Source organism: Lentzea albida (assembly GCF_900111005.1).
GTDB classification, from domain to species: domain Bacteria; phylum Actinomycetota; class Actinomycetes; order Mycobacteriales; family Pseudonocardiaceae; genus Lentzea; species Lentzea albida.
In genome coordinates, this window is sequence record NZ_FOFV01000004.1 from 335713 (window position 1) to 391811 (window position 56099).

Sequence of the window (56099 nt, forward strand, 5' to 3'; positions counted from 1 at the left end):
ACCTTCTCGTTGCCCAGGTCCTCGCGCACCCGCAAGGCCTCCTCCAACGCGACGAGGGCGTCCTTCGCACGTCCGGCGCGGACGTGCGCCTCGGCGAGGTTCTCCAGCGTGACGACCCTGATCGCGTCGGGCAGCTGGTCGGCGGGCAGGGCGAGCACGCGCCGGAACACCCCCACCGCCTCGTCGAGGTGACCGCGTTCCAGGTGCAACAGACCACGGGTGTCCAAAGTGGACGCGACCAGGTCGGTCATGCCCGCCTCCTCGACGACCGCGCGGGCCTCGTCGTTCGCGGCGAGCGCGGCGTCGAAGTCCTCGAGCGCCAGCAGCGTCATCGAGTAGTTGTTCAGCGCGATGGCCAGGCCGGACGGTGAGCCCTGCTCCACGCGCTTCGCGACGGCGCGTTCGTGCAGGACCTTCGCCTGCGCCAGGTCGCCGCTCAGCGCGTGGTTGATCGCCCACTGGTCGAGGGTGACGGCGATGCCGTGCAGGTGGCCGATCTCCTCGCGCACCCGCAGCGCTTCGGCGTAGTGGCCGTCGGCGGCGGTGAAGTCGCCCAGCGCCGAGAGCGCGTTGGCGAGCGAGTGCAGCGTGACGCCCTCCGCGTACCTGTCCCCGCTCGCCCTGGCCGCCGCGAGGGCCACGTGGGTGAGCTCGATCCGTTCGGACGGACGTCCGCGCAGGTAGAGGTAGCCGAACATGACCGTCGCGAGCTGCCAGGCGTGCTGGTGCAGGCCGTGGTCGCCGGCGAGGCGGACGGCGGCCAGGAGGTTCTCGTGCTCGGTCTCGCACCAGGCCGCCGCCACCGCCGGGTCGTCGAACAGCACCGGCCGCACGTCGCCGGGCAACGGGCTCAGCGCGACGTCCGACCGGCTGCGGCGCAGCACTCCGTCGGCGCTGTCCACCGAGTGCAGGTAGAACTCCAGCAGCCGTCGCACCGCCGCCGGCCGTTCGTCCTCCGGCAACGACCGGGCGTACGCGCGCAGGAGGTCGTGGGACGCGTACCGGCCGGGTGTGTGCTCGGTGCCGAGGTGCATGCGCGCCAGCGTTTGCAGCGACCGGTGCACCTCGGCGCGGCGGCGGCCGTCGAGGGCCGTGGCGGCGTCGAGCGAGACGTCCGGGCCCGTCGTCGCGCCGAGCAGCCGGAAGAGCCTCGCGGTGGCGGGGTCGAGTCGGCTGCAGGACGCGGCGAAGACCGCTTCGACGTGCGGCATCGGGCGCGCGGCGAGTTCATCGACGAGGGCGCGCAGGGTGAGACCGGGGTCGTCGGCGGCTCTGGAGGCGGTGACGGCGAGCGCCAGCGGCAGGCCGCCGCAGAACGCGACCAGGTCCGCGACCGCGTCCGGTTCGGCGGCCACGCGCGCGGCGCCGAGGTGGGTGGTGAGCAGCGCTACGGCCTCGTCGTCGCCGAGCAGGCCGAGCGTCACCGGGACCGCGCCCTCGCGCACGACGAGTCCCGTGAACCGGTTGCGGCTGGTGATCACGGCCACGCAGCCCGGGCCGGCGGGCAGCAGCGGGCGGACCTGCTCGACGTCGCGGGCGTTGTCGAGGACCACCAGCACGCGGCGGCCGGCGAGGACGCTGCGGTAGAGCGCCGCGCGTTCGGGCAGGTCCGCGGGAACCCTGCCGCCGGTCACCCCGAACGCCCCGAGGAACGCGGCCAGCACCTCGGCCGGGCTCGCGGGGTCGGCGGACGGGTCGAAGCCGCGCAGGTCGGCGTACAGCCGGCCGTCGGGGAAGCGGTCCGCGACCGAGTGCGCCCACTTCACCGCCAGGGCCGTCTTGCCGATGCCCGCCGTGCCGTCGATCGCGGTGATCACCACCGCCGCCCCGGCCTCGGCGGCCTCGGTGAGCCTCGCCAGTTCGGCGTCGCGACCGGTGAAGTGCTCGGCCACCGCGGGCAGCCCGCGCGGCGCCCCCGGCCGCGAGCCCGGGTCGAGGAGCCGCGCGTGCAGGTCGCGCAACGGCCGTCCGGGCTCGACGCCCAGCTCGTCGTCGAGGTGGGCGCGGATCTGCTCGTACGCGGCCAGCGCCTCCCGCGACCGTCCCGCCTGGTGCAGCGCCTGCACCAGTTGCGCCCAGAAACCCTCGCGCAACGGGTGTTGCGCGGTCAGCTCCCGCAGTTCGTCCACCAGTTCGGCACCGCGCCCGCACGCCAGGTCCGCGTCGATCCGGCGGCCGTGCACCACGAGCCGTTCCTCGACGAGCGGCGGCACGTCCTCGCGGTGCAGGTGCGGCGAGTCCACGTTGGACGCCACCCCGCCACGCCAGTGCGCGAGCGCCGCCGCGAACTCCCCCTCGGCGGCGAGGCGCCGGAACCGCGTGAGGTCGAGGTCGTCCTCACCGACCTCCGCCAGGTAGCCACCGGTCGCCGTGCGGACGCGGTTGGCGTCTCCCAACGCCATCCGCAGCCGCCGCACGACCTCGTGCAACGTCTTGTGCGCGCGGTCGAGGGTGGGCGGCGCGCCGTCCCACAGCCGGTCCACCAGCTCGTCGACGGACACGAACCTGTTGGGCCGCAACAACAACGTCGCCAGCAGCACCCGGCAGCGCCCGGCCGGAACCGCCACGGGCACGCCGTCGCGCAGCACCTCGAGCGGTCCGAGGACGCGGTACTCGACGTTCACGGCTCCTCCTCCCTGGATCGCGTGTGACCGGAGTGTGAGCGGCGACCGGCAAGGTCATCACCAGCCGAGGACCACAGCGACAGGGACTGCCTGGGGGGCCGCTGTGATCCGGCGCCGTCGCGGTACACCTCTTCCACCGCGGCGGCGCCTCGGCTCACAACCCGGCCAGCCGTTCGGCCAGCACGTCCGCCCGCTCACTGCCGATGTCACGCCACAGCGCGATCGCGCGTTGCCACGACACGACCGCCTCGTCACGGCGGCCCACCGCCAGCAACGCGTTGCCGAGCAGTTCGCGCAGGCCCGCCTCTCCGCCGGGGTCGACGAAGCGCGCCTGCGCCGTGATCCCGGCTTGACGGTCCCCCGTCTCGCGCATCAGCTCGAGCGCACTGCGGTACAGGTGGAGGGACTCGTCCCGCCGTCCAGCCTCCTCGTGGACCGACGCCATCTTGAGCCCCAGCAGCGCCTGCTCGTGGGGCGAGCCGAAGCCCGCGACCGCCTCGAACATCCCCACGGCCTCGTGGCGGTGGGCGGGGCGCATGGTGACGTGGTCGATCAGGTGCGTCGTGATCAGCAGGGCGGGCCGCTTCCAGCCCCGCCTGATCGCCGCGGTCGTGACCGCCTTCAGGTTCTCCCACTCCTGCCGGCGCCACATGAGCGCCTCGAACCGGCTGGAGAACTGCTGGGGCACCACACCCGACGTCACCTCGTCCGCCGGCACCCCCGCGTCGACGCCGCTCTCCGCCGTGGCGTTCTGCAGGGTGTGGAGGTACCACTCGGTCAGCCGCAGCGCAGCGGCCTCGTCATCGCCGCACAGCTCCGCCGCGTAGGCGCGCAGCAGGTCGTGCACGCAGTAGCGGCCGAGCCACCGCGTCTGCACGAGACCGTCGGCGGCCAGCCGTTCCAGCAGGCGGCGCGCCTCGGAGACCGGCCGGTCCACCAGCGCGGCGACGGCGCTCACGTCGTAGTCGGCTCCGGGGTGGACGGACAGCAGCCGGAACATCCGCGCCGACTCCTCGTCCAGCGCGCGGTAGGACCAGCTGAACACCGCGCGCACGTCCAGGTCGTCGAAGTCGCTCAACGCGTCGAGCCGCGCGCTCTCCAGTTCCGCGACGAACTCCCGCAGCGACGTGTCCGGGAAGCGCGACACCCGTTCGGCGAACACCCTCAGCGCGAGCGGCAGTCCCGCGCACCGCCGCACGATCTCGCGCGCGGACTCCGGTTCGGCGTCGAGCCTGTCCTCGCCGAGCACGGCGGCGAGCAGCGACCGCGCGTGCTCGACCCCCAGCTGCCGCACCTCGACCGACGTCGCGTCGTGCCGGGAGACGAGCGCCCGGAGCCGGGTGCGGCTGGTGATCACGACCCGTGCACCGGACGTGCCGGGCAGCAGCGGGAGCACCTGGCTCGACGTCGCGGCGTTGTCGAGGACGATCAGCACCCGCCGATCGGTCAGGGTGCCGCGCAGCAGCGCGAACCGGGCTTCTGCCCCCGCGGGCACGTCGTCCACACCCAGCCCGACCAGCAGGGTCTCGGCGGCGGACGCCGGGTCGACCGGTTGACCGTCCGGGTCGAACCCCCGCAGGTTCACGTACAGGTCGCCGTCCGGGAAGTCGTCGCGGACGGCGTGGGCCCAGCGCAACGCGAGCGTCGTCTTGCCGATGCCGCCGACGCCGTGCACGACCGCGACGCCGGTGGACTCGTCGAGCAGCCCGAGCTCCTCGTCCCGGCCGACGAAGTTCCGCACCACCGCCGGCAGCTGGCGCGGCACCCGCGGGTGGGCGCCGGGAGCGACGTCCGAACGCAGGATCTGCTCGTGCAGCTCGCGCAACGCCGGTCCGGGGGCGACGCCGAGCTCGTCGGCCAGCAGCTCCCTGATCTCCTGGTACGCCCGCAACGCCTCGGCCTGCCGCCCCGACCGGTGCAGCGCGAGCACCAGGTGCCGCCAGAACGGCTCCCGCAACGGGTGTTCGGCCACCAGCGACCGCAGCTCCGCCACCAGCTCACCGGACAGCCCCTCGTCGAGGTCGGCGTCGATGCGCCGCTCCAGCACCGCGAGCCGCTCGGCGACCAGGCGCGGCACCTCGTCGCGGTGCAGCCGCTCCGACACCACGTTGCCGAGGACGGGCCCGCGCCACAACGCCGACGCGGCACCGAAGTCACCGGACCTCGCCAGCTCGCGGAACCGCAGCAGGTCGAGTTGGTCGGGGTCCAGTTCCGCGAAGTAGCCCCCAGGCCGCGTGCGCACGCAGTCCGCCGCGCCCAGCGCCACCCTCAGCCGGCGCACGACCATCTGCAACGTCTTGTGCGCACGGTCGGCCGACGGCGGATCACCGTCCCAGACGTGGTCGACCAACTCGTCGACGGACACGAACTGGTTGGGCCGCAACAGCAGTGTCGCCAGCAGCACGTGGCACCGGCCACCCGGGACAGGCACCGGCTCGCCGTCGAGCAGCACCTCCAACGGCCCCAGCACGCGGTACTCGGCTCGCATCGGTCCCCCAGGTTCCGCGGCCAGTTTAGACGGTGTGTGATCGCGGTGTGAGCGAAGTGTGAGCGGGGCCGTGCAGAGTGTTGCTCAGCGGTGCTGGTGGCAAAGGTTCCTGGGGGGCCACCAGCACCGCTCGCCAGTTCCCGGCCTCCACCGGCGTGAGCGCACCGCCGATGGGTCGTGCTCGGCCGGTCCTTCCGCTGTACCTCCCTCTTCACCGTGGAGGGACCGGTCGCCCGCTCGGTTGCGGAGCGGTGAGTGCACGGGCCCGGACCCGGTGTGACCGAAGTGTGAGCGCGACCGGGCAGAGTGGACCTCAGCCGGAACGACGGGAGTGACGTCGAAGTCCTGGGGGGACGTCACCACCGCCGTGCCTCGTCCGGGCCGCCCTCCCAGTGGTGCGGTCCGGGCGGGAATCCGGTCATGGGGGGAACCGGACGGTCCCCTGCTGTCCGGTCAAGGCCCGCGGCTCCGGCCGCGGGCCTTTTTCCTGCCCGCGAACGCTCACGCGCGACGTCATCAAGACGTGAGCGACGCGTGAGCGCGGTGGTGAATAGTCCTCACCAGCCGGTTCGGTCGAGTCAGATCTGGGGGAGACTCGGCGGACCGGCTCGGAACCCGGCGCGGTCGCCTCCCTCTTGACCGCACCGGCGATGGGGGGAACCGGACAGTCCCCTGCTGTCCGGCCATGGCCCGCGGCTTCGGCTGCGGGCCTTTTCCGTGTGCGCGGCAGGCTGTGCGGGTCGTTCGGTGTTCGCGGCCAGAACCCCGGAACGACTCGTGGGTGGCCCCGCCGCCAAGGCGAGACCACCCACGAGAAACCCGGACCGGAGTTCTAGTCGGGCGGGATCCAGGCGAACTGGATGCGCTGCTGACCGTGCTTGCGGGTCACGAGCGTGCCCCGGCCGGGAGGCTGCGGCGACGGCTTCAGGTTGCCGACGATGTTGCCCTCCTCCTTCGAGCCGGAACCGACGAAGATCGGCGCCGCGATCTCCTTCAGCTTGCCGACGATCGGGTCGTACATCGCGCGGGACGCACCACCCATGCGACGCATCACGACGACGTGCAGACCGACGTCCTTCGCCTGCGGGATGAACTCCGCCAGCGGCGCCATCGGGTTCGCGCCACCCTGCGGGGCGACGAGGTCGTAGTCGTCGACGATGACGAAGACCTCGGGGCCCTTCCACCAGGAGCGGTTCTTGAGCTGCTCCTGCGTGACGTCCGGGCCGGGCATGCGGCCCTGGAGCGAGCCGCGGATCTCCTGGACGTTCTGGGTGAACTGGGGACCGGACACCGCGTAGCTGAGCAGGTGGTCGGTGTCGATGAAGCCGAGCATCGTGCGGCGGTAGTCCGCGAGCAGGATCAACGCCTCGGACGAGGTGTAGCTCTGCATGATGCCGCGGACGATCGTGCGCAGGATGTTCGTCTTGCCCGACTCGCCGTCCGCCAGGCCGACGAAGTGCGGGTCCGCGTCGAAGTCCAGGTAGACCGGGGCGAGCTCGTCCTCGTTGACACCGACCGGGACCAGGTGGCCGCGGTTGGGCATGACCTGCTGGACGTGCGCCATGAGCTGACCGTGGTCGAGCATGTCGGGCAGCATCCGGACCTGCGGGGCGTGCTGGCCCTGCCAGGACTGGGTGAGCTTGGCGGCGAGGTCCTGGACACCGGCCGTGACCGTGTTGGCGTCCTGCGAGGTGTCGATGCGCGGCAGGCCGACCAGGAAGTGCAGCCTGCGGCCCGTCGAGCCGTCGAGCGTGATGCCGCGGCCGGGACGGCCGGGCGGCACGTTCACCGCGACCTTGCGGTCGACCTCGGACTCGCTCGGGTCACCGAGGCGGAGCTCGAAGCGCGTGCCGAGGAGGTCCTTCATGGCGGGGCGGATCTCCGCCCACCGGCTCGCACCGACGATCACGTGCACGCCGTACGACAGACCCTGCGCGGCGAGCGCCTGGATCTGCGGCTCGACCATCTCGAACTCCTGGCGGAAGTTCATCCAGCCGTCGACGATCAGGAACGCGTCGCCGAAGGCGTCGTCCTTGATCTCACCGCGCCGCTTGCGGTTGCGGAACTCCGCGAGCTCGATGCGCTGGTCGCGCCAGCGGACCTCGCGCTCGGAGATCAGCGTCTGGAGCTCGGCCACCATGCGGCGGACCTTGTCGACGTCGAGACGACCGGCGAAACCACCGACGTGCGGCAGGTCCTCCATCGCCGCGAGCGAACCACCACCGAGGTCGATGCAGTAGAACTGCACCTCCTCCGGCGTGTGCGTCAGCGCCATCGACGCGATGATCGTGCGCAGCAGCATCGACTTGCCGGACTGCGGACCACCGACGATCGCACCGTGGCCCGCGGCACCGGAGAAGTCGGCCCACAGCAGGTCGCGGCGCTGTTCGAACGGCTTGTCGACGATGCCGACGGGGATCTGGAGCGTGCTGTTGGCCGGGTAGCCGGGCGACGTGAGACCGCGGTCCGGCGTCACGTCGAGCGGCGGCAGCATCGTGTCCATCGTGGGCGGCTCGTTGAGCGGCGGCAGCCACACCTCGTGCGCGGGCGGGCCCTGGCCGACGAGCCGGTTCACGATGAGCTCGAGCTGGGTCGGCTCGTTCGCGTCCTCCTTGACCGGCTCCGCCACCTTGACGGGCTCGACCGGGCGCTCCGGCTCCTTCGGGATCTCGATGAAGTCGGGCACGAAGAACCGCGGCCGCTTGTCGCTGCGCACGGCCACCGACTCGCCGACGGACTGCATGCCCGCCGGGCGGTAGGTGCCCGAGACGTAGAGCGCCTTGAACCTGGTCAGCGGCATGCCCTGCACGCTCAGGTAACCGGAACCCGGGATCGGCGGCAGCTCGTAGGCGTCCGGCACACCGATCGCCGCGCGGGACTCCGCCGCGTTGAACGTCTTCAGACCGATCCGGTACGAGAGGAACGTGTCGAGACCGCGGAGCTTGCCCTCCTCCAGTCGCTGCGACGCGAGGAGCATGTGCATCTGCAGCGACCGGCCGACACGACCGATCTGGAGGAAGATGTCGATGAAGTCCGGCTTCGCCGTCAGCATCTCGGAGAACTCGTCGATGCAGATGAAGAGCGCGGGCAGCGGGTCGAGCTGGGCGCCGTTCTCCCGGGCCTTCTCGTAGTCCCAGACGTTCTTGTAGTTGCCCTTCGCCAGGACCTCCTGACGACGCGACACCTCGCCCTCGATGGCGTCCTTCATGCGGTCGACCAGGCTGAGGTCGCCGGCGAGGTTGGTGATCGTCGCGGCGACGTGCGGGGCCTTGTCCAGGCCGAGGAACGTCGCACCACCCTTGAAGTCGACGAGGATCATGTTGAGCGCCGTCGAGGAGTGCGAGGCCAGCAGGCCCAGCACCAGGGTGCGGAGGAACTCCGACTTGCCGGAACCGGTGGCGCCGATGCACAGGCCGTGCGGGCCCATGCCGTCTTCCGCCGCTTCCTTGATGTCGAGCTCGACCTGCTGGCCGTGCTCGCCGATGCCGAACGGGATGCGGTAGCGGTCGCGCTTGGGCCGGGGCCGCCACGCCTGCTGCACGTCGAAGGTGATCGGGTCGCCGGGGATGCCCATGAACTCGAGCAGCGGCGGGTTGTTGCTCATCGCCAACGGGTCTTCGCCGCTGTCGCCACCGGCCTCGCCGGCCGCGCCCATGCGGTAGGGCGAGAGGCGGCGGGCCAGGGCCTCGGACTCCACGATGGACAGGCGGTCCGGCGCGCCGAACCACTCGACACCGCTCGCGGAACGGGCGCCCAGCTGGTTGTTCTCGACCACGAGGCGCAGGCCCCGGCGGGCCGTCAGGTTGCCCAGGCACTCGGAGAGGTCGAGCAGCGTGACGCCGACCAGACCCTCTTCGAGGATGATCATCTCTTCGCGGCTGATGTCGCCGTCGTCGATGACGATCACGATGTGCGGCTGGTCGGGAGGCGGCGGGGCGTTGCGGGTGAACCGCTGCCGGTCGCGCAGGTTCTCGTCCAGCATCGCCTCGATCTCGGCGAGCGAGTTCGCCATCATGCGGCGCTGGCCGATGCCGTCGATGTCGGTGGGGTGCTGGGCGTGCGGCAGCCACTTCGCCCACTCCCACAGCTGCTTGGTGCGGCCCGCGCTGACGACCGCGATCAGCAGGTCGTCCGGGGCGTGGAAGGTGACGAGCTGGGCGATGAGGGCGCGCGCGAGGTCGCGGCGGTCGTCGATCTCGCCGAGCAGGCCGACGGCGGCGAACCCGCGCAGGGCGATGGAGATCGGGAGGTCGGGCACGAGCGAGTGGGCGCGCACGAACCGGCGCAGCGCCAGCGTCGCGATCGGCTCGAGCTCCTCGACGGGACCGGTCTGCGGCGGCACCAGGCGGGTCGCGAGGCGCTGCGAGCCCCGTCCCGCGCGGAGGTGGCAGAAGTCCGGGTCGTTCTGGCGGCGTTCCCACATGCGCCTGGTGGTGGCGAGCGACCACAGCATCTGCGGGTCCGGGTGCACCCACTCGCGCTCGGCGCGCTGCTCGTCGGCCGCCTCGCGGGCGCGGTCGCGCATCTGGCCGAGGTACCGCAGGTAGTCCTTGCGGTCCTCGTTCATCTCGGCCTTCTTCTGGCCCTTGCCCGAGCCCATGCCGCTCGCCATCATGCCGATGGTCGAGATCATCATCATGCCCGGCATGATCATCGCCGCGGGCTGCCGCGGCATGAAGACGAGCATCATGCCCATCATGCCGACGGACGCCACGATCATGACGACGGGCATCGCCTTCATCATGATGTTGCCGGGGATGATCCGGGGGACCTCGGGTGGCGGTTCGAGGTGGACCTCACCGCCCGGAGGCCGGGGAGCAGCAAGGCGTGCCGTTCGCTTGAACTGCAGCGTGCTCAACTGACAGGCACCTCTTCGACTCGTTACACCACCAGTAGCAACCGACACTATTGCGCATCGTTGCGCGTCACGAAGGTGGGTCGGAAAAAAACCCAGTCGAACGTGTTCTGCGAACCACAGGTGCAGAAGGCGTCGGTGACGCCATACTAGGGCCGCCCGCCCACGATCCTGGTGGACGAATAGGGTCGGGCCGTTGATTTCTGGTGCTGATCTGACTTAGGGGGCCCTGGTGGCGACCGGTACGACGGTGTTCAGCCGTGTCACGGTGGTGGCACCTCGAACGCGTATCGACGTCGCGCTGCCTGCCGACGTGGCGGTGGCCGATCTCCTGCCCATGCTGCTGGACATGGCGAGAGAGGCCACTCCGGACGGTGGTGTGCGGCACGGTGGCTGGTGCCTCGCCAAGCTCGGCGACAACCCGCTCGACCCGGCGCGCACGCTGGCGTCGCTCGGCGTCGTGGACGGCGACCTGCTGCAGTTGCGGCGCCGCAACGAGAACCCGCCTCCGCCGTTGTACGACGACGTCGTCGACGCGATCGCGGAGTCCGACCCGGACTCGTTCCGGCCGTGGACCAAGGAGACCGCCCAGCGGTTCGGCCACATCGCCGGCGCGCTCGCGCTGATCGCGGCCGCGGTGGCGCTGTTCCTGTCCGGCCCGCTGACCGAGGGTGGTGCCGGCAGCGGTCTCGCGGCCGCCATCGCCGGTGGTGTCGGCGCGATCGCCCTGCTGGCCGCGGGCGCGACCATCGCGCGGGCCTACAGCGCGGTGTCGACCGGTGTGCTGATCGCCGCGTGCGGCTCGCTGCCGCTGGCGTTCGTCGCGGGCTACCACGCCGTGCCCGGCGCGGGCTTCAACCCGAAGATGCTGCTCGCCTCCGCGCTGATGATGATCTTCGCGTGGGGCGGCATCCTGCTGATCGGGCAGGGCATCACGGTGTTCATCGCCGCGGCGACCGGCGGCACGCTCGTGGCGCTCGCGTTCCTCGTCGCGACGTTCGTCGAGCACCCGCTGCCGGGTGTGGCCGCCGCGACCGGCGCCGTGGCGCTCGCCGCGCTGTCGATGCTGCCGAGGCTCACGCTGCAGCTCGCCAAGATCCCGCCGCCCGTCGTGCCGACGAACGCCGAGGACCTCAAGGAGGACAGCGGCTTCCCGGAGTACGCGGTCATCGAGCGCCGCACGGCCGTCGCGCACGAGTACCTGACCGGCATGATCATCGGAACCGGCGTCGTCGCGGCGCTGGCCGCCATGGTCGCCGCCACCGCCGACACGATCTGGGGCCCGATCTACGGCGTGGTCGTCGCGATCGTGCTGATGATGCGCGGCCGGGCGTACGCCAACGGCGCGCAGGCTGTCGCCCTGCTGTCGACCGGCATGTTCGCGAGCGCGGGCATCCTGCTCGGCTGGCTGATCACGACGTCGTCGTTCAACCGCATCGCGTTCGTCTTCGGCGCGCTGCTGGTGCTCGGCGCCCTCGCGCTGGTGCTCGGCGTGATCTTCCCCGGCCAGAAGTTCTCGCCGCCGCTGCGCCGCACCGTCGACATCATCGAGGCGATCCTGATCGCCTCCGTGCTGCCGCTGGCGCTCGCCGTCATGGACATGTACTCGGTCTTCCGGGGCCTGATCTCGCTATGAGGACCGGCTTCAGGCGCACCACGGCGGCAGCGACCGCCGGACTGCTTCTGCTGACGGGGACGCTGCCGCAGGCCTCCGCTCAGCCGTCGTCGTCGAACGCGGCGACAGCACGGCCGAACTCGGTGCCGCCGGACCTGCCTGCCGGCACCCCGCCGCCCAAGGACGAAGGCAAGCCCGACGTCCCGTACGAGCGGACGAACAAGGGGTGCGTCGAGTCCGACACGAAGAGCGAGCTGATCAAGACCAAGCCGTGGGGCCAGGTGCAGCTCAACCTCGACCAGGCGCACAGGTTCGCGACCGGCAAGGGCATCAAGATCGCGATCATCGACACCGGCGTCGACCCGCGCAACCCGCGGTTCGGCAACAGGGTCGAGCCGGGCGGTGACTACGTCGCCGACAAGAACGGCATCGACGACTGCGACGGTCACGGCACGGAGGTCGCGGGCGTCGCCGCCGCCGCGAAGACGGAGGGCGACTTCGTCGGCGCGGCACCGGAGGCGACGATCCTCGCGATCCGCCAGACCAGCGACCGGTTCGAGTTCAAGGGCAACGCGGCCAACCCGGAGAAGCGGGCCAGCGCCGGCAAGGTCGGCACGCTGGCCCAGGCCGTCGTCCGCGCGGCGGACAAGGGCGCCAAGGTCATCAACATCTCGTTGACGAACTGCAGCGCTCCCAAGGGCTTCAGCGCGGACGACCGGAACCTGCAGGCCGCGATCCGGTACGCCGTGGACGTCAAGGACGTCGTCGTCGTGACGGCGGCGGGCAACCTGAGCGACCAGGGCGTCGGCTGCGCGGCGCAGAACAACAACATGGACCCGAACACCGTGAACTCGGTGTCCTCGCCGGCCTGGTTCGCGAACGACGTGCTGTCGGTGGCGTCGATCGCGCAGTCCGGCGCGGTCTCCTCGTTCAGCGTGTGGGGTCCGTGGGTCAGCATCGCCGCACCGGGCGAGGAGATCATCTCCGTCGACCCCAAGGGCACCGGCCTGACGAACGCGAACGTCACCGCGCAGGGCGTGCAGGACATCAAGGGCACCAGCTTCGCCTCGCCGTACGTGGCGGGCATCACGGCGCTGGTGCGCGAGCGGTTCCCGAACCTCAAGGCGCGCCAGGTGATGGAGCGCCTCAAGGCGACGGCGCTGCACCCCGGTGGTGTGACCGGCAAGGACAACAAGACCGGCTTCGGCATGGTCAACCCGATGGCGGCGCTCACGGCCGTGCTGCCCGCCGAGGCCGCCGGCTTCAAGCCGCAGCAGCCGCGGGAGATCACCACCTCGGTCACCCCGCCGCCGGGACTCGACTGGCCGCCGATCATCGTGGCGCTGAGCGGCATCGGTCTCGGTGGTCTGCTGCTGGCGCTGACGTTGTTCATCAGGAACTCGCTCAACCGCAAGCGGGGCAGTCCCGCCTGACGGACCCCGGACGTGCGACGGCCCCGCTGAAACTGTTCCAGCGGGGCCGTCGCGCGTCTTCAGGTGTCAGTCGTCGCCGATCGACTTGGGCGCCGCCTTCTTGGGCTTGCCGAGCAGGTCCTCGATGGAACCGGTGATCCGCTGCTTCGGCTTGTGCTCCTTGTCGCCGCCGCCCTGCTGCCCGCCCATGGCACCCATCATCGGCGCCATGCCGCCCATCATGCCCATGCCACCGGGAGCGGCCCCAGAACGGCCACCGGCGGCCGCGGCGGCCTGTCCGGCACCGGCACCCCTGTCGGCCGCCGGAACCTGCTCAGCGACGCCTGTGGCGCCACCGAACTGCATCGGCTGCTCGGCTGCCGCGGGAGTGCCGGCCGAACCGCCCACCCCGCCACCGACACCGCCGCCGACCGCGCCGCCACCACCGCCGGCCGCGCCACCCGGTGAGGCACCGGTGCTCGCGGCCGCGGTGGCCGAGGCCTTGGCGGGTTCGGGCATCCTGGTCTCGGGCGTGGAAGGCGCCGTGTAGGTCCAGTTCTGCTCGGGGTAGCGGTGCTCCATCCGCACGGCACCGAACCCGTCCGCCTCACCGGAAACCCCGTCGCACAGCTTCAGGAAGGCCTCCAGCACCTGCCGCGCCGACTCGTGCAGCTCGCGGACCGGGTGCGCGACCTCCTCGATGTGCCTGACCGCCCGCTGGTCGCCGCCGAGCGGCAGCGAGGCCGTGCCGGACACCGAGTCGGCGACGTCGGCGAGCACGTGCGCCATGTCCTGCACGATCACGCGCACGCCGTCCGCGGTCTCCTCCAGCGCGTCCGCCATGGCGTTCATCGCGTCGGACATGTCCCCGCCCGCGAGCCCGACCTGGCGCATGTGGTCGAGGAACGCGTCGGCGTCCTTGCCCTCCCACCGCGCGTCGACCCCGCCCAGCGGCGCGGAGACGTGCTCGGTGACGGCCTCGGTCACCTCCGCGGCCTTGCGCCAGCGCTCCGCTTCCTCGCGCAGGTCGTTCCAGTCGCCCACCAGCGGGTCGAAGAAGTCGTGCACGAGGTCCACGACACCGAGCTCGCGGCTGACCCGCGAGAGGTAGTCGAGCTCGGGACCCACCTCGGCCGCGATCCGCCTGCCGTCCTTGGTCACCATCACGGGCCCCCTACCGCCGGTCGGCCTTCTTGATGGCCTGCACGCCCTCGTCGTCGCCGTGCCCGTACTGCTCCGCGACGGCGTGCAGACCCCGGGCGGCCGCCTCGAGGGTGTCGCAGGCACGGGCGAGCTGCGAGTTGAGCAGCTCGGCCGCCCGCGCGTACCCCTGTGCGGTACCGGCGGTTCTGCCGATCTCGCCGAACGACTCCGGGCGCAGCGGGGACACCTTCATGGCGTCCCGCACGCGCCGCAGGTCGTCCGTCGTCCCGTCGATGCGGTCGGCGTACTTCTCCAGCCACGCCGCGTCGACGCTGATCCGACCGGCCAAGACTCAGTCCCCCAAACAAAACTCCGGGTGCATTCGTCCGTTTCGACGATGATGCACCCGGAGTGGTTCCGCCACTTCCCGGCCGGCTACTTCTGGGTGGCCGCCTGCGGGTCCTTGAGGGTGCCGCCCGGAGCCGGGATCGAGTCGTAGCTGCGGTTGGCCTCGTTCTTGTTGAGCTGCGGCCCCATCGGCAGCAGGCTCAGGATCTGGTTCGGTGCCGGCGGGAACGTCCCGTCGAGACCCAGCGCCGTCGCGGTGCCCGCGTCCGGCACGCCGTAGCGCACGCCGCGGCCCGTGACGATCTGGACCGGACCGGTGCCGAAGTCGCCCTTGCCCTGGCTCGCCCGCACGACGGCGGCCTTGCCCGGCAGCATCAGGAACTCGTCGACGATCTCACCGGACGCGCCCGCCGCGTTCAGCTCGACCGGCGTCATGTCCTTCGGGCCGGGCAGCCGCGAGCCGATCGTGACCGTGGTGTGCTCGGCCTTGGTCTGCTCGGTGAAGTTGTCGGCCTTCCAGCCGAGGCACAGGACGGTGTTGCCGGCGTTCGCCTCGAGCGTGCTGGGGATCTTCTTCGGGTAGGAGTCGAGCTTGAGCGGGTTGGTCGGCGCCTGCCGGTTCGAGACCGTGCTCGGCGAGAGCAGCACCGACTCCTTGTTGTTCGCGTACGACCAGCGCAGCAGGTCGCCGACGGTCTCGTCGACGGTCTGGAAGCCGTCCTCCAGCACCACCATGGACTCGAGGCCGCCCTGCCGCTCGACCCGGATCACGTCCCCGATGCTGACCTTGGTCTCGGTGACGTAGGTGGCCTGCTTGCCCTGGTTCGGGATCTGCGGCGCGGCCAGCGGGGAGACCTCGGGGATCGTGGTGAGCAGCGCGGTGCTGATCGAGCGGGCCTGCTTGCCGGTCAGCTTGAGGGCGTTGACGACCTTGTCGTTCTTGAGGTCCACCTCGGCGCGGACGGTCGACGACGAGATGTCGGTGCGGCTGTCCGGCTTCTTGTAGATCAGGTAGGCCTTCTTGGCGCCGGTGCGCTGCTGCACGAGCACCGCCTCCTCGCCGAGCTGCGGGTTGCCCTCGCTGACGCCCGCGATCACGGAGGTCTTGATCTGGTTCTCCGCCGCCTGGTTCTCGCGGAACTCGTCCAGGTCGAGGGTGTCGCACACCGACCACTGCGCGTCGATCCGCATGTCGCCCTTCGGCAGCACGTCCGGCGCGTCCGGCAGACCCGTGAGCCTGCCGCGCGGCAGGCTCGCCAGCGCCTTCTCGCTCACGAGCTTCGGGGCGCCGCCGGCGGCCTCCTGCGGGGCTCCCGCGGTGCCGCCCGGCGCGTCACCGCCGACCTGGCCCTGCTGCGCGTCGGGGTTGTTGCGCGAGTACCAGAGCAGCCGGGCCGAGGCCAGGTTCGTCATCGGGATCAACCGCCGCGGCGCGTTGTCGACGACGTAGACCTGGCCGGTCTCCTTGCTGATGGCGATCTGCGTCTGGTCGTCCAGCTTCGGCGCCGGGCTGAAGAGCCCGACGATCAGGAAGCCCAGCAGACCGACGACACCCAGGACCACACCCACCGCTGTCGCACGCGAGTGGTTGCGCATGGGGTCGTGCAACATCACGGCGTCTCTGCGGACCAGAGCAGACTGCATCCGCCGCAGGACGAATTGGTAGGCCTGGACCTGTGACTTGGTGGTGGGTGTTGATGCCATTCTCGGCTCGCTGCTCTCCCAGTCGCGGTACGGTTCGGCAGGATAGCCGGACGCAGGTTGCTTCGTGGGCCGGTTCGCCAAGCCCACCGAACCATCGAGGGGAAAGAGACCACAACGGATGTCCGTGACCACTCCACATCCGCCCCGGCCCAACCCAGGGATGGCACGGCCGCAGGGACCTGGGAGTCCTCCCGGCCAGCAGGCACCCGCGCCTCCGCGTCCGGTCGGGCGTGTCCGTCGCAGAGCCGCGGGTGTGAGCCTCGGCTCGTTGCCCGTGTCGAACGTAGTCACGATCGAGGTCGGTCTCGCCATCGCCCTCCTCGTGCTGGCGATCATGGGCGTGAAGCAGGGCGACGCGCTGAACGTCGTCTCCGTCTCGATCGCGGGCGGTGTGCTCCTCGTCGCACTGATCCTGGCGTTCACCCGTTCGCGTGGCCGCTGGCTCACCCAGTGGATCGGCATCCGCCTGCGCTACAACTTCCGGTCGCACAGCCGCACCGCGAAGCGCGCGGAGCAGCAGGAGTCCAAGCCCGGTGACGACGAGATGCAGGTGCTCGGCCCGGAGGACCCGCGCGTCGCGTTGCTGCGCCTGGCGATCCCGGACCTGGTGATCGCCAAGGGCGTCGACCACGAACGCCGTCCGCTCGCGCTGTCGTGGCACGACGGCGTGTGGACCGCGGTGCTGCTGGTCGACCCGACGCCGCCGCTGATCTCCGCGGTCGGCTCGGCCCCGTCGCTGCCGCTGGGAGCGCTCACACCGTGCCTCGAGGACCGGGGTGTCGTGCTCGACGCGATCACCGTGATCTGGCACTGCTACCCCGGCAGCGCGGCACTCCCGCCGAACTCCCCGGCCGTCAGCTCGTACATGGAGGTGCTCGGCCCGCTGCCCGCGGCGGCCCGGCGCACCACGTGGATCACGGTCCGGCTGGACCCGCGCCGCTGCGGCGAGGCGATCCGGGAGCGCGGCGGCGGCGTCGTCGGCGCCCACCGCGCGCTGATCGGCGCGTTGTCCCGCGTCCGCAACGCCCTGGAGTCCGCCGGCGTCACGATCCGCCCCCTCGACTCGGACGAGCTGCTGCGCGCGGCGATCTCGTCGGCCGAGCTGACCGCGGCGGTCGGGGGCACGAACCCCGTGTCGCTGCGGGAGAAGTGGAAGGGCGTCACCGCGGGTGGCGTCGGTCACGCGAGCTACGCGATCACCGGCTGGCCGTCCAAGGGCCTCAAGGGCAACCTGAACTCGCTGACCGGTGTGCGCGCTCTCTCGTCCACGCTCGCGATGTCCATCTCACCGTCGCGTGAGGACGGTCAGGTCTCGCTGCGCGGCCTGGTGCGGGTGAGCGCCCGCACGCCGAGCGAACTCGACAGGGCCGAGGACCAGCTGTCGAAGCTGGGTGACAAGCTCGACATCACGCTGACCCCGTTGCGGGGCATGCAGCTCGCGGGCCTCGCCGCGACGCTGCCGCTGGGAGGTGTGGCATGAGCTCGTCGTCCCGTCTGCTCGACTCGCGCGGCCGCGGCGCGGTGGCACCGGAGTTCCTGGTGTCGCCGTCCATGCTCGACCTGGTCAGCCCGAGTGGTGACCGCGGCGGCATGATGCTCGGCCAGGGCACGAAGGGCGAGCCGCTCAGCGTGTCCGTCCTGCGCCCGACGCCGACCCGCATGGTGGTCGTGGGCGGCCTCTACCTGGCCCGCCAGATCGCGTTGCGCGCCATGGCGACCGGCGCGTGGATCATCATCGCGACGGGCCGCCCGCAGGCGTGGCAGCCGGTCGTGCGCGCCGCGGGCCAGGGCCCGGACGGGCGACCGTCTCAACTGGTCCAGTTGCGCCGGCTGTCCCCTGCGGACCTCCCGCGCCCGACCGAGGACATGCCGCTGCTGGTGATCCACGACGGCGGCCACGTCCCGCAGGAGCTGTTCCCGCCGCGAGCCCCGTGGCAGACCACGATGTACGTGCTGCCGTACCTGCACCCGCAGGCGTCGTCCACGGCGAACAACGCGGACCTCGTGCTGCTGCAGCGCCTGCCGATGGGTCAGGCGCAGCTGGCCGGGCAGATGTGGCGCCTGCGCCCGCAGATGTTCCAGCAGCTGACCCAGCTGAAGGACGACCAGGTCATCGCCATGGGCCAGGACATGTGGGCGCACCTGCGCCTGTACACCACGCCCGGTGAGCAGCAGATCCTCGGAGCCGTCCGCCGCGGCGATTGAGTGCCGTGTCCGAATAGGCGAAACATGCGCCCCGAACGGTTCATCGTTCGGGGCGCAATTGTTTTGTAAAGAGATCAGCCGCAGCAACCGGTTCACAGCCACCCGCAAATCTGTGGATTCGCCATTCGATGGCAATGTCGTGGACCGTCTTGTGCGCTTTCAGTCCGCACCACTAAGAAAATTCTCACTGCACAACCCTGCGACGAGGGAGCTTGCTGCTATGGGAGAATCGTGGGCCAGACGAGCGGCTGGAATCGGGCTGGTGGCGGGCACTGCGCTCGCCCTGTCGTCCGTCTCCGCCACCGCTGCGCCCGAGGGGGAGATTCGCAACCTCGGTGCGCCCAACTCCGTCAAGGACAGCTACATCGTGGTGCTGAAGGACTTCAGCACCACGAGCACGGACGACCTGAGCGCTAAGTACGGCGCCAAGGTGAAGCACTCGTACAAGTCCGCTTTGCGCGGTTTCTCGGCGCAGATGTCCGAATCGCAGGCCAAGCGCCTCGCCGCGGACCCGGCCGTCGCCTACGTCGAACAGGACGGCGAAGTCCGCATCTCCGAAACGCAGGCGCCGACCCCGTCCTGGGGCCTCGACCGCATCGACCAGCGAGCGCTCCCGCTGGACAACAGCTACACCTACCCGAACCGCGGCGCGGGTGTCACGGCGTACATCATCGACACCGGCATCCGCCTCACCCACACCGACTTCGGCGGCCGCGCCGTGTCCGGAACGGACACCGTTGACAACGATGCCGACGCCTCGGACTGCAACGGCCACGGAACCCACGTCGCGGGCACCGTCGGCGGCACGAGGTTCGGCGTCGCGAAGGACGTGAAGCTCGTCGCCGTCCGAGTCCTGAACTGCTCGGGCTCCGGCACGTTCGCGGGCGTCATCGCGGGCATCGACTGGGTCACCGCGGACGTCCAGGCCAACCCGGCCCGCAAGCCCGCGGTGGCCAACATGTCGCTGGGCGGCGGCGCCAACCAGACCGTCGACGACGCCGTCTCCCGCTCCATCGCCGCAGGCGTGACCTACGGCCTCGCAGCGGGCAACGACAGCGGCGGCAACGCCTGCAACACCTCGCCGGCCCGCACCCCGGAAGCCATCACAGTCGGCTCCACGGACCGCACGGACGCCCGTTCGAGCTTCTCGAACCTCGGCACCTGCCTCGACATCTTCGCCCCCGGCCGCGACATCACGAGCGCCTGGCTGACGAACGACGACGCCACCAACACCATCAGCGGCACCTCGATGGCCACCCCGCACGTCGTGGGCGCGGCCGCCGTCTACCTCGGCTCCAGCCCCACCGCCACCCCGCAGCAGGTCCGCGACGCCCTGGTCGACAACGCCACCTCCGACGCGGTCACCTCGCCCGGCACCGGCTCCCCGAACAAGCTGCTCCACATCACCGGCACGGCCCCCGGCAACCCGCCCGGCCAGTGCCCCGCCATCACCAACGACGCCGTCACCGCCATCCCGGACGCGGGCGAGATCAAGTCCCCCATCACCATCGCCGACTGCAACGGCAAGGCAGGCGCCACCGCCACCGTGAAGGTCGCCATCACCCACACCTACCGCGGTGACCTCGAAGTGGCCCTCATCGCCCCCTCGGGCGCGGTGAAGACCCTCAAGGTGGGCAACGGTTCCGACAGCGCCGACAACCTCAACGCCACCTACACCGTGAACGTCTCGACGGAGGACGCGAACGGCACCTGGCAGCTGCGGGTGCGCGACCTCTACCGCCAGGACACGGGCAACATCGACTCGTGGACGCTCGACCTCTGAGCCCCGAGCCTCTCAGCCGCACCACCAGGAGCCCCCGGCACACGCCGGGGGCTCCTCCCCTTTGCGGTGGGGTGCGGGCTGCTGGGAGGGCACCGCGGGGGTGGAGGCGGGCCGTCGGGGAGGAGCAGGGCGACCGGGTGGGCTGGCGGGCAGCCGAGGCGCGACGGGACGAGCACAGGTGGGCCGGGGCATTCCGGGCGTGGCGGGCCTGGCATAGCCGGGATGGCTGACACATCCGAGATCGGGCGGGCACGCCACAAATCGGCGAAGCCAGATGGGTTCGCCCGATCGAACGCGACGAAGGCGAGCCGTCTTCACCACAAGGCCTGGGTGGGGTGGTTTCGACACGAGTAGCGCCATAGCCGCCGAAAGCACCAGGCGTGCCATCAACCCGCGAACGGCGCTGGCCCGGTTTTCGATCAGATCGGCGGGGTCTGGGGCGGAGCCCCAACCACACCTCAGGACAGGGTGCGAACCCGTCGAGTCGCCTCGGCCCGAGCCGCCAACTCCGCATCCGCAGGAAAGTCCACCCGAACCAACGACAACCCATGAGCAGGAGCCACGGCAACCCCAGAAGCCCGCCCCTGCAACGACAACAGGGACGCAGGCCACTCAACGGCCTTCCGCCCCTCCCCCACAGCCAGCAAAGCCCCGATCAACGACCGGACCATCGAGTGGCAGAAAGCATCGGCGGACACGAACGCCGTGATGACACCATCATCCGCAGACCGCACCAACTCGAGCCGCTGCAACTCACGAATGGTCGTAGCACCCTCACGCCGCTTGCAAAAAGCACAAAAGTCGTGCTCCCCCAACAACAACCCGGCGGCGACGTTCATCGCGGGAACGTCCAGCGGCCGGGGCCAGGCCAGCGTGTCCAACCGCCGCAACGGATGCGCGCCGAAAGCGGCGTCCGTGACGCGGTATTCGTAATGCCGGCGCAACGCGGAAAAGCGAGCGTCAAAAGCAGCAGGCACCACACGTGCCGAAAACACGCGCACGTCCGAGGGCAACGCACGGGCAAGCCGCTTCGGCAGGGCCGCGACATCCACCGACTCGGGCAGGTCGGCATGAGCCACCTGGCCCGCGGCGTGCACGCCCGCGTCGGTGCGGCCGGCGACGGTCAGGGACACGTCCTCGCGCAGCACCATCGACAGCGTGTCCTCCAGGACGCCGCACACGGTCCGGCGCGACGGCTGGCGGGCCCAGCCGGAGAACTCCGTGCCGTCGTAGGCGAGGTCGAAGCGCACACGAACGAGCCCGCCGCCCCCGGAAGCGGGAACGGCGGGCTCGTCAGCAGTCGGACTGCTCAGGACTTGTCCTTCTCGGACTTGTCCTCAGCCGCGACCTCGGCGCCCTCGGCGGGCTCCTCAGCGGCGTCCTTGGTGGCGGACTCGGGCGCCTCGGCGTCCTGGTCCTTCACCTCGTCGTCCGCCTCGACGACCGGGGCCTCGGCGGCGGCCGGCTTCTCGTCCTTGGCGAACTTGGTCTTGCGCGCAGCCTCGGCCTCGGTGGAGACGAGCTTCTGCTGCACCAGCTCGATGATGGCCATGGGGGCGTTGTCGCCCTTGCGCGCCAGCGTCTTGGTGATGCGGGTGTAGCCACCGGAACGGTCGCTGAAGAACGGACCGATCTCGGCGATCAGCTTGTGCACGACGTCCTTGTCGCGGATCACCTTCATGATCTCGCGACGGTTGTGCAGGTCGCCGGCCTTGGCCTTGGAGATGATCTTCTCGGCGTACGGACGCAGCCGCTTCGCCTTCGCCTCAGTGGTCTTGATCCGGCCGTGCTGGAACAGCGCCGTCGCCAGGTTGGCGAGCAGCAGCCGCTCGTGCGCCGGAGACCCACCGAGCCGTGGGCCCTTGGTAGGGGTGGGCATCGCTTGCTCCTGTAGTAACTAAAAGAGATCCTCTAGCTCTGAATCAGAGCGTCAGAGCTGCTCGGTCTCCGCGTAGTCCTGACCGTCGTCGTGCGGGTCCAGGCCGGCACCGGCGCCCCAGCCCGTGTCACCGGGGTGGTAGTCGGCAGCAGCCGCGGACGGGTCGAACCCAGGAGGCGAGTCCTTCAGGGCGAGGCCGAGGCCGACGAGCTTCATCTTGACCTCGTCGATCGACTTCGCACCGAAGTTGCGGATGTCCAGCAGGTCCGCCTCGCTGCGCGACACGAGCTCACCGACGGTGTGGATGCCTTCCCGCTTCAAGCAGTTGTAAGACCGGACCGTGAGGTCCAGGTCCTCGATAGGCATCGCGAACGCGGCGATGGTGTCGGCTTCGGCCGGCGACGGGCCGATCTCGATGCCCTCGGCGTCGATGTTCAGCTCGCGAGCGAGGCCGAACAGCTCCACCAGGGTCTTGCCCGCGGAGGCAACCGCGTCCCTCGGGGTGATCGAGGGCTTGGTCTCCACGTCGAGGATCAGCTTGTCGAAGTCCGTGCGCTGCTCGACACGAGTCGCCTCGACCTTGTACGTCACCTTGAGAACAGGCGAGTAGATCGAGTCGACGGGGATGCGGCCGATCTCGGCGCCCGCCTGCTTGTTCTGGACAGCCGGGACGTAGCCGCGACCGCGCTCGACGACGAGCTCGATCTCCAGCTTCCCCTTGCCGTTCAGGGTCGCGATGTGCAGGTCGGGGTTGTGCACGGTGACACCGGCCGGAGGCACGATGTCGCCCGCGGTCACCACACCGGGGCCCTGCTTGCGCAGGTACATGGTCACCGGCTCGTCCTCCTCGGACGAGACGACGAGCTCCTTCAGGTTCAGGATGACGTCGGTGACGTCCTCCTTCACCCCGGGAACCGTGGTGAACTCGTGCAGCACGCCGTCGATGCGGATGCTCGTGACAGCAGCACCGGGGATCGACGAGAGCAGCGTGCGGCGGATCGAGTTGCCGAGCGTGTAACCGAAGCCCGGCTCCAGCGGTTCGATGACGAACCGGGAACGGGTCTCGGAGACCGCTTCCTCGCCGAGCGAGGGGCGCTGGGAAATCAGCACTGGGTTCTTCCTTTCAGCAACGACGCCCGCTATTTGACGCCGTCAACAACAGCCAGCCGCGAGGACCGGCAAACGCACTCGGCACACCCTTCGCGCCGATGCGGGACCCGACCCGAGCCACCGTCCAAAGCAGACAGTGGCCCGGAGAGGATCACTTCGAGTAGAGCTCGACGATGAGCTGCTCGGTGACAGGCGTGTCGATCTGCGCGCGCTCGGGCAGCTGGTGCACGAGGATGCGCAGGTTCGAGGGAACGACCTGCAGCCAAGCGGGAATCGGGCGGTCACCGAAGGACGCGCGAGCGGCCTCGAAGGGCAGCGTCGGCATGGACTTCGGCTTCACGTCGATGATGTCGAACTTCGACACCTGGTAGCTCGGGATGTTCACCTTGTGGCCGTTGACCAGGAAGTGACCGTGAGCAACCAGCTGACGAGCCTGGCGACGCGTGCGGGCGAGGCCCGCGCGGTACACCACGTTGTCGAGGCGGGCCTCGAGGATCTGGAGCAGGTTCTCGCCGGTCTTGCCCGGGCGACGAACCGCTTCCTTGTAGTAGCGGACGAACTGACGCTCAAGAACGCCGTAGGTGTAACGAGCCTTCTGCTTCTCCTGGAGCTGCAGCAGGTACTCGGACTCCTTGACCCGGCCACGGCCGTGCTGGCCGGGCGGGTACGGACGGCGCTCGAACGCCTGGTCCCCACCAACGAGGTCGACCTTCAGGCGGCGCGAGATGCGCGTCGCGGGTCCCGTGTAACGAGCCATTAGTTCTTACTCCTCCCCGTGCCTCAGACCCGGCGCCGCTTGGGCGGGCGGCAGCCGTTGTGGGGCTGCGGGGTCACGTCCTGGATGGTGCCGACCTCGAGACCGGCGGCCTGCAGCGAACGGATCGCGGTCTCACGGCCGGAGCCGGGACCCTTCACGAACACGTCCACCTTGCGCATGCCGTGCTCGGCGGCCTTGCGGGCGGCGTTCTCGGCAGCCATCTGCGCCGCGAACGGCGTGGACTTGCGCGAGCCCTTGAAACCCACGTGGCCGGCGGACGCCCAGCTGATCACGTTGCCCAGCGGGTCCGTGATGGACACGATGGTGTTGTTGAACGTGCTCTTGATGTGCGCCTGGCCGTGCGAGACGTTCTTCTTTTCCTTGCGCCGGATCTTCTTGACCCCGGCGCCCTGACGGGACTTCGGTGGCAAAACGAGCTCCTAAGTTGAGGGCAGTAGACGCGAGGTCTTACTTCTTGCCGGCCTTCTTCTTGCCGGCGACGGTCTTCTTCGGACCCTTGCGGGTGCGAGCGTTCGTCTTGGTGCGCTGACCGCGAACGGGCAGGCCGCGACGGTGCCGAAGACCCTCGTAGCAGCCGATCTCCATCTTGCGACGGATGTCGGCCTGAACCTCACGGCGGAGGTCACCCTCGACCTTGTAGTTCGTCTCGATGTGGTCCCGCAGCTTGGCGAGGTCGTCGTCCGTCAGATCCTTCACCCGGAGGTCCGGGGAGATCTCCGTGGCGGCGAGCAGCTCCTTGGAGCGCGTACGACCGATGCCGAAGATGTAGGTGAGCGCGATCTCCATCCGCTTTTCGCGGGGGAGGTCGACGCCAGCGAGTCGTGCCATGTGGCGGTTAACTCCTGTCGATTACTTCCAGGTCTGCTCCTCGTCCAGTTCCGGTGACTGACTCGCTGTGTGTCGTTCCGGCTGCTCTCACAGCCGGTGTCCCGGCCCCGGCCTGGAATCCGGGGGTGTCCGCACGCTTGAAGCCCTGCGTGCGGCAGGTACGAGGAGGCTTCTCGTTACTGCGTCATCGAAAGACCTCGACGAGCGCGAGTGGAACTGCTCAGCCCTGGCGCTGCTTGTGGCGCAGGTTCTCGCAGATCACCATGACCCGGCCGTGACGGCGGATCACCTTGCACTTGTCGCAGATCTTCTTGACGCTCGGCTGAACCTTCACGCCTGAGATCTCCTGCTACTGGAGGTCACTTGTAGCGGTAGACGATGCGCCCGCGGGACAGGTCGTAGGGCGAGAGCTCCACGACAACCCGGTCCTCAGGGAGGATGCGGATGTAGTGCTGTCGCATCTTGCCGCTGATGTGCGCGAGTACCTTGTGACCGTTCTCCAACTCGACCCTGAACATCGCGTTGGGGAGCGGCTCGACTACGCGGCCCTCGACCTCAATGGCCCCGTCCTTCTTGCCCATGTCCTCCGCGTTTCGTGACGGTGATAAATACGTTTGGGCGCGTCCCAGCTCGGCTCGATCTCACCTGCGAGGGCATGACAGAACCGGCGCGACAGATGCGCCACCTGACCAGTGTACGCAGTTCACAGCGGCAACCCAAATCGGGTCCGGTCGGAGCCCTGGTCGGGCAGCGCGCCCCGCTCGAGCACCGGCCGCAGGCGCTCGACGTCGTTGAACTCCGACTCGTGCCGGCCGAGCACGGACCTGAGCGTCCGCAGGCGTTGAGCGGCGGTCCTCCACCCGTAGCCGGTCTCGTCGGAACACCTCTGAGCTGCGTTGTTGAGCGCGAGGTCGCCGGACCCGACCCCGTAGCTCGCGGGACTCGGGTCGCCGGGCCCGAGCTGGGTGAACCCCACCCGGTCGAGGCAGTGCAGCAGCGTGGCCTCGGTCGCCCGCGTCTCGGCGGCCTCCGGACCCGACTGGAGCAGCACCTGCCACTCGTGCACGACGACGTCGTGCAGCGCCGTGATGCGTTTCACGGCGTTGACGTACTCCCACGGCGCGGAGGAACGCACGCTCCCTCCGCAGCCGCCGTCGACCGGAGGTGGCGGGCCGGTGAAGTTCGGACGCCTCACGACCACGTCGGAGAACGGCGGCTCGCAGCCCTCGGTCTCGGCTATGACGTCGGCGAGGAAGAGCCGGTCGGCGATCCGTTCCGCCGGCACGTCCTGGTAGGTGAAATCGGTGGCCGGCTTCGTGGCAGCACAGCCTGCTAGTGGAATCAGAAGAGCGGACAGGACGAAACGGGTTACCCCCACAATGCCCCCAAGCATTGGACTCGCTCGTCACCTCGACCGTATCCGTGCGCGCAAACGAAATAGCCCCGCTCGCCTGAGGGCGAACGGGGCTGCGTTCGAAAACTGTTGGGGCGTCAGTCTTCCTCGGGTGCCGTGAGCACCCAGGGGCCGTCCTCGGTGATCGCGACGCTGTGCTCCCAGTGCGCGGCACGCGTGCCGTCGAGCGTGATGACGGTCCAGCCGTCCTCGAGCTCCTGCGAGTCGTCCGTGCCGAGCGTCAGCATCGGCTCGATCGCGATGGCCATGCCGACCTTGAGCTTCGGGCCCTTGCCGGGCTTGCCGTAGTTCGGCAGGAACGGCTCCATGTGCATCTTGGTGCCGATGCCGTGGCCGCCGTAGTCCGCGACGATGCCGTACTCGATGCCGTCGCGCTCACCCGACTCGATGGCCGAGGTCTCGATGGCGAACGAGATGTCCGTGAGCCTGCCGCCGGGCACCGCGGCCTCGATGCCCGCGAGCATCGACAGCCTGGTCGCCTCGGACAGCTTGTGGTCCGCGGGCGACAGCTCGCCGACGCCGACCGTGACGGCCGAGTCGCCGTGCCAGTCGTCGAGGATCGCGCCGCAGTCGATGGAGATCAGGTCTCCCTCGGCCAGCACCTGCTGCTTGCTGGGGATGCCGTGGACGATCTGGTCGTTCACCGACGCGCAGATGCTCGCCGGGAAGCCGTGGTAGCCCTTGAACGACGGGATGGCGCCGGCTTCGCGGATGGTCTGCTCGGCGATCTCGTCGAGCTCCCACGTGGAGACGCCGGGCTTCACCGCAGCGACGACGTTCTTCAGCGCCCGCGCCACGACCAGGCCGGCGGCGCGCATGGCCTGCAACTGGCCGGGCGTCTTGATCTCGATCTTGCTCATGCGTTCACCGAATGACTCGACAGGGCGGGGTGGTCCCCCGGCAAAGGACACGGGCTCCGGTGACGCCGGCCGATGGCCGACGAGCACCGAAGCCCGCCTCGTACAACTGCTACTTCTCGTCGCGCAGGGAGTTCAGCGCGGCCAGTGCCCGCTCGCTGATCTCGTCGATCTCGCCCACCGCGTCGATGGAGATGACCTTGTCCGCGTAGTAGTCGAGCAGCGGCGCGGTCTCGTTGCGGTACACCTGCTGGCGGTGCCGGATGACGTCTTCCTTGTCGTCCGTGCGCCCGCGTGCGAGCAACCGCTCCACCACGACGTCCTCGTCGACCCGGAACTCCAGCACCGCGTCGAGCGAGTGGCCGCCGACCGCCAGGAACTCGCCCAGCTTGTCGGCCTGGGCGACGTTGCGGGGGAACCCGTCGAGCAGGAACCCGTCCGCCGCGTCGGCCTCGGCCAAGCGCTTGCGCACCATCTCGTTCGTGATGGAGTCCGGCACGAGAGCGCCCTCGTCGAGGATGCTCTGCACCTCCAGCCCGAGCTCGGTCTGGTTGCTGATGTGTGACCGGAAGAGGTCGCCCGTCGAGATGTGCGGCACGCCGAGCTTGCGGCTCAGAACTTCGGCCTGGGTGCCCTTGCCCGCACCGGGCGGGCCAACGAGAACGAGTCGCATCTAGCGGAGGAACCCTTCGTAATTGCGCTGCATGAGCTGGCTCTCGATCTGCTTCACGGTGTCGAGACCGACACCGACCATGATCAGAACCGCGGTGCCGCCGAACGGGAAGTTCTGGTTCTGGCCGTCGCCGGTCAGGTCCAGGAACAGGTTCGGCAGGATCGCCACGATGCCGAGGTAGAGCGAACCGGGGAGCGTGATGCGACCCAGGACGAACTTGAGGTACTCGGCGGTGGGGCGACCGGGGCGGATGCCGGGGATGAAGCCACCGAACTTCTTCATCTCGTCCGCACGCTCGTCCGGGTTGAACGTGATGCCGACGTAGAAGTACGTGAAGAAGACGATGAGCAGGAAGTACGAGGCGATGTGCACCCAGCTCGACTGCTTGACCAGGTAGGTCTGGACGAAGGTGGAGAACCAGTTCGTCTCGGTCGAGGTGCCCTGGGTCAGGCGCACGATCAGGTCCGGCAGGTACAGCAGCGAAGAGGCGAAGATGACCGGGATGACGCCGGCCTGGTTCACCTTGAGGGGGAGGTACGTCGACGTGCCGCCGTACATGCGGCGGCCGATCATGCGCTTGGCGTACTGCACCGGGATGCGGCGCTGGGCCTGCTCGACGTAGATGACGCTCGCGATGATGAGGAGAGCAGCAGCAAGGACCAGGAAGAAGGTGATCCGGCTTTCGTCCTTGTCCCAGATGTTCTTGCCCTCGGCCGGGATGCGGGCGGCGATGCCGGTGAAGATCAGCAACGACATGCCGTTGCCGATGCCCTTCTCCGTGATCAGCTCACCCAGCCACATGATGACCGAGGTACCGGCGGTCATGGTGATGACCAGCACGATGAGGGTGAAGATGCTGTCCTTGTTGGGGATGACGTCCTGGTCGCACTCGCCGAAGAGCTGCCCGCGCACCGCCAGCGCCACGAGACCGGTCGACTGCAGGATCGCGAGACCGATCGTCAGGTAGCGCGTGTACTGCGTCAGCTTGCCCTGACCGGCCTGTCCTTCCTTCTTCAGCTGCTCGAACCGCGGGATGACCACGGTGAGCAGCTGGATGATGATGCTCGCGGTGATGTAGGGCATGATGCCCAGCGCGAACACGGACAGGTTGAGCAGTGCACCACCGCTGAACAGGTTGATCAGCGAGTAGATGTTCTGGCCCTCGAGCGCTTCGGCGCACGCCCGCACGTTCTTGAAGGACACGCCCGGCGCGGGCATGGTCGCACCAAGCCGGTACACAATGATGATCCCGAGCGTGAAGAGGATCTTCTTGCGTAGATCCGGCGTCGCGAGAGCCGAGCGGAATGCGCCGAGCACGCGAACCTCCTGAGCGTTGCCGACCCCCAGGGACCGGCACATGCGGTAGTTGGCAGGCCGAGGTAGGTAGCCACGACCAAGCAACCCGGAGGACATCCGGGTTCAGCCCGCAACACTAACAGCCCACCCCGACCAGCCCGTACCCAGTGGCCAATCACAGGTTCCAAGCGGTTGATCTCTGCCCGAACCACTAGGCCATCCGGGGTACCGCCACCCGCAAATCCGTGCTATCAGCAGCACTTTCCGCCGATCGCGAACGTTTGCGGGCGTTGTGAAGTTCCCGCAGAAATCCCCGCAGAGCGAACCTGGCGCGTCGGGCGCCGGGGCTTGGTGCGCACCCGCCGGAGGGGGCGGAACGCGGCGCGCAGAGGGGTGCCGCGGGGGCGAGAGTGGTGGGCGGGGGCCTCGAGCAGTCGGTAACGAACGCGGCAGGTGTGGATCGCGCGGCGCTGGCTGTGGTCTCCCACCCGACACGACCACGCGCACAGGCCTGGCGAGGTGCCAACCGCACTCGCCCTCCCACCGCAACCACGCACGCAGGCCCGGCGCGCGGTGCCAACCTGCGCCCACCCGTACAAGGCCGACCACGCATCCAGCCTGGCGTGGCGATGCGCAGCGAGCCGTCCGAACCTTCAGGCACTCAGAGGCGGTGCACACCTGCACTGGCGATTGGGGCTTTACCTTGAGGGGCGGGGTGCTACCCCTCTGGGCACGGCCGGGCGCTTTTCAGCCCGGCCTTTTCCGGCCGTCACAGCACCCCGCCAGAGGCTCAAGGTCAAGCCCCAATCGCACCCCAAAACTCGTCAAGACCCGCAGGACCACCCTCGCAAGGCGACCCGACCAACAAAACGCGACCAAACACGAAGGGCCCCGAGGCAACAGCCTCGGGGCCCTTCGGTGAGTTCTGGTGTCAGAACATCAGGACGCGATGGTGGTCGAACCACCAGCAGCGGCCAGCTTCTCCACAGCGGACTTGGAGAACTTGTCGGCGGTGACGTCCAGCTTGACGCTGACGTCGCCATCGCCCAGCACCTTGACGAGCTTGCCCTTGCGGACGAGGCCCGCCAGCACCAGCGCGGGAACGTCCACCGTGCCGCCCTCCGGGAAGGAGGCAGCGATGGCGGAGACGTTCACAACCTGGTACTCGGTGCGGAACGGGTTCTTGAAGCCCTTGAGCTTCGGGAGCCGCATGTGCAGCGGCATCTGGCCACCCTCGAAGCGCGGCGAGACGTTCTTGCGAGCGCCCGTGCCCTTCGTGCCGCGGCCGGCGGTCTTGCCCTTGGAGCCCTCACCACGACCGACGCGGGTCTTGGCGGTCTTGGCTCCGGGGGCGGGACGCAGGTCGTGGATCTTGATGGTCACGACTGGACCTCCTCAACAACCACCAGGTGGCGCACGGCCTTGATGAGGCCGAGGACCTGGGGGGTGTCCTCACGCACGACCGACTTGCGGATCTTGCCGAGCCCGAGGGTCCGGATCGACTCGCGGTGGTTGTGCTTGGTACCGATGGTGCTGCGAACCTGCGTGATCTTGAGCTGAGCCATGATCACACCCCCTGGCCCGCGCGAGCGCGGATCATGCCGGCGGGGGCGACGTCCTCGAGGGGCAGGCCACGACGGGCCGCGACCTCTTCGGGACGCTGCAGGCCCTTGAGGGCCGCCACGGTCGCGTGCACGATGTTGATCGCGTTGTCGGAGCCGAGCGACTTCGACAGCACGTCGTGCACGCCGGCGCACTCGAGGACGGCGCGGACAGCGCCACCCGCGATGACACCGGTACCGGCCGAGGCCGGACGCAGCAGGACCACACCAGCGGCCTTCTCACCCTGGACCGGGTGGGGAATCGTGCCGGCGATGCGGGGAACGCGGAAGAAGTTCTTCTTCGCTTCCTCGACACCCTTGGCGATGGCCGCGGGAACTTCCTTGGCCTTGCCGTAGCCGACGCCGACCATGCCGTCGCCGTCGCCCACCACCACGAGGGCGGTGAAGCTGAAGCGACGACCACCCTTGACCACCTTGGAGACGCGGTTGATCGCAACCACGCGCTCGAGGTGGGGGGTCTTCTCCTGGGCCGCGCCGCCGCGGCCGCCGTCACGACGGTCGCGGCGCTCTCCGCGCTCGCCCCCGCCGCCTTCGCGACGCGTACGTCCTGGCATCAGGCGTCCCTCTCAATTCCGGTGATGATCATTGTCAGAACTCCAGCCCCGCCTCGCGAGCGGCGTCAGCCAGAGCGGCGATGCGGCCGTGGTACGCGTTGCCACCGCGGTCGAACACGACCGCCGTGACGCCGGCGTCCTTGGCACGGGCCGCGGCCAGCTGGCCGACCTTGGCCGCACGGGCCTTCTTGTCGCCCTCGAGGGCACGGACGTCGGCCTCCATGGAGGAAGCGGACGCGATCGTGTGGCCCTTGAGGTCGTCGATGATCTGCACGGTGATGTGCTTCGACGAACGGTGCACGGCCAGGCGCGGACGCTCGGCGGTGCCGTTGACCTTCTTGCGGAGGCGGAAGTGGCGACGGGTCTTGGCAACACGACGCCTGGTGGAGATGTCCTTGCCCACCGGCTTGCGCTTCGTAACAGTCGACTCGCTCATGTCACTTACCCGTCTTTCCGACCTTGCGACGGATCTTCTCGCCCGAGTAGCGGACGCCCTTGCCCTTGTACGGGTCGGGCTTGCGCAGCTTGCGGATGTTGGCGGCGACCTCACCGACCAGCTGCTTGTCGATACCCGAGACGGAGAAACGGGTCGGGGTCTCGACCGCGAAGGTGATGCCCGCGGGGGCCTCGACCTTGACGGGGTGCGAGTAACCGAGCGCGAACTCGAGCTCAGAGCCCTTGAGCGCGACGCGGTAACCGACGCCGTGGATTTCCATCTTCTTTTCGTAACCCTGGGTCACACCGACGACCATGTTGTGCACGAGCGTGCGCGACAGGCCGTGGAGCGCGCGGTTGCGACGCTCGTCGTTCGGGCGCTTGACCTCGAGCGTGCCGTCCTCAGCCTTCTCCAGGCTGATCGGCTCAGCGATCGTCAGCGTCAGGGTGCCCTTCGGGCCCTTGATGCTCACGTCCTGGCCGGCGATGTTCACGTCGACCCCGGAGGGGACAAGAATCGGCTGCTTACCGATGCGCGACATGTCTACTCCCCCTTACCAAACGTAGGCGAGGACTTCTCCGCCCACGCCTGCCTTGTTGGCCTGGCGGTCGGTCATGAGACCACCAGAGGTCGAAATGATCGCCACACCGAGGCCACCGAGGACTCGGGGCAGACCGGTGGACTTCGCGTACACGCGCAGGCCGGGCTTCGACACGCGGCGGAGGCCCGCGATGCTGCGCTCCCGGTTCGGGCCGTACTTCAGCTCGACGACGAGGTTCTTCGCGACCTCGCCCTCCTCGTCGCGGTACGAGGCGATGTAGCCCTCGCGCTTGAGGATCTCGGCGATGTTGGCCTTCAGCTTCGAGTGCGGCATCACGACCTTGTCGTGGTAAGCCGAGTTCGCGTTGCGCAGACGAGTGAGCATGTCTGCGATCGGGTCGGTCATCGTCATGGTGACCTGGTCAACCTTTCTCGCTGCGGTTCACCGCTCGGGGTCCAGACCCGGCCCCCGGTGACGGGGGCCAGGACGGTCGCGTGCGGGCCTACAGCGAAGTAATGGTGCTTTGAATTACCAGCTGGACTTGCTCACGCCAGGCAGCTCACCGCGGTGAGCCATCTCGCGCAGGCAGATCCGGCAGAGGCCGAACTTGCGGAACACCGCGTGGGGGCGGCCGCAACGCTGGCACCGGGTGTAACCCCGGACCTTGAACTTCGGCTTCTTCGCGGCCTTGTTGATCAACGCCTTCTTGGCCATCGACTCAGTTCTCCTTGAACGGGAAGCCCAGGTGCTTCAGCAGCGCCCGGCCCTCCTCGTCGTTCGTGGCGGTGGTGACGACGGTGATGTCCATGCCGCGAGGCCGGTCGATAGCGTCCGGGTCGATCTCGTGGAACATCGACTGCTCGTTCAGACCGAACGTGTAGTTGCCGTTGCCGTCGAACTGCTTGCCCGACAGGCCGCGGAAGTCGCGGATGCGGGGCAGCGCGATCGTCAGCAGGCGGTCGAGGAACTCCCACATGCGGTCGCCGCGCAGCGTGACGCGCGCACCGATCGGCATGCCCTCGCGCAGCTTGAACTGCGCGATGGACTTGCGGGCCCGACGAACCTCGGGACGCTGGCCGGTGATGATCGAGAGGTCGCGAACCGCGCCCTCGATCAGCTTGCCGTCACGGGCGGCGTCGCCGACACCCATGTTGACGACGACCTTCACGACGCCCGGGATCTGCATCACGTTGGCGAAGGAGAACTGCTTCTGCAGCTCGCCCTTGACCTCGTCGCGGTAGCGCGTCTTGAGCCGCGGGATGATCTTCTCTGCGGTAGTCATGATCAGATGTCCTTCCCGTTACGACGGGAAATGCGGACCCGCTTGCCCTCGTCGTTCGTCCGGTAACCAACACGGGTCGGCTTGCCGTCCGAGTCGACCACCATCACGTTGGAGACGTTGATCGGGGCTTCCTGGGTCACGATGCCACCGGACTGCGCGCCCCGCTGGGTCTGCGTGATCTTGGTGTGCTTCTTGATCCGGTTGACGCCCTCGACCAGGACCTTGCCGGTCTCCGGGTAGGCCTGGATGACCTTGCCCTTCGCGCCCTTGTCCTTGCCGGCGATGACGACGACCGTGTCGCCCTTCTTCACCTTCATGGTCAGAGCACCTCCGGAGCCAGCGAGATGATCTTCATGAACCTCTTGTCGCGCAGCTCGCGCCCGACCGGGCCGAAGATGCGCGTACCGCGGGGCTCGTTGTCGTTCTTGATGAGCACGGCGGCGTTCTCGTCGAAGCGGATGTACGAGCCATCCGCGCGGCGGCGCTCCTTGACGGTGCGAACGATGACGGCCTTGACGACGTCACCCTTCTTCACGCCGGCGCCCGGGATCGCGTCCTTGACGGTCGCGACGATGATGTCGCCGATGCCCGCGTAGCGGCGGCCCGAACCACCGAGAACACGGATGCAAAGGATCTCCTTCGCACCGGTGTTGTCGGCGACACGAAGCCGCGACTCCTGCTGAATCACTTACTTGCTCCTTGACCATTCCTGGCCCGCCGGATTTCCGACCCGACGGGCTCGGTCTGTCTAGAAAGGAAGAACTTACTTGGCCTTCTCGAGGACCTCGACGAGCCGCCAGCGCTTGGTCGCCGACAGGGGCCGGGTCTCCATGAGCAGGACGCGGTCGCCGATGCCCGCCGTGTTCTCCTCGTCGTGCGCCTTCACCTTGGTGGTGGAGCGCATGACCTTGGAGTAACGCGGGTGCTTCTTGCGGTCTTCCAGCGCAACCACGATCGTCTTGTCCATCTTGTCGGACACGACGAGGCCCTCGCGGACCTTGCGGTCGTTGCGCTTCTCGGTCTGGACTTCGTTGCTTTCGGTCATGCCGCACCCTCACCAGTGGAATCCGGCGAAACGGAGAGCCCGAGCTCCCGCTCCCGCATCACGGTGTAGATCCGGGCGATGTCGTGCCGGACCGTGCGCAGCCGCCGGTTGTTGTCGAGCTGGCCCGTGGCCATCTGGAAGCGAAGGTTGAAGAGCTCTTCCTTCGATTCCTTCAGACGCAGCACGAGCTCTTCCTCGGTGAGCTCACGCAGCTCGGAAGCGGTGGTACCCGCTGCCATCAGAACTCACCACCCTCACGCGTAACGATGCGGCACTTCATCGGGAGCTTGTGGATCGCGCGGCGGAGCGCCTCGCGAGCGACCTGCTCGTTCGGGAAGGCCATCTCGAAGAGGACGCGACCCGGCTTGACGTTGGCCACCCACCACTCCGGCGAACCCTTACCGGAACCCATGCGGGTCTCGGCCGGCTTCTTCGTCAGCGGACGGTCCGGGAAGATGTTGATCCAGACCTTGCCGCCACGACGGATGTGGCGCGTGATGGCGATACGAGCGGACTCGATCTGCCTGTTGGTGACGTACGCCGGCTCCAGAGCCTGGATGCCGAACTCACCGAAGGTGACCTTCGTGCCGCCCTTGGCAGCGCCCGACCGCTTCGGGTGGTGCTGCTTGCGGTGCTTGACCCTACGAGGGATGAGCATGACTCAGCTCTCCGTCTTCTCTGCAGAAGCCGGGGCCTCGGCCGACGCGGAAGCGTCAGCTGCGGCACGGCCGGCCTCGGTGCTCGTCGCGGTGGTGCCGCTGGCACCCGAGCGACGGGCCCGGTTCGGACGCTCGCCACGGTCGCGGCGCGGGGCGCGGTCGGCCTGCGAAGGCGCAGCCGCGTCGAGCGCGCGCTTGGCGGAGATGCCACCGACGATGTCGCCCTTGTAGATCCACACCTTCACGCCGATGCGGCCGAACGTGGTGCGGGCCTCGAAGAAGCCGTAGTCGATGTTCGCGCGGAGCGTGTGCAGCGGCACGCGGCCGTCGCGGTAGTGCTCCGAGCGGGACATCTCGGCGCCGCCGAGGCGACCGCCGCACTGCACGCGGATGCCCTTGACCTGCGGCGAACGCATGGCCGACTGGATGGCCTTGCGCATCGCGCGCCGGAAGGCGACGCGGTTGGACAGCTGCTCGGCGACACCCTGTGCCACGAGCTGCGCGTCCGACTCCGGGCTCTTCACCTCGAGGATGTTGAGCTGGACCTGCTTCTTGGTGAGCTTCTCGAGCTCGCCGCGGATGCGGTCCGCCTCGGCGCCACGACGGCCGATGACGATGCCCGGCCGGGCGGTGTGGATGTCGACGCGCACCCGGTCACGGGTCCGCTCGATCTCCACCTTGGAGATGCCGGCACGCTCCATGCCCTTGCTGAGCAGGCGGCGGATCTTGACGTCCTCCGCCACGTACTCGGCGTACTGCTTGTCTGCGTACCAGCGGGACTTCCAGTCGGTGGTGATCCCCAGCCGGAAGCCGTGCGGGTTGATCTTCTGGCCCACTACCGCGTTCCCTTCGCGCTGGTCTTCTTGGGACGAGACTCCACCTCGATGGTGATGTGGCTCGTCCGCTTGCGGATCCGGTACGCGCGGCCCTGGGCACGCGGGCGGAAACGCTTGAGGGTCGGACCCTCGTCCACGTAGGCCACCGACACCCAGAGGGTGGAGGGGTCCAGGGACAGGTTGTTCTCGGCGTTGGCCATGGCGCTGGCGAGCACCTTCGCGACCGGCTCAGAGGCGGCCTGGGGCGCGAACTGGAGCACGGCCAGGGCCTCGCTGGCGTTACGACCCTTGATGAGCTCGATGACGCGACGCACCTTCATGGGGGTGTCGCGAACGTAACGAGCCCGAGCCACGGCGCGCGGAAACTCCGCTGCCTCAGCGTCCTTACGGGCGTTCATCGCTGCTTTTCCCTTGCTCTTCTCAGTTCGGCGCCTAGCGGCGACGAGACTTCCGGTCGTCCTTGATGTGGCCCTTGAAGGTGCGGGTCGGGGCGAACTCGCCCAGCTTGTGCCCGACCATGGCCTCGGTCACGAACACCGGGACGTGCTTGCGACCGTCGTGCACCGCGATGGTGTGGCCGAGCATGTCCGGGATGATCGTGGACCGGCGGGACCACGTCTTGATGACGGTCTTCTTGCCCGCTTCGTTCTGAACGTCCACCTTCTTGAGCAGGTGGTCGTCGACGAAGGGACCCTTCTTAAGGCTGCGAGGCATCCTTCACTCCCTCCCTGCTCAGCGCTTCTTACCGGTGCGACGACGCCGGACGATGAGCTTGTCGCTTGGCTTGCGGCGGCGGGTACGACCCTCGGGCTTACCAGCCGGGTTGACCGGGTGGCGACCACCGGAGGTCTTACCTTCACCACCACCGTGCGGGTGGTCGACCGGGTTCATGGCGACACCGCGGACGGTGGGCTTCTTGCCCTTCCACCGCATGCGGCCGGCCTTGCCCCAGTTGATGTTCTGGTGCTCGGCGTTGCCGACGGCGCCCAGCGTGGCGCGGCAGCGCACGTCCACGTTGCGGATCTCGCCCGAGGGCATCCGCAGCTGGGCGTACGGGCCGTCCTTCGCCACGAGCTGGACCGAGGCACCGGCCGAGCGGGCGATCTTCGCGCCACCGCCGGGGCGGAGCTCGATCGCGTGGATCACGGAGCCGACCGGGATGTTGCGCAGCGGCAGGTTGTTGCCCGGCTTGATGTCGGCCTTGGGGCCGTTCTCAACCGTGTCACCCTGCTTGAGCTTGTCCGGGGCGATGATGTAGCGCTTCTCGCCGTCCGCGTAGTGCAGCAGCGCGATGCGAGCGGTGCGGTTGGGGTCGTACTCGATGTGAGCGACCTTGGCCGGCACGCCGTCCTTGTCGTTGCGACGGAAGTCGATCAGGCGGTAAGCCCGCTTGTGACCGCCACCCTTGTGCCGCGTGGTGATCTTGCCCGAGGCGTTGCGGCCACCCAGCTTGTGCAGCGGGCGGATCAGCGACTTCTCCGGAGTCGACCGAGTGATCTCGGCGAAGTCGGAGACGCTCGCACCGCGACGACCGGGAGTCGTCGGCTTGTACTTGCGAATGCCCATCTCTACGCAGTCCTCGTCATCAGGCGGCAGGGCCGCCGAAGATCTCGATCGCCTTGCTGTCAGCCGACAGCGTCACGATCGCGCGCTTCGTGTCCTTGCGCTTGCCGAACCCGGTGCGGGTGCGCTTGCGCTTGCCCTGCCGGTTGATGGTGTTGACGCTGACGACCTTCACGCCGAAGACCTTCTCCACGGCGATCTTGATCTGGGTCTTGTTCGAACCCGGCGCCACCAGGAAGGTGTACTTGTTCTCCTCGAGCAGCCCGTAGGACTTCTCGGAGATCACCGGCGCGAGCAAGATGTCCCTGTGGTCGGGGATCACTTGGAACCCTCCTCGTCCACGACAGTCGCCGTGGCCTCGGCCGAGCCCGAGCCCGACTGGGCCTTGCTGGCGAGGAACACGTCGAGCGAGTCCTTGGTGAACACCACGTCGTCGTTGACGAGCACGTCGTAGGTGTTGAGCTGGTCGGGCGCGATCACGTGCACGTGCTGCAGGTTGCGCACGCTGACCCACGAGACCTCGTCGGTGCGGTTGAGCACCACGAGGACGCGACGGGCCTGGGTGACCGACTCCAGGACCTTGCGCGCGGTCTTGGTCGACGGGGTGTCCCCGTCCACCAGGCCGGACACGACGTGGACCTGGTTGGCGCGGGCCCGGTCGGAGAGGGCGCCACGCAGAGCGGCGGCCTTCATCTTCTTGGGCGTCCGCTGCGAGTAGTCACGCGGCTGCGGGCCGTGGACGACGCCACCGCCGGCGAACTGCGGCGCACGCGTCGAACCCTGGCGGGCGCGACCGGTGCCCTTCTGGCGGTACGGCTTCTTGCCACCACCGGACACCTCGCCGCGGGTCTTCGTGGCGTGCGTGCCCTGGCGCGCGGCGGCCTGCTGGGCCACGACGACCTGGTGCAGCAGCGCGACGTTCGCCTGCGCGTCGAAAACAGCCGAGGGGAGCTCGACCGTGCCGGCGGACTTGCCGTCCGGGGTGCGGATCTCAACAGTCGACATCAGGCACCACCCTTCGCGGCAGTCCGGACGAACACCAGACCACCCTTGGGGCCGGGAACAGCGCCCTTGATGAGCAGCAGGCCGTTCTCGGCATCGATCTTGTGCACCTTCAGGTTCTGGGTCGTGACGCGCACGTGGCCCATGCGGCCGGCCATGCGCAGACCCTTGAAGACGCGACCAGGCGTGGCGCAGCCACCGATGGAACCCGGCGAGCGGTGCTTGCGCTGGGTGCCGTGGCTGGAGCCGAGGCCCTTGAAGTTGTGGCGCTTCATGACACCTGCGGTGCCCTTGCCCTTGCTGGTGCCGGTGATGTCGACAACAGCGCCGGCCTCGAACACCTCAGCGGTGATCTCCTGGCCGACCTCGTACTCGCTGGCGTCGACCGTGCGCAGCTCCACCAGGTGGCGACGGGGCGTGACCCCGGCCTTGGCGAAGTGGCCCGCGACGGGCTTGTTGACCTTGCGCGGGTCAATCGCGCCGGCCGCCAGCTGGACGGCGGTGTAGCCGTCCTTCTCCTCGGTGCGAACCTGGGTCACGACATTGGGCTCAGCCTTGACGACGGTCACCGGGACGACCCGGTTGTTCTCGTCGAAGACCTGAGTCATGCCGAGCTTGGTGCCCAGGATGCCCTTCATCTGCCTGTCAGACATTGGTCCGTTACTCTCCGCGCCCAACGCTTACTGGATGTTGACGTCGACACTGGCCGGCAGGTCGATGCGCATGAGCGCGTCCACCGTCTTCGGCGTCGGGTCGAGGATGTCGATCAGCCGCTTGTGCGTGCGCATCTCGAAGTGCTCGCGCGAGTCCTTGTACTTGTGCGGCGAGCGGATGACGCAGTACACGTTCTTCTCAGTGGGCAGCGGCACCGGTCCGACGACCCGAGCGCCGGTGCGCGTCACGGTCTCCACGATCTTGCGCGCAGACGCGTCGATCGCTTCGTGGTCGTAGGCCTTGAGCCGGATGCGGATCTTTTGTCCCGCCATGATGGCTTGCCGTTCCTCTGCTTCTCGTTACCGCTGCGGTGCGGTGCCTCGGATGAGGCCTGTTACAGCCTCTTGGCGCGCTCCGCCCCTGTTGAAGTGTCATGGTGCCCGGTCCACGCGGTCGGGCGTGTCGCGCCCGGTGCGCATACCGGTCCCACTCAAGGTCTCCCCGGTGGGATTGGGCCTACCACAGCCCTTGCACCCTGATGCCCATCTCCGCAAGGAGGCGTTCACTAACAGGGCGCGGACGCTCGATCGAAACTTCCGGACACGCACGAGGCGAACCCGGCCCTTCATCGAGCAACCCGTAAAGGATGCCACACGGGCGGGAGGCGATCCAAATCGGGGTGGGTGACTTGGAGCCAGATCACGTCCGGATCTTGGCCGGTGAGCCGCCACCTCTGTCGCGTGTGGAGGGTCGGGTCGATCGGTTCCGTTGTCCGGCAACAGGATCCCCGGAATGCCCCCACGGCCGCGCGTCCAGGGGTGAGCTGACGCACATTTCGCCGTTCAACGACGAAGGCCGGGCCAACGAAGATCGTTGGCCCGGCCTGTCGCCGAACTGGGTCGAGCTAGGTCACTTGATGATCTTGGTGACCGAGCCGGCGCCGACGGTGCGGCCACCCTCGCGGATCGCGAAGCGGAGGCCCTCGTCCATGGCGATCGGCTGGATCAGCTTGACCGACATACCGGTGGTGTCACCCGGCATGACCATCTCGGTGCCCTCGGGCAGCGTCACAACGCCGGTCACGTCCGTCGTGCGGAAGTAGAACTGCGGACGGTAGTTGTTGAAGAACGGCGTGTGGCGGCCACCCTCGTCCTTGGACAGGATGTAGACCTGCGCCTCGAACTCGGTGTGCGGGGTCGTGGTGCCCGGCTTGACGATGACCATGCCGCGCTCCACCTCCTCGCGCTTGATGCCGCGGAGCAGCAGCGCGGCGTTGTCACCGGCGCGACCCTCGTCGAGGAACTTCTTGAACATCTCGATCGAGGTGACAGTCGTCTTCTTCGACTGCTCCTTGATACCGACGATCTCGATCTCGGAGTTCACGTTGATGATGCCGCGCTCGATGCGACCGGTCACGACGGTGCCGCGGCCGGTGATCGTGAAGACGTCCTCGACGGGCATGAGGAACGGCTTCTCGGTGTCGCGCTCCGGCTCCGGGATCGCCGAGTCGACGGCGGCCATGAGCTCGAGGACGGACTTGCCCCAGGTCTCGTCGCCCTCCAGCGCCTTCAGCGCCGAAACGCGCACGACCGGCAGGTCGTCGCCCGGGAACTCGTACTCGGAGAGCAGCTCGCGGACCTCGAGCTCGACGAGCTCCAGGATCTCCTCGTCGTCGACCATGTCGGCCTTGTTGAGCGCGACGACGATGTAGGGGACGCCGACCTGGCGGGCCAGGAGGACGTGCTCCTTCGTCTGCGGCATCGGGCCGTCGGTGGCCGCGACCACGAGGATGGCGCCGTCCATCTGCGCCGCACCGGTGATCATGTTCTTGATGTAGTCGGCGTGCCCGGGGCAGTCGACGTGCGCGTAGTGACGGTTCTCCGTCTGGTACTCGATGTGCGCGATCGAGATCGTGATGCCGCGCTGCTTCTCTTCCGGCGCCTTGTCGATCTGGTCGAACGCGAACGAAGCGTTCACATCGGGGTACGCGTCGTGCAGAACCTTGGAGATCGCCGCGGTCAGCGTGGTCTTGCCATGGTCGATGTGACCGATGGTGCCGATGTTGACGTGCGGCTTCGTCCGCTCGAACTTCGCCTTGGCCACTGGATTGTCCTCCTGGACTTCTTTTTGCTGGTCCGGCGGGCATCTGTGGCCACCCGCCGGACTTACACGTCAGGGTCTAAAAGTAGCGGACCCCAGGGATCACCCCCGGAGAGCCCGCGATGGAACTGCGGTGCTCCGGTTGGGGAATTACTCCCCGGTCGCCTTCGCGATGATCTCCTTCGAGACGTTCGCGGGAACCTCTGCGTAGGAGTCGAACACCATCGAGTAGTTGGCACGACCCTGGGTCTTGGACCGCAGGTCACCCACGTACCCGAACATTTCCGACAGCGGAACCAGTGCCTTGACGACACGGACGCCGCTGCGCTCCTCCATGGCCTGGATCTGGCCACGGCGGGAGTTCAGGTCGCCGATCACGTCACCCATGTACTCCTCGGGCGTCGTGACCTCGACGGCCATCAGAGGCTCGAGGATCGCGGGAGACGCCTGACGGGCGGCTTCCTTGAGGGCCATCGAACCAGCGATCTTGAACGCCATTTCCGAGGAGTCGACCTCGTGGTAGGCGCCGTCGAGCAGCGTCACCTTCACGCCGACCAGCGGGTAGCCCGCCAGCACGCCGTACTGCAGCGCGTCCTGCGCACCCGCGTCGACCGACGGGATGTACTCGCGGGGGATGCGACCACCGGTGACGGCGTTGACGAACTCGTAGAGCGCGCCGTCTTCCTTCTTCTCCAGCGGCTCGACGGTGACGAGCACCTTCGCGAACTGGCCGGAGCCACCGGTCTGCTTCTTGTGGGTGTAGGAGTACTTCTCCACCGCCTTGCGGATGGTCTCCCGGTACGCCACCTGAGGCTTGCCGATGTTGGCCTCGACCTTGAACTCGCGGCGCATGCGGTCCACCAGGATGTCCAGGTGGAGCTCGCCCATGCCGGCGATGATGGTCTGGCCGGTCTCCTGGTCGAGGTTGACCCGGAACGTCGGGTCCTCCTCGGCCAGCTTCTGGATCGCGGTGCCGAGCTTCTCCTGGTCCGCCTTCGTCTTGGGCTCGATGGCCACCTGGATGACGGGCTCGGGGAAGGTCATCGACTCGAGCACGATCGGGTGCGCCGGGTCGGCAAGGGTCTCACCGGTCGTGGTGTCCTTCAGACCGATCACGGCGTAGATGTGGCCCGCGATGGCTTCGGTGACCGGGTTCTCCTTGTTGGCGTGCATCTGGAAGATCTTCCCGATGCGCTCCTTCCGGTCCTTGGTCGCGTTGACGACCTGGGTGCCGGAGGCGACCTTGCCCGAATAGACCCGGATGTAGGTCAGCTTGCCGAAGAACGGGTGCACGGCGATCTTGAACGCCAGAGCCGAGAACGGCTCGTCGGACGAGGCCTTGCGCGACACGACGGTCTCGCCGTCCTGCAGCGTGCCCTCGACCGGCGGGAGGTCCAGCGGCGACGGCAGGAAGTCGATCACCGCGTCGAGCATGGGCTGGACGCCCTTGTTCTTGAACGCGGAACCGCAGAGCACCGGGTAGGCGGTGCCCTCGGCGACGATCTTGCGGAGGCCCGCCTTGATCTCGTCGACGGACAGGTCGCCGTTCTCGAAGTACTTCTCGGTCAGCGCGTCGTCGGTCTCGGCGACGGCCTCGAGAAGCTGCTCGCGGAACTCCTGCGCGCGCTCGACGAGATCCGCGGGGATCTCCTCGATCGCGTAGTCCTCGCCCTTCTGGACTTCGCCACGCCACGTGAGAGCACGCATCTCGACCAGGTCGACGACGCCGATGAAGTCGCTCTCGGCACCGATCGGGATCTGGATCGGGAGGGGCTTCGCGCCAAGACGCTCGGAGATCGTCTTGATGGTGAAGTAGAAGTCCGCGCCCAGCTTGTCCATCTTGTTGACGAAGCAGATGCGCGGGACGTCGTACTTGGTCGCCTGCCGCCAGACCTGCTCGGACTGCGGCTCGACGCCCTCCTTGCCGTCGAAGACGGCAACGGCGCCGTCGAGGACGCGCAGGTTGCGCTCGACCTCGACGGTGAAGTCGACGTGGCCGGGCGTGTCGATCAGGTTGATCTGGTGGTTCTTCCAGTAGCAGGTCGTCGCGGCCGACGTGATCGTGATGCCGCGCTCCTGCTCCTGCTCCATCCAGTCCATCACGGCAGCGCCGTCGTGAACCTCGCCGATCTTGTAGCTGATCCCGGTGTAGAAGAGGATCCGCTCGGTCGTCGTGGTCTTGCCCGCGTCGATGTGCGCCATGATCCCGATGTTGCGGACCTTGGCAAGATCAGTGAGCACGTCCTGTGCCACGGGTCTTTCCCCTGTCTTGAGCTTGTGAGCTCACTAGGGCTGGGAGCGCCCGGCCTGTCGTCCAGGCCGGGCGTCACATCACCAGCGGTAGTGGGCGAAGGCCTTGTTGGACTCGGCCATCTTGTGCGTGTCCTCACGGCGCTTGACGCTCGCACCGAGACCGTTGCTCGCATCGAGCAGCTCGTTCATCAGACGCTCGACCATGGTCTTCTCACGGCGCTGCCGGGAGAAGGTGATCAGCCAGCGCAGCGCCAGCGTGGTGGAGCGGCCGGGCTTCACCTCGACCGGGACCTGGTAGGTCGCGCCACCGACGCGGCGGCTCTTGACCTCGAGGGCCGGCTTGACGTTGTCGAGCGCGCGCTTCAGCGTGACGACCGGGTCGGTGCCGGTCTTCTCGCGAGCACCCTCGAGCGCTTCGTAGACGATCTTCTCGGCCACCGAGCGCTTGCCGTCGACCAGCACCTTGTTGATGAGCTGGGTCACCAGCGGCGAGCTGTAGACCGGGTCGGAGATCAGCGGCCGCCTGGGGGCCGGTCCCTTGCGGGGCATCTCAGCTCTTCTCCTTCTTCGCGCCATAACGGCTGCGAGCCTGCTTGCGGTTCTTGACACCCTGGGTGTCGAGAGAGCCACGGATGATCTTGTAACGAACACCCGGGAGGTCCTTCACACGACCACCGCGCACGAGCACCATCGAGTGCTCCTGGAGGTTGTGACCCTCACCGGGGATGTACGCCGTGACCTCGATACCGCTGGTCAGCTTCACGCGAGCGACCTTGCGCAGTGCGGAGTTCGGCTTCTTGGGGGTGGTGGTGTAAACGCGGGTGCACACACCGCGCCGCTGCGGCGAGCCCTTGAGGGCCGCCGTCTTCTGCTTCGCCACCTTGTCCTGGCGGCCCTTGCGGACCAGCTGCTGGATCGTTGGCATTCGCCGGCTGCTTCTTCCGTCTTGCGGGGTCCCCTTGCGGTTCACCCTCGTGTTTCTTGTTCCCTCTCTGCACCCGAGGTCGGGCGTGTCGCCCGCTCCCAAGGTCCGCAGGCAACAGTTCAACTGCCCCTGCGAGTGGAGGACACCGCTGCCTCACGGGCACGCGGAGCGGCCCGACATGGGTCGGGCACGAGTAGCAAAGATACCCGCCCACGTCTACCTGGGTCAAAACGGGGGTACCGCGTTCGGCCTTGCGCTAGACATGAGCCGCTCGATCAAGATGCCCTGGGGGAAGAGCCTTGTCACGACAAACCGGCTTCGAGAAGTGGTACTTCCGCGTCATCATCACCTTCTTCGCCCTGGTGGTGTTCGGTCCGATGATCTACTTCGGCGCACGCGAGATCTGGCCGGACCCGCTGGTCGGCGAGTGCGTGAAGCAGGTCGACCACGCGGCGGCCGACCTGACGTTCGAGGAGGTCAGGTGCAGCGCCGCCGGGCGGAGCAACAGGTCGACGGGCAGGGAGTTCGAGGTCGGGGCGATCGCGTCGACCTGCCCGCCCGGCGACTACACGGCGGTGCCGCGGGGTGACGAGAAGACCTGTTACCTGCCCGCCCTGAGCGTCGGCGTGTGCTACACCACCAAGCAGTTCCGCAACACGGACCGGCCGGTCCACGTACGAGTCGACTGCAAGCAGCCCGGCGCGCTCCGGTCGGAGGACATCGTCCAGGACGTGTCCGACAAGGCGAGGTGCAAGAATCCGGCCATGTCGCTCGCGTTCTCCGAGCCCGCCCGCACCGTCTGCCTGGCGAAGGCGTGAGAACCGCCACTCTGCTCGCCGCCCTCGTCCTCACCCTGGCCGGCTGTTCCGGCTGGCACGAGCAGGCGGGCGTCGGTGAATGCGCGAAGCAGGTCGACGTCGGCAACACGAACGTCGACATGGCCGAAGTGGACTGTTCGTCCGCTGACGCCATGTACCGCGTGTCCTCCCGTGAGCGACGCACGATGTGCCCGACCGGCGACTACCTGACCGAGTCCTCGGGCCGGTCGCGCACCAACGGCAAGACGCGCCTCTGCTACGTCCTCAACGTGCAGGAGGGCGACTGTCTCAAAGCGGTGAACCAGTACTTCGAACGGGTGGCGTGCGGTACTGGGACGCGCAAGGTCACCAAAGTCGTCGACGGCAAGTCGGACAGGGCGCTGTGCAACGGTGATGACGCGAAGACGTACTCGCAGCCGGTGAAGACGATCTGCATCACCAACTGAGCCGTTCGGCCGACGCGGTCTGCGGGCGTTCGCTACGTTCCCCTGGTGCTCGATGACGATCAGCTAGCCGCTCGTAACGCAGAGTTGCGCGGCACCCTCGACAACCTCATGCGGGAGCTCAAGGACCGCACGGACGGGTTGCGCGACGCGCAGGCGGCGATCGCGGCCATGTCCGGGGTGGCGTCCTCCCCCGACGGCAACGTCGTGGTCACCGTGGACTCGACGGGTGTGCTGGACAAGCTCGAGCTCAGGCCGCGCGCGTTCGACCGGGTGACACCCGAACAGCTGGCGCAGACGATCACCCAGGTCACCCGCCGCGCCGCTCAGGACGTGCGCGAGCGGGTCAACGCCCACATGGCCCCGCTGACCTCGGAAGAGGGCGTCATCGACCTGCCCGACGTCGTGCCGGGAGCGCCTTCGCTCAAGGACATCTTCAAGGTCGAGCAGCGCGACGAGCCGGTGCCACCTCCCCCGCCGTCCGATGAGGACTTCGGTTCCTCGGTGCTGCGCAAGGAGGTCCGTCCGGTGCAGCGCGCGGCCGGCACCGGCGAGGACGAGGACTTCGGGGGCAACTCGATCATGGGCAGGGGGAACGGCTGGTGACGTCCGGGGGCCGCACGTGGATGGAGGCCGCCGGGGTGCGCTCGGCGGCGGCGAAGATGGCGACCACGGGCGCGGACATGGCCACCAACGCGGCGGCGCTGGCCCGCGGCCTCGACGCGGAAGGTCACTGCTGGGGTGGCGACGAGGCGGGCCAGAAGTTCGGCACCGACTACGTCCCCGCGTCCGACGCGGTCCGCAAGGTGATGGCGGAGGTCGCGAAGACGTTGCAGGACATCGGGAAGAACCTCGAGGAGTCCGCGAACCTGATGGAACAGCAGGACCGGTTCAACGCACGCGGGATCAGCGGCTAGCAGTCTGGGGGATTGCTGCACATGGGCATCGAGATGCCCGCCGAGGTCCGCTGGCTCCTGCCGATCGTGGTGGGCGACAGCTGGCCGGAAGGCGACGAAACGGCGCTGCAACGCCTCTCCGAGGTCTGGAAGCAGGCCGCCACCGACGTGGACGACGCCATGCGTGAGGCCGAGGACGCCGTCAGGCAGGCGGCGTCCAACATGGACGGTGAGGCCGCCGAGGCGTTCAAGAGGTACTGGGAGAAGTTCGTCAAGGGCGAGGAAGCCACCCTCCCCAAGATGAAGGACGTCTCCGAGAAGCTGGCGACGGCCTGCCGCAACTGCGCGATGCAGATCGAGTACGCCAAGCTCTCCATCATCATCGCCCTGGTCATCCTGGCCATCCAGATCGCCGCGATGATCGCGTCCGCCGTCGTCTCGTTCGGCGCCTCGACCGCGGGCATCGTCCCGGCCCAGCTCGCCACCAGGGCGGGCGTCCAGATCGTCTTCCGCCGACTCGTCCAGCAGCTCATGCAGCAGGTGGGCCGCAACCTCATCGGCAAACTGGCCCTCCAGGTGGGCATCGAGGTGGCCACCTCGGTCGCCACCGACCTTTCCGTCCAGGGCATCCAGCTCGCCAAGGGCACCCGCGACTCCCTGGACACGTCGATGACCCTCGACGCCGCCAAGTCGGGCCTCATCTCCGGCGTCGTCGGTGCGGGCGTGGGCGCCGGCGCGGGCAAGGCGTTCGGCGACGGCGTGGGCGACTCGATCGGCCGCTCCATCGGCCGCAACGCCGCCGAGGAAGCCGTGATCGGCGCCGGCTCGGCCCTCGCCGAGGGCGCGCTGAGCGAGGAGGGCGTCCAGGTCAAGGACGTCCTGTTCGGCGCGACCTCGGGCGCGGTGAGCGGCTCGGTCACGGGCACCAAGACGGGCATCGAGGGCATGAACGCCGGCATCTCGGTCCCCACCGCGGGCGACATGCCGAGCCCGGCCGCGCCACCGCGGCCAGACGTCGCCCCACGCCCGGACGGCCCGCCCCCGACCGCTGCGCCAGGCGCCCCGGAACCCGAGGCCGCGACACGCCGTGCCGGCGACGCGACGAACACCTCCTACGCGGCCCCGCCGACCGAGCAACCGCAGCACCGCGCCACCCCGGACCCGGCTCCGGCGTCCTCCTCGCAACCGCAGGGCTTCAGCCAGTCCCCCGGTCAGACGCCGGGCCAGTCCGCACCGGCCGCGGCTCCGCCGGCGTCGAACGCCCCGGCAGCGCCGCGCACCTCGATGCCGTCGGCACAGTCGATGGGCGGCGGGAGCTCCTCCCCGACCAGCCCGGCTTCGCCAGGTGGCCACCCAGCGGGCGGAAACCCGTCATCCCCTCCCGTGGCGGGTGGTCACTCGCCGGGCGGAACCCCGTCGCCCATCAGCACCTCAGCGGCGGGTGGTCACCCTTCCGTCGGCGGCCCCTCACCCGCCGGCAGCGCAGGCCCGAGTGGCCCAGCGCCGAGCCACAGCCCCTCTCCAACGAGCAACAGCCCGGCCTCCTCCCCGGTCGGCGCAGGCCACTCCCCAGGTCCCGCCGGCCACGCGCCCCTCCCGGGAGCCGGCAACACACCGCTCCACCACGGACCCGGTCCCAGCGCGGTCGCCCAGGGCCCGGCTCCCGGCCAGCACCCGGCCTCAACCGGCCCGAGCAGTCCCCATCCCGCAACGGGCCCGCTCTCCACCGCATCTCAGCACCGCGTCCCCGCCACCGACGCGGTGCACCAGTCGTCGCAGGCTCCCGCGGCGTTCGCCCCGTCACCGCACCGCGGACACCAGGACCCACCGCCACAACACCATCCAGCGCCGTCACCGCAGCAGCACGCCGCGCCGCAGCACAGGGTGCCCGCACAGCACCAGCCGCCGCCCGCCCACCGACGGGACGCCCGACCCCAATCGGCTCCACCGCGACGCCTCGCAGCGCCACAGCAGCACGTCCAGCCACCGCGGCACGTCCCACCGGCCCAGCAACACCACACCGCACCCCCAGAGCCGAACGCCCGGCACACGCCGAGCGCAGACCGGCCGCGCCCACCCGCTGCCGACACTCCCCAGCCGCCGCACCACGGCCAGACCCGCACGCCGCTGGAGGAGTTCCAGCGGCGCAGGCAGCCGGTGCCACTGCCGGACGACCTCAGGCACCTGCAGGACCACGTCCGGCACTCGCACGCCGGGCTGTCCCTGCACACCGGGGCCGGCCTGCCCCGGTTCGACTCCTCCAACGCGCACGCCCAGTCCGCCGACCTGGTCAAGCCCGATCCGAACCGCTACACGGTCGACATCCACGGGTCGGCCGACAGCGTGCGCATCGGCGACACCAAGCTCACGCCGAAGGACCTCGCCGACATCATCAGGACGAGCGGCGACTGGGACGGCGAGCAGCCGATCCGGCTGCTGTCGTGCCAGACCGGCACCACTCCGGACGGGTTCGCGGCCCGGCTCAGCGCGGAACTCGGCGTCGAGGTCGTCGCCCCCACGAAGGACGCGTGGGTCGACGACATGGGCAACGTCTTCGCGAGCTCGCGGCACCTCGACCCCAGGGCGGGCGACTTCTCGCCCGGCTGGCCTCCCAACGGCGACTGGGCGACCTACCGGCCCGACGGCACCAGCACGAGGAGCGACCACCCGTTCGTTCCCGGGACCAGTCTGACGTGGGGTGACAGGACGCCTGCCAGGGCACCGCGCGCGTCGTACCGCGGCGAGCCGCTGCACTGGGACCGCGACGGCCGGACCAGGCCTCTCCCCGCGCCCGTCCCACCGCACCAGGTGCGCCACCAGCAGCAGCACCCGAACCAGCGCCCCGGCTACCACCCGCAGCAGGGCGTCCGGCCTGCCGCACCGCCGTTCACCCAGCCGACACGGCAGGCGGGACCACCTCCCGGTGGGCAGCCCAACCGCATGTCACATGGCCCTGCCCGGTTCCCGAACCAGCAGACCGGCCCTGTGCACCACGGCGGGCAGCCTGCGCGGCAACACCCGCACCAACACTCACAGCAGCACCCGCCGCGGTCCCCTCAGCAGCACCCGCAGCACCATCCCCAGCGCCACCCGAACCAGCAGCCTGGCCGCCCGGCACATCCCCAGTGGCAGGGCGACCGACCAGGACCCCACCGCCCCACCCCGCCTCAGCAGGCTCCGCGGTCCTTCGGACCGGACCCGCGGCGCGTCCAGCCGCAGCACCACGACTCGCCGGGGCCGGATCCCAGGAGGTTCCAGGAGCCCCGCGTCGAGCAGCCGCACGTCCGGCACGCGCCCGAACAACAGCAGGTGCGGCAGCACGAGCCCGCGCCTCAGCACGACCAGGTCCACCACGACCAGGTCCAGCACCGGGCACCCGCGCAGCAGCCCGCTCCTCCGCAGCAGCTGACCACCGAGCAGGGCCTGCCGTGGATGCCGCTCGAAGAGCAGCTCCGCATCTCCAAGGACAACCCGATCACGCCGGTGGAGCGCGCCCTGCGGGACAAGGCGTTCGAGCTCCACATGGCGCAGTTCACCCAGTGGAACGCACCCACCCGCTCGTCGGTGCTCGCCGAGTTCCAGCACCACAAGGTCGGCCTCGACGGCCGGTTCGTCAAGGTGGACACACCACCACCTCCACGTCCGGCGAAGCTCACCGCGGACTTCATGAACGACTACATGAGGCACGTGGGCAGGTACGGTTCGCCGCAGGGTGTCCTGCCGTCGTTCGCCCCGGGGTCGGACGACCTGCCGCCGAACCGGACCAGGCGGATTCCGCACGGTGCGCTCACCGAGACGGCGGTGCCCGTCCACGGCAGCCAGGTCTGCTTCAACCGAGAGCACTCCAGCGTCATCTGGGTGGACCAGCGAGACACCTTCCTCCGTCCGGAGAACGCCGTCTGGCGCAGAACGGGTCAGCCGCTCGAAGGCATGATGCAGAACGGCATCCCCCCGCGGGGCACGAGCGGGAGCCTCGAAGCGCACGTCGCCAACGACACGTTCAACAGCGCGCTCGTCTCGTTCACGACCGAGCTCGCCCACGCGCTGGAACGCGAGGCCGGCAAGTCGAGCGGCATCCAGGACGGAGTCCGGGTCGAGCACATCGCCGAGGCGTACCACCCGTTCGGGATCGACTCGGACAGCAGCCACCACGACGCCGGGAAGACCAGGCCCCACGACGAACACGAACGCAGCTACCCCGGTGGCATGCCGCGCGAGAACATCTACCGGTTCTGGCGGGTGGAGACCGAGGTCAAGGACGGCTACGTGGTGTCGAGCAGGATCGTCGGGCCTCCCGTCATGAACCGCTACTTCAAGTACGCCAGCCCGGAGGGGAGCTGACCGATGATCATCACCGCGTCCGACCTCGATGCCCGCCTCGCCCTCTCCGGCCCACCCGCCGCGCAGACGCCGCCGCACCCGTTCGAAGCGGAGTGCTCGCGGGTCCTGCACGGCCAGGCACCGTTGCGGCAACTGGTGCTGCAGGTGCTCACGAACTCGTTCATCACCGCAGCTCCCGGCGAGTCGAACGAGCTGCGGATCACCAGGGACGACAACGGCGACAGGGTGCTCGACCTCTACTCGCGCCTGACCCAGAGCCCCTTCTTCGCCAACCCGGCGGAGAACCCGCGGCTCGACATCCGCGGCCGGGACGTGGTCGAGTTCGTCTGCGCGGACCCGTCACTCGACATCCGGATCAACCAGGGCACGGAGTTCGAGGTGCGGATCGCGGCGACGCTGCTCCGCGACCTCGCGCTGGCGCTCCAGCGCGAGAGGACCCCGAACCCGAAGCAGCAGACGATCACCGTCGGCACCGTCCGCGCCGCGGCGGGGCCCACCGAGAACTTCGAGGCAGCACAGTGAAAGCGAACCTCCCCCGACTGCCGCGGCAGGGCCTGCACGTGGTGCACAACGACGCGGTGACGCCCTACGAGAAGCGCGTCGTCGAATCGTCGTTCGGTGTGATCGTCGAACCGCCGACGGACCCGCGCGCGACGCAGCTCTCGTTGCTGGAGTCGGTTTTCGAACTGCGGGTGGCCGCCACGGCCGCGGACTGGGCGATGTACGTGGACGAGCTCCGCCCCGACGGGCTGCTCGTCAGGGCCGCCACACCCTCCGCCGCCGATCTGCCGAGGCACACGATGCCCGTCGAGGCGTTCGACCGGATCGGCCTCGTGCGGTTCGACCGGCTGGTGGACCTCGATCCCGGCCCGGTCCCGTTCATGTCGGTGGGCGCGTCGCCGGCCGAGGGACACGTGCCCACGTCCGTGGACGAGATCGTCGACCGGATCACCGCACTGGTGGCCGAGCACGCGCCCGGCGGGTGGACGGAGGTCCGGGTCGGCTGCGACGCGGTCGCCGGCTGGCAGCTGCTCACCACGTCGGCGAGGACTGCGGACGGCAGCGAGGTCCACTGGTTGCCGCCGGTCGAGGTCACGCAGTGGTTCGTCCGCCTGCGCGCGGCGAGCTACCGGCGTCCGGACGGCACCTGGTACCGCGCGGATTACGTGCTCAGGCGGGGCGAGCTCCCGACGCTGCACACCGACGCGATCGTCGAACCGCTGTGGAAGCCGTTCTTCCGCCCCAAGTCCTCCGGCATGCGCTACGGGCAGGTGCGCCACGAGCTCGCCTGCTTCCCGCGACAGCTCCACAACACCCCGGACTGGCTGGTGGTGGAGGCCGCGAGCGCGTACGACGTCACCACACCGGCCGAACTGCCGACCCGGCCGCAGGATCCGCCGGTCATGCTCGTCCGCACGTTCGACGGGTTCCACGCCGACGAGACGCCGAAGCTCTTCCGGCCTGCCATCTCCTACGACGAGACCCAGCGGGTGCTGAGCTACCTCGAGAACGCGCCGTCGGTGCTGACGTCCAGGGGTCTGGCGCCCGACCTGCTCGATCCCTCACGCACCGAACAGGTGCCGATGAGCTACCACACCGACGGCCGCTGGGTGTGGGCCGGCTCGGTCGCGCACTACCTCCGCCACCACGGGATCTGCCCGGATCCCGTGTTCCTCGCGCACATCAGGCTGCACGGGTACGAACTGCCGGAGCGCATCCCCTCGCCGTTGCGGGCACGCGCGCTGTCCGCGGCGACCGACCAGCTTTCGGCACTCGAGACCTCGACGGACGTCCAGGCGAGCCTCGAGCCGGGGATCCACGCCGAGTTCGCGCAGGCAGCGGACGCCGTGCACGAGGTCGCGCGGCACCTGGACCTCGCGCCGTCCAGCTACTCGCTGAGCGAGGCCGTCGACGGCGCCCTCTGCCTGGTGCGCGTGGGTGACCGGTACTCGGTGTTCTGGCAGCACGACGGAGACCGCCGGTTCTACGCGGAGTTCGACACGCCTGGCGACGCGGCCACGTACCTGATCGGGTTCTTCTACTCGTACCACAACGCCTTGCGACAGCCGTCCGTCGCTCAGTGATTCACTTGTGCGCGTGGACGACCTGATCGCGGCGATGGCCTCGCTGACCGGCTCCTCCGCCGCCCCCGAGGTGCTCGGCGGTGACCGCGGCGACGTCGTGGTCGTGCGCGTCGGCGACGTGGTGGCCAAGGCGTTGCCGGCGGACACCGACGTGGCGGCGTTGACGCAGCGGCTGGAGATCGCGGCGGCCCATCCCGAGTTGTTCGTGCCGCCGTTGAAGTCCTTGCAGTTCGTGGACGACCGGCCGGTGACGATGTGGCCGTACGGGACGCCGGTGAGCCAGGCCGATCCCGATGCGGCGCCGTGGGAGGAGAGCGCGGCGCTGCTGGCCCGGTTGCACGCTCTGCCCGTGCAGGGGCCTGTGGCCGGTGCGCCGGAACGGATTGTGCGCGCCATTCGGGCGTTGCCGCCGGAGTTGCCGCATGCCGATGTCGTGTTGCGGGCGTACGAGGTCTTGCCGCCGTTGGACATGAACGGGCGTGCGTTGATCCACGGCGATTGGCATCTCGGCCAACTGGTTCACCTTGGGTCCTGGCGGCTCATCGACGTGGACGACCTGGGGGTCGGCGACCCGGTGTGGGACCTGGCCCGACCTGCGGCTTTGTTCGCCGCGGGGATCCTGCCCGGTGATCTGTGGGCGCGGTTCCTGAACGCCTACCGTGAAACGGGCGGTGTGGCGCTGACGACATCGGAATGGGATGTCCTCAACATTCCGGCTCAGGCGTACGTTGTGCAGATGGCAGCGCGGGCACTAGTGACCGGTCTGCAAGCTGTGGAACCGCTGGTCGAGGCTTGTCGTCGGATCGTCACGACGCACGAGAACGGAGACCGCGGCTAATATCGTTTTTGTCCGGTCCCATCGCAGGAGGCTCACCACGATGCAGTGTCCCAAGTGTCATGCGAACATGCGCACGTTCGACCGCATGGGCGTTCACATCGAGCAGTGCGACGGCTGCCGCGGGGTCTTCCTCGACTACGGCGAGCTCGAGTCGATCACGCGCCTCGAGGCCCAGATGCACACGCCGCCGCCCGCGGCTCCTGCCCCGCCGCCCGTCGCCTACCCGCAGCCGGCCCAGCCCGCGTGGGGTGCCGCGCCGCAGCAGATCCACCACCACCACGGCGGTCACGCCGGCTACGGCTACGGCCACCGCAAGCACCACGGCCTGGCCGGCCTCTTCTTCTCCTCCTGATCCTGCGCGCGACGGCCCCGGATTCTGCTCCGGGGCCGTTGACGACTACCGAAAAACAGGTGGATAATCGGTAGTCAACGGGAGGAGTAGCCATGTCCGTCGCGACCGAGGCCGCCCAGATCCGCGACCTCTTCGACACGATCGAGGAACTCGAAGCCGTCGCATCGTCCCTGTCCGAGGACGACGAACGCCGCGCGCGCCTCGACGGCGTGGTGGCGAAGACCCTCCGCCAGGCCCCGCCGGTGCGCCCCGTGGTGGCGGGCGAACTCCTCGACCTCACCGAGAAGACCGTGAAGGCCTGGGCCCGAGAGGGCGTGCTGGCCATCCACAGCCAGGAACCGCGCATGCTGCTCGACACCGTGCGCCTGCACGAGGTCCTCCACCTCGTCTCCGACCTCCGCCGCGCCGGCAAGACCCGCGGCCTCATCGACGAAGTCCACCGCCGCCTGAGCGACCAGTCACTGCTGGACCGCCAGGACCTCGCCACCTCCCTGGACGAGATGCGCAGCGGCAGGGGACGCGTGGTCCGCCCGGCTTGATCGAGGTAATCGAGACCCACACCGCCCACGCCCAGGCCAACGGCCTGCGCGGCCGCGCACGCGTGGCCTACGAACGGTTCCTGGACGAACTTGCGCACTCCGGCTGCGCCGCCCTCGGCTACCGCGTCACCGGCCCCGAGCCGCTGCCACGCCTGTGCGTGAAGCACCTCCGCGGCGCCGACCGCGTCGTGGTCGCCTTCCCCTCCCCCGACGTCGTGTGGGTGCTCCTGGTGGGCCCGCACGACGACGACCCGGGCCTGGACCTCTACGAAGCGCTCTACGAGATGGCCGGTGTGCGGCCGCGGATGTCGGAGAAGCGCACCAAACCCCGTTGCTGCATCGACGAGTCGGGCGTGCCGCCACTGGTCGACGAGCACCTGGTGGACGACCTGGTCATCCGCGCCCGATCCCTGGCCCGCGCCCGCCGCCGCTAGCCCCCCGGCAGAGCCAACGGACTCAACACCCGCCCAAGGCTCCACCGACAAATTTTCTTGTCAAGACAGCCGCAGTTGTCCTAAGCTCGTCCCACCGACGAACGGAGACCGCAATGTCCTTCCAGGCCTACCTCGACGGCGCCGAGAAGAAGACCGGCAAGACCCCGGCCGAACTGCTGGCCGCCGCCACCGAACGCGGCTACGACAGCACGACGAAGGCCGGCGTGTTCCTGGAGTGGCTGAAGACCGACTACGACCTGGGCCGCGGCCACGGCATGGCGCTGTACCACGTGCTCAAGAACGGACCGGAGATCAGCGCCAAGCACGTCGGCACCGATGGCAGCCACCGCGACGAGTCCACGACGCTGCGCCTGGACGGCATCGCCCACCGCTAGAGCCCCAGCGCGGGCAGCAGCGCCTCGTCCACGATCGCGGCGACCTCCTCGGCCGACGGGGTGCGGGCGTTGTCGATGGCGAGCTTGAAGACCAGTGCTTCGCCGATCTGGGTGGTGATCGGCGTCAGCCGAGCCGGGTCGAGTCGGCCGCGGGCGGCGTACCAGCGCAGCACGGTCGTGGTGAACGTACCGCCACGAGGGTCGAACACCTTGTCCCACAACGCTTCCGCCAGCTCCGGATAACGCCCGCGTTCGGACGTGATCGCCATGACCGCAGTGGCTGCCGGGGTGACCATCCAGTCCGTGAGCAACGTGAGCGCGGCGATGAGGTCCGTCCTCAGGTTGTCCGCCGCCGGCGTCGGCACCTCCACCGGGTAGGCCTCACCCAGGGCGTCGATGAGCAGCTCGAACGGCGTCGCCCAGCGCCGGTACAGGACGGTCTTCGCCGTTGCCGCGCGGCGCGCGATGCCTTCCA

The 56099-nt window shown here is 69.0% G+C and carries 61 protein-coding genes (2 of these 61 only partly in view); 17 read left to right on the top strand and 44 right to left on the bottom strand.

All coding sequences use genetic code 11. From position 1 onward, the window contains the following. The 3 genes from BMY74_RS13605 to eccCa form a co-directional block, all read right to left on the bottom strand. Positions 1-2624, bottom strand: the 5' portion of a protein-coding gene (locus BMY74_RS13605) for an AfsR/SARP family transcriptional regulator (protein ID WP_089915206.1). The gene continues 43 nt to the left of window position 1, outside the view; the window shows 2624 of its 2667 coding nt (coding positions 1-2624); it begins with the start codon at positions 2622-2624; the stop codon falls past the left edge of the window. Positions 2625-2778: 154 nt separating this feature from the next. Then, a complete protein-coding gene (locus BMY74_RS13610) occupies positions 2779-5112 on the bottom strand; it encodes an AfsR/SARP family transcriptional regulator (RefSeq protein ID WP_089915209.1) in 2334 nt (777 codons plus the stop codon). Positions 5113-5944: 832 nt separating this feature from the next. After that, positions 5945-9970 (bottom strand): type VII secretion protein EccCa, encoded by a 4026-nt coding sequence (gene eccCa, locus BMY74_RS13615; RefSeq protein WP_089915212.1) that lies wholly within the window; start codon positions 9968-9970, stop codon positions 5945-5947. 229 nt (positions 9971-10199) lie between these two features. Here eccCa and eccD point away from each other — a divergent pair, with 229 nt between their 5' ends. Further along, entirely contained in the window at positions 10200-11603 is a 1404-nt protein-coding gene (gene eccD, locus BMY74_RS13620) for a type VII secretion integral membrane protein EccD (RefSeq protein ID WP_089915215.1), read from the top strand. Beyond that, positions 11600-13015 (top strand): type VII secretion-associated serine protease mycosin, encoded by a 1416-nt coding sequence (gene mycP, locus BMY74_RS13625; RefSeq protein ID WP_089915218.1) that lies wholly within the window; start codon positions 11600-11602, stop codon positions 13013-13015. The genes eccD and mycP overlap by 4 nt, the downstream gene beginning before the upstream one ends. A gap of 66 nt (positions 13016-13081) precedes the next feature. Here mycP and BMY74_RS13630 read toward each other — a convergent pair whose 3' ends face one another. The 3 genes from BMY74_RS13630 to eccB all read right to left on the bottom strand — a co-directional run bounded on the left by BMY74_RS13630 (position 13082) and on the right by eccB (position 16189). Then, the gene (locus tag BMY74_RS13630; RefSeq protein ID WP_089915222.1) at positions 13082-14158 is read right to left on the bottom strand and encodes a WXG100 family type VII secretion target; all 1077 of its coding nucleotides are present in this window, start codon (positions 14156-14158) and stop codon (positions 13082-13084) included. 10 nt (positions 14159-14168) lie between these two features. After that, the gene (locus BMY74_RS13635; RefSeq protein WP_089915225.1) at positions 14169-14486 is read right to left on the bottom strand and encodes a type VII secretion target; all 318 of its coding nucleotides are present in this window, start codon (positions 14484-14486) and stop codon (positions 14169-14171) included. 86 nt (positions 14487-14572) lie between these two features. After that, entirely contained in the window at positions 14573-16189 is a 1617-nt protein-coding gene (gene eccB / locus BMY74_RS13640) for a type VII secretion protein EccB (RefSeq protein WP_089915228.1), read from the bottom strand. Positions 16190-16463: 274 nt separating this feature from the next. Between eccB and eccE the strand changes: the two genes are divergently transcribed. The 3 genes from eccE to BMY74_RS13655 all read left to right on the top strand — a co-directional run bounded on the left by eccE (position 16464) and on the right by BMY74_RS13655 (position 20177). Then, positions 16464-17669: a type VII secretion protein EccE gene (eccE, locus tag BMY74_RS13645; protein ID WP_245786105.1), complete on the top strand. Its 1206-nt coding sequence runs from the start codon at positions 16464-16466 to the stop codon at positions 17667-17669. Further along, the gene (locus tag BMY74_RS13650; RefSeq protein WP_089915236.1) at positions 17666-18394 is read left to right on the top strand and encodes a hypothetical protein; all 729 of its coding nucleotides are present in this window, start codon (positions 17666-17668) and stop codon (positions 18392-18394) included. The genes eccE and BMY74_RS13650 overlap by 4 nt, the downstream gene beginning before the upstream one ends. Positions 18395-18614: 220 nt before the next feature. Further along, positions 18615-20177, top strand: coding sequence for a S8 family peptidase (locus BMY74_RS13655; protein WP_089915239.1), 1563 nt, complete (start codon positions 18615-18617; stop codon positions 20175-20177). A gap of 458 nt (positions 20178-20635) precedes the next feature. Here the strand turns inward: BMY74_RS13655 and truA are convergent, their stop codons facing one another. From truA to rpsL, 37 genes are all read right to left on the bottom strand, one after another. Beyond that, positions 20636-21427 (bottom strand): tRNA pseudouridine(38-40) synthase TruA, encoded by a 792-nt coding sequence (truA, locus tag BMY74_RS13660; protein WP_218159615.1) that lies wholly within the window; start codon positions 21425-21427, stop codon positions 20636-20638. A 59-nt stretch (positions 21428-21486) separates the two neighbouring features. Next, the gene (gene rplQ / locus BMY74_RS13665) at positions 21487-22056 is read right to left on the bottom strand and encodes a 50S ribosomal protein L17 (protein ID WP_089915245.1); all 570 of its coding nucleotides are present in this window, start codon (positions 22054-22056) and stop codon (positions 21487-21489) included. 51 nt (positions 22057-22107) lie between these two features. Next, positions 22108-23166, bottom strand: coding sequence for a DNA-directed RNA polymerase subunit alpha (locus tag BMY74_RS13670; protein ID WP_089915248.1), 1059 nt, complete (start codon positions 23164-23166; stop codon positions 22108-22110). Between the two features lie 151 nt (positions 23167-23317). Beyond that, on the bottom strand, positions 23318-23923 hold the full coding sequence (gene rpsD / locus BMY74_RS13675) for a 30S ribosomal protein S4 (protein ID WP_089915251.1): 606 nt from the start codon (positions 23921-23923) through the stop codon (positions 23318-23320). 23 nt (positions 23924-23946) lie between these two features. Beyond that, positions 23947-24354, bottom strand: coding sequence for a 30S ribosomal protein S11 (rpsK, locus tag BMY74_RS13680; RefSeq protein WP_065915981.1), 408 nt, complete (start codon positions 24352-24354; stop codon positions 23947-23949). A gap of 37 nt (positions 24355-24391) precedes the next feature. After that, a complete protein-coding gene (gene rpsM, locus BMY74_RS13685; protein ID WP_089915254.1) occupies positions 24392-24772 on the bottom strand; it encodes a 30S ribosomal protein S13 in 381 nt (126 codons plus the stop codon). A gap of 220 nt (positions 24773-24992) precedes the next feature. Beyond that, entirely contained in the window at positions 24993-25106 is a 114-nt protein-coding gene (rpmJ, locus tag BMY74_RS13690; RefSeq protein ID WP_010148647.1) for a 50S ribosomal protein L36, read from the bottom strand. 25 nt (positions 25107-25131) lie between these two features. Then, complete coding sequence (gene infA / locus BMY74_RS13695) at positions 25132-25353, bottom strand: translation initiation factor IF-1 (RefSeq protein ID WP_005166804.1); 222 nt, start codon at positions 25351-25353, stop codon at positions 25132-25134. 122 nt (positions 25354-25475) lie between these two features. After that, positions 25476-26057, bottom strand: coding sequence for a hypothetical protein (locus BMY74_RS13700; protein WP_089915257.1), 582 nt, complete (start codon positions 26055-26057; stop codon positions 25476-25478). 206 nt (positions 26058-26263) lie between these two features. Beyond that, complete coding sequence (gene map, locus BMY74_RS13705) at positions 26264-27046, bottom strand: type I methionyl aminopeptidase (RefSeq protein WP_089915259.1); 783 nt, start codon at positions 27044-27046, stop codon at positions 26264-26266. A 109-nt stretch (positions 27047-27155) separates the two neighbouring features. Next, positions 27156-27716: an adenylate kinase gene (locus BMY74_RS13710; protein WP_089915262.1), complete on the bottom strand. Its 561-nt coding sequence runs from the start codon at positions 27714-27716 to the stop codon at positions 27156-27158. Further along, positions 27717-29033 (bottom strand): preprotein translocase subunit SecY, encoded by a 1317-nt coding sequence (gene secY, locus BMY74_RS13715; protein ID WP_089915265.1) that lies wholly within the window; start codon positions 29031-29033, stop codon positions 27717-27719. Positions 29034-29951: 918 nt separating this feature from the next. Further along, positions 29952-30395, bottom strand: coding sequence for a 50S ribosomal protein L15 (gene rplO / locus BMY74_RS13720; RefSeq protein WP_089915269.1), 444 nt, complete (start codon positions 30393-30395; stop codon positions 29952-29954). Continuing rightward, positions 30392-30577 (bottom strand): 50S ribosomal protein L30, encoded by a 186-nt coding sequence (gene rpmD / locus BMY74_RS13725; RefSeq protein WP_089915761.1) that lies wholly within the window; start codon positions 30575-30577, stop codon positions 30392-30394. Before rpmD ends, rplO begins: the two co-directional genes overlap by 4 nt. A 2-nt stretch (positions 30578-30579) precedes the next feature. Then, positions 30580-31188: a 30S ribosomal protein S5 gene (gene rpsE, locus BMY74_RS13730; protein ID WP_030473451.1), complete on the bottom strand. Its 609-nt coding sequence runs from the start codon at positions 31186-31188 to the stop codon at positions 30580-30582. 34 nt (positions 31189-31222) lie between these two features. After that, entirely contained in the window at positions 31223-31624 is a 402-nt protein-coding gene (gene rplR / locus BMY74_RS13735; RefSeq protein ID WP_089915272.1) for a 50S ribosomal protein L18, read from the bottom strand. Position 31625: 1 nt separating this feature from the next. Further along, on the bottom strand, positions 31626-32165 hold the full coding sequence (gene rplF, locus BMY74_RS13740; RefSeq protein WP_089915275.1) for a 50S ribosomal protein L6: 540 nt from the start codon (positions 32163-32165) through the stop codon (positions 31626-31628). Positions 32166-32177: 12 nt separating this feature from the next. Continuing rightward, positions 32178-32576, bottom strand: coding sequence for a 30S ribosomal protein S8 (gene rpsH, locus BMY74_RS13745; protein ID WP_030473454.1), 399 nt, complete (start codon positions 32574-32576; stop codon positions 32178-32180). A 117-nt stretch (positions 32577-32693) separates the two neighbouring features. Next, positions 32694-32879, bottom strand: coding sequence for a type Z 30S ribosomal protein S14 (locus BMY74_RS13750; protein ID WP_030473455.1), 186 nt, complete (start codon positions 32877-32879; stop codon positions 32694-32696). Between the two features lie 4 nt (positions 32880-32883). Further along, entirely contained in the window at positions 32884-33447 is a 564-nt protein-coding gene (gene rplE / locus BMY74_RS13755; protein WP_089915278.1) for a 50S ribosomal protein L5, read from the bottom strand. Positions 33448-33449: 2 nt separating this feature from the next. Then, the gene (rplX, locus tag BMY74_RS13760) at positions 33450-33764 is read right to left on the bottom strand and encodes a 50S ribosomal protein L24 (protein WP_045309812.1); all 315 of its coding nucleotides are present in this window, start codon (positions 33762-33764) and stop codon (positions 33450-33452) included. 2 nt (positions 33765-33766) lie between these two features. Further along, positions 33767-34135 carry a 50S ribosomal protein L14 gene (gene rplN / locus BMY74_RS13765; RefSeq protein ID WP_089915281.1) on the bottom strand — a complete coding sequence of 123 codons (369 nt, stop codon included), beginning with the start codon at positions 34133-34135 and terminating at the stop codon, positions 33767-33769. Between the two features lie 75 nt (positions 34136-34210). Continuing rightward, entirely contained in the window at positions 34211-34492 is a 282-nt protein-coding gene (rpsQ, locus tag BMY74_RS13770) for a 30S ribosomal protein S17 (protein ID WP_089915284.1), read from the bottom strand. Continuing rightward, positions 34489-34731 carry a 50S ribosomal protein L29 gene (gene rpmC / locus BMY74_RS13775; RefSeq protein ID WP_089915286.1) on the bottom strand — a complete coding sequence of 81 codons (243 nt, stop codon included), beginning with the start codon at positions 34729-34731 and terminating at the stop codon, positions 34489-34491. The genes rpsQ and rpmC overlap by 4 nt, the downstream gene beginning before the upstream one ends. After that, complete coding sequence (gene rplP / locus BMY74_RS13780) at positions 34731-35150, bottom strand: 50S ribosomal protein L16 (RefSeq protein WP_089915289.1); 420 nt, start codon at positions 35148-35150, stop codon at positions 34731-34733. The genes rpmC and rplP overlap by 1 nt, the downstream gene beginning before the upstream one ends. 3 nt (positions 35151-35153) lie before the next feature. Then, positions 35154-35987 carry a 30S ribosomal protein S3 gene (gene rpsC / locus BMY74_RS13785; RefSeq protein WP_089915292.1) on the bottom strand — a complete coding sequence of 278 codons (834 nt, stop codon included), beginning with the start codon at positions 35985-35987 and terminating at the stop codon, positions 35154-35156. After that, positions 35987-36385 carry a 50S ribosomal protein L22 gene (rplV, locus tag BMY74_RS13790; protein WP_089915295.1) on the bottom strand — a complete coding sequence of 133 codons (399 nt, stop codon included), beginning with the start codon at positions 36383-36385 and terminating at the stop codon, positions 35987-35989. Before rplV ends, rpsC begins: the two co-directional genes overlap by 1 nt. A 34-nt stretch (positions 36386-36419) precedes the next feature. Beyond that, positions 36420-36701 carry a 30S ribosomal protein S19 gene (gene rpsS, locus BMY74_RS13795; protein ID WP_030478300.1) on the bottom strand — a complete coding sequence of 94 codons (282 nt, stop codon included), beginning with the start codon at positions 36699-36701 and terminating at the stop codon, positions 36420-36422. A gap of 18 nt (positions 36702-36719) precedes the next feature. Next, positions 36720-37553 (bottom strand): 50S ribosomal protein L2, encoded by an 834-nt coding sequence (gene rplB, locus BMY74_RS13800; RefSeq protein WP_089915298.1) that lies wholly within the window; start codon positions 37551-37553, stop codon positions 36720-36722. A gap of 19 nt (positions 37554-37572) precedes the next feature. Beyond that, complete coding sequence (gene rplW / locus BMY74_RS13805) at positions 37573-37872, bottom strand: 50S ribosomal protein L23 (protein WP_065915972.1); 300 nt, start codon at positions 37870-37872, stop codon at positions 37573-37575. After that, the gene (gene rplD, locus BMY74_RS13810) at positions 37869-38555 is read right to left on the bottom strand and encodes a 50S ribosomal protein L4 (RefSeq protein WP_089915301.1); all 687 of its coding nucleotides are present in this window, start codon (positions 38553-38555) and stop codon (positions 37869-37871) included. The genes rplW and rplD overlap by 4 nt, the downstream gene beginning before the upstream one ends. Beyond that, on the bottom strand, positions 38555-39205 hold the full coding sequence (gene rplC, locus BMY74_RS13815) for a 50S ribosomal protein L3 (protein ID WP_089915304.1): 651 nt from the start codon (positions 39203-39205) through the stop codon (positions 38555-38557). The genes rplD and rplC overlap by 1 nt, the downstream gene beginning before the upstream one ends. A gap of 27 nt (positions 39206-39232) precedes the next feature. Beyond that, the gene (gene rpsJ / locus BMY74_RS13820; RefSeq protein ID WP_003938093.1) at positions 39233-39538 is read right to left on the bottom strand and encodes a 30S ribosomal protein S10; all 306 of its coding nucleotides are present in this window, start codon (positions 39536-39538) and stop codon (positions 39233-39235) included. Between the two features lie 577 nt (positions 39539-40115). Next, positions 40116-41309, bottom strand: a complete 1194-nt coding sequence (tuf, locus tag BMY74_RS13825) for an elongation factor Tu (RefSeq protein ID WP_089915307.1) — start codon at positions 41307-41309, stop codon at positions 40116-40118. Positions 41310-41456: 147 nt separating this feature from the next. Beyond that, positions 41457-43559 carry an elongation factor G gene (gene fusA, locus BMY74_RS13830; protein WP_089915310.1) on the bottom strand — a complete coding sequence of 701 codons (2103 nt, stop codon included), beginning with the start codon at positions 43557-43559 and terminating at the stop codon, positions 41457-41459. A gap of 78 nt (positions 43560-43637) precedes the next feature. After that, positions 43638-44108, bottom strand: coding sequence for a 30S ribosomal protein S7 (gene rpsG / locus BMY74_RS13835; RefSeq protein WP_030473470.1), 471 nt, complete (start codon positions 44106-44108; stop codon positions 43638-43640). A gap of 1 nt (position 44109) precedes the next feature. Continuing rightward, positions 44110-44484, bottom strand: a complete 375-nt coding sequence (gene rpsL, locus BMY74_RS13840) for a 30S ribosomal protein S12 (protein WP_030473471.1) — start codon at positions 44482-44484, stop codon at positions 44110-44112. A 299-nt stretch (positions 44485-44783) separates the two neighbouring features. Here rpsL and BMY74_RS13845 point away from each other — a divergent pair, with 299 nt between their 5' ends. The 12 genes from BMY74_RS13845 to BMY74_RS13900 all read left to right on the top strand — a co-directional run bounded on the left by BMY74_RS13845 (position 44784) and on the right by BMY74_RS13900 (position 55624). Further along, positions 44784-45302 carry a hypothetical protein gene (locus tag BMY74_RS13845; protein ID WP_089915313.1) on the top strand — a complete coding sequence of 173 codons (519 nt, stop codon included), beginning with the start codon at positions 44784-44786 and terminating at the stop codon, positions 45300-45302. Beyond that, positions 45299-45748: an LppU/SCO3897 family protein gene (locus tag BMY74_RS13850; protein ID WP_089915316.1), complete on the top strand. Its 450-nt coding sequence runs from the start codon at positions 45299-45301 to the stop codon at positions 45746-45748. Before BMY74_RS13845 ends, BMY74_RS13850 begins: the two co-directional genes overlap by 4 nt. A gap of 45 nt (positions 45749-45793) precedes the next feature. Then, a complete protein-coding gene (locus BMY74_RS13855; RefSeq protein ID WP_143091566.1) occupies positions 45794-46351 on the top strand; it encodes a YbaB/EbfC family nucleoid-associated protein in 558 nt (185 codons plus the stop codon). Further along, entirely contained in the window at positions 46348-46662 is a 315-nt protein-coding gene (locus BMY74_RS13860) for a WXG100 family type VII secretion target (RefSeq protein ID WP_089915322.1), read from the top strand. The genes BMY74_RS13855 and BMY74_RS13860 overlap by 4 nt, the downstream gene beginning before the upstream one ends. A gap of 21 nt (positions 46663-46683) precedes the next feature. Beyond that, positions 46684-50982, top strand: coding sequence for a WXG100-like domain-containing protein (locus BMY74_RS13865; protein ID WP_089915325.1), 4299 nt, complete (start codon positions 46684-46686; stop codon positions 50980-50982). Positions 50983-50985: 3 nt separating this feature from the next. Continuing rightward, positions 50986-51504, top strand: a complete 519-nt coding sequence (locus BMY74_RS13870; protein ID WP_089915327.1) for a hypothetical protein — start codon at positions 50986-50988, stop codon at positions 51502-51504. Then, entirely contained in the window at positions 51501-53066 is a 1566-nt protein-coding gene (locus BMY74_RS13875; RefSeq protein ID WP_089915330.1) for a hypothetical protein, read from the top strand. Before BMY74_RS13870 ends, BMY74_RS13875 begins: the two co-directional genes overlap by 4 nt. Before the next feature lie 13 nt (positions 53067-53079). Further along, on the top strand, positions 53080-53904 hold the full coding sequence (locus BMY74_RS13880) for a phosphotransferase family protein (RefSeq protein ID WP_245786106.1): 825 nt from the start codon (positions 53080-53082) through the stop codon (positions 53902-53904). Positions 53905-53944: 40 nt separating this feature from the next. Continuing rightward, positions 53945-54256, top strand: a complete 312-nt coding sequence (locus tag BMY74_RS13885; RefSeq protein WP_089915336.1) for a TFIIB-type zinc ribbon-containing protein — start codon at positions 53945-53947, stop codon at positions 54254-54256. Between the two features lie 92 nt (positions 54257-54348). Beyond that, positions 54349-54795 (top strand): hypothetical protein, encoded by a 447-nt coding sequence (locus BMY74_RS13890; RefSeq protein WP_089915338.1) that lies wholly within the window; start codon positions 54349-54351, stop codon positions 54793-54795. Beyond that, positions 54792-55229, top strand: coding sequence for a hypothetical protein (locus BMY74_RS45030; RefSeq protein ID WP_089915340.1), 438 nt, complete (start codon positions 54792-54794; stop codon positions 55227-55229). Before BMY74_RS13890 ends, BMY74_RS45030 begins: the two co-directional genes overlap by 4 nt. Before the next feature lie 113 nt (positions 55230-55342). Then, entirely contained in the window at positions 55343-55624 is a 282-nt protein-coding gene (locus BMY74_RS13900) for a DUF4287 domain-containing protein (RefSeq protein WP_089915343.1), read from the top strand. Here BMY74_RS13900 and BMY74_RS13905 read toward each other — a convergent pair. Beyond that, positions 55621-56099, bottom strand: the 3' portion of a protein-coding gene (locus tag BMY74_RS13905; protein ID WP_245786108.1) for a TetR/AcrR family transcriptional regulator. Its footprint extends 97 nt past the window's final position; the window shows 479 of its 576 coding nt (coding positions 98-576); the start codon falls outside the window, past its right edge — the gene reads right to left on this strand; the stop codon is at positions 55621-55623. The two genes, BMY74_RS13900 and BMY74_RS13905, sit on opposite strands and share 4 nt — an antisense overlap.

Excerpts from the sequence above, each read along its gene's own strand:
- BMY74_RS13610 (WP_089915209.1), bottom strand. The coding sequence starts at position 5,112 with ATGCGAGCCGAGTACCGCGTGCTGGGGCCGTTGGAGGTGCTGCTCGAC.
- mycP (WP_089915218.1), top strand. The coding sequence starts at position 11,600 with ATGAGGACCGGCTTCAGGCGCACCACGGCGGCAGCGACCGCCGGACTG.
- BMY74_RS13630 (WP_089915222.1), bottom strand. The coding sequence starts at position 14,158 with ATGGTGACCAAGGACGGCAGGCGGATCGCGGCCGAGGTGGGTCCCGAG.
- eccB (WP_089915228.1), bottom strand. The coding sequence starts at position 16,189 with ATGGCATCAACACCCACCACCAAGTCACAGGTCCAGGCCTACCAATTC.
- BMY74_RS13650 (WP_089915236.1), top strand. The coding sequence starts at position 17,666 with ATGAGCTCGTCGTCCCGTCTGCTCGACTCGCGCGGCCGCGGCGCGGTG.
- BMY74_RS13655 (WP_089915239.1), top strand. The coding sequence starts at position 18,615 with ATGGGAGAATCGTGGGCCAGACGAGCGGCTGGAATCGGGCTGGTGGCG.
- rplQ (WP_089915245.1), bottom strand. The coding sequence starts at position 22,056 with ATGCCCACCCCTACCAAGGGCCCACGGCTCGGTGGGTCTCCGGCGCAC.
- rpsD (WP_089915251.1), bottom strand. The coding sequence starts at position 23,923 with ATGGCTCGTTACACGGGACCCGCGACGCGCATCTCGCGCCGCCTGAAG.
- rpsM (WP_089915254.1), bottom strand. The coding sequence starts at position 24,772 with ATGGCACGACTCGCTGGCGTCGACCTCCCCCGCGAAAAGCGGATGGAG.
- infA (WP_005166804.1), bottom strand. The coding sequence starts at position 25,353 with ATGGGCAAGAAGGACGGGGCCATTGAGGTCGAGGGCCGCGTAGTCGAG.
- map (WP_089915259.1), bottom strand. The coding sequence starts at position 27,046 with ATGAGCAAGATCGAGATCAAGACGCCCGGCCAGTTGCAGGCCATGCGC.
- BMY74_RS13710 (WP_089915262.1), bottom strand. The coding sequence starts at position 27,716 with ATGCGACTCGTTCTCGTTGGCCCGCCCGGTGCGGGCAAGGGCACCCAG.
- rpmD (WP_089915761.1), bottom strand. The coding sequence starts at position 30,577 with ATGGCTCAGCTCAAGATCACGCAGGTTCGCAGCACCATCGGTACCAAG.
- rpsE (WP_030473451.1), bottom strand. The coding sequence starts at position 31,188 with ATGCCAGGACGTACGCGTCGCGAAGGCGGCGGGGGCGAGCGCGGAGAG.
- rplR (WP_089915272.1), bottom strand. The coding sequence starts at position 31,624 with ATGAGCGAGTCGACTGTTACGAAGCGCAAGCCGGTGGGCAAGGACATC.
- rplF (WP_089915275.1), bottom strand. The coding sequence starts at position 32,165 with ATGTCGCGCATCGGTAAGCAGCCGATTCTTGTCCCCTCCGGGGTCGAC.
- rpsH (WP_030473454.1), bottom strand. The coding sequence starts at position 32,576 with ATGACGATGACCGACCCGATCGCAGACATGCTCACTCGTCTGCGCAAC.
- BMY74_RS13750 (WP_030473455.1), bottom strand. The coding sequence starts at position 32,879 with ATGGCCAAGAAGGCGTTGATCAACAAGGCCGCGAAGAAGCCGAAGTTC.
- rplE (WP_089915278.1), bottom strand. The coding sequence starts at position 33,447 with ATGACTACCGCAGAGAAGATCATCCCGCGGCTCAAGACGCGCTACCGC.
- rplX (WP_045309812.1), bottom strand. The coding sequence starts at position 33,764 with ATGAAGGTGAAGAAGGGCGACACGGTCGTCGTCATCGCCGGCAAGGAC.
- rpsQ (WP_089915284.1), bottom strand. The coding sequence starts at position 34,492 with ATGACCGAAAGCAACGAAGTCCAGACCGAGAAGCGCAACGACCGCAAG.
- rpmC (WP_089915286.1), bottom strand. The coding sequence starts at position 34,731 with ATGGCAGCGGGTACCACCGCTTCCGAGCTGCGTGAGCTCACCGAGGAA.
- rplP (WP_089915289.1), bottom strand. The coding sequence starts at position 35,150 with ATGCTCATCCCTCGTAGGGTCAAGCACCGCAAGCAGCACCACCCGAAG.
- rplV (WP_089915295.1), bottom strand. The coding sequence starts at position 36,385 with ATGAACGCCCGTAAGGACGCTGAGGCAGCGGAGTTTCCGCGCGCCGTG.
- rpsS (WP_030478300.1), bottom strand. The coding sequence starts at position 36,701 with ATGCCTCGCAGCCTTAAGAAGGGTCCCTTCGTCGACGACCACCTGCTC.
- rplB (WP_089915298.1), bottom strand. The coding sequence starts at position 37,553 with ATGGGCATTCGCAAGTACAAGCCGACGACTCCCGGTCGTCGCGGTGCG.
- rplD (WP_089915301.1), bottom strand. The coding sequence starts at position 38,555 with ATGTCGACTGTTGAGATCCGCACCCCGGACGGCAAGTCCGCCGGCACG.
- rplC (WP_089915304.1), bottom strand. The coding sequence starts at position 39,205 with ATGTCTGACAGGCAGATGAAGGGCATCCTGGGCACCAAGCTCGGCATG.
- rpsJ (WP_003938093.1), bottom strand. The coding sequence starts at position 39,538 with ATGGCGGGACAAAAGATCCGCATCCGGCTCAAGGCCTACGACCACGAA.
- rpsG (WP_030473470.1), bottom strand. The coding sequence starts at position 44,108 with ATGCCCCGCAAGGGACCGGCCCCCAGGCGGCCGCTGATCTCCGACCCG.
- rpsL (WP_030473471.1), bottom strand. The coding sequence starts at position 44,484 with ATGCCAACGATCCAGCAGCTGGTCCGCAAGGGCCGCCAGGACAAGGTG.
- BMY74_RS13865 (WP_089915325.1), top strand. The coding sequence starts at position 46,684 with ATGGGCATCGAGATGCCCGCCGAGGTCCGCTGGCTCCTGCCGATCGTG.
- BMY74_RS13870 (WP_089915327.1), top strand. The coding sequence starts at position 50,986 with ATGATCATCACCGCGTCCGACCTCGATGCCCGCCTCGCCCTCTCCGGC.
- BMY74_RS13885 (WP_089915336.1), top strand. The coding sequence starts at position 53,945 with ATGCAGTGTCCCAAGTGTCATGCGAACATGCGCACGTTCGACCGCATG.
- BMY74_RS13890 (WP_089915338.1), top strand. The coding sequence starts at position 54,349 with ATGTCCGTCGCGACCGAGGCCGCCCAGATCCGCGACCTCTTCGACACG.
- BMY74_RS13900 (WP_089915343.1), top strand. The coding sequence starts at position 55,343 with ATGTCCTTCCAGGCCTACCTCGACGGCGCCGAGAAGAAGACCGGCAAG.